The sequence below is a fragment of the Micromonospora sp. NPDC048930 genome, from assembly GCF_043197935.1.
Taxonomy (GTDB): Bacteria; Actinomycetota; Actinomycetes; order Mycobacteriales; family Micromonosporaceae; genus Micromonospora.
The window spans coordinates 388,820-430,583 of the sequence record NZ_JBICUB010000001.1 but is presented as its reverse complement, the minus strand read 5'-3'; the positions used below and the strand labels follow the sequence as shown (position 1 = coordinate 430,583).

Genomic DNA, 41,764 nt, shown 5'->3' with positions numbered 1-41,764 from the left:
CCCCGGGCGCGCGGCGGGGCCCCCCCCCGCCCGCGGGCCTGCCAAACACGGGGGGGGGGGGGGGGGCCCGGCGCCCCCCCCCCCCCCGGCGGGGGGGGGGGGGGGCGGGCCCCGCCCCCCCCCCCCCACCCCCCTTGCCAGGCATCGTCGAACATCACTACATTGGCCGGGGCGCGGTCGTCGCCCCGAGCCGGGCATTCCCCGTACGCGCCGTGGCGCGCGTGCGGCCACGCGAGGTCCCCGCAGCTTTCGCACCGCCGGCCACCGGCCGGCGGTCCGCCGAGAGGACCCTCGATGAGGATCTCCCACGCCCGCCTCGCCCCGCTCGCCGCGGCCATGGTCACCCTGGCTGCCGCCGTCGGCGTCGCCCCGCTGGTCGCCGGCCCGGCCGCCGCGGCCCAGGGGTGCCAGATCGACTACCGCCCCAACGAATGGCCGGGCGGGTTCACCGCCACGGTCCGCGTCGCCCCCGGCGACACCCCGCTCAGCGCCTGGACGGTCATTTGGACCTACCCCGGCGACCAGCGGATCACCGGCGCCTGGAACGCCGTGGTCAGCCAGTCCGGCACGACCGTCACCGCCCGCAACGCCGCCTGGAACGGCAGCGTGCCGGCCGGTGGCGCCACCGAGTTCGGCGTCCAGGGCACGGTGGGGCCCGCCGCGCCGGCCCCGACCGGCTTCACGCTCAACGGCGTCCCGTGCAACGGCGCCCCGCCCGCGCCGACCACCGCGCCGCCGAGCAGCCCCGTCCCGACCTCGCCGTCGCCCACCACCACCCCGTCGCCGACCCCGACCCTCCCGCCGCCGACCGGATGCGGGAGCGCGGTGCTCTGCGACGGCTTCGAGAGCCAGACCGGTCCGACCCCGGCGGGGGAGTGGAGCGTGGTCCGCCCCGACTGCGCGGGCGCCGGCACCGCCGCCGTGGACACCGGCACCGCCCACAGCGGCACCCGGGCGGTCCGGATCGACGGCGCCGGCGGCTACTGCAACCACGTCTTCGTCCGCGCGAACCGCGACCTCGGCACCCTCGGCGCCGTCCGCTACGGCCGGTTCTGGGTACGGCACACCACGGCGCTGCCGGCCGACCACGTGACCCTGCTGGCCATGACCGACGCCGCAGACGGCAACCGTGACCTGCGGATGGGCGGACAGAACGGGGCCCTCCAGTGGAACCGGGCGTCCGACGACGCCACCCTCCCGGAGCAGAGCCCGGCCGGGGTGGCGTTGAGCGTGCCGCTGCCCACCGGCCGCTGGTCCTGCCTGGAGTTCCTGGTGGACGGCGGCACCGGGCAACTGCGGACCTGGCTGGACGGAGTCGCGATCACCGGCCTGACCGCGGATGGCGTGCCGACCCACGACCTCGACGGCCAGTGGTACAACCGCACCTGGCGTCCGCAGCTCACCGATCTCAAACTCGGCTGGGAGAGCTACGGCGGCGCCGCGGACACCCTCTGGTTCGACGACGTCGCGCTGGGCACGACCCGGATCGGCTGCTGACCGGGTCCCCGGGCCGGGCGGGGACGTCCGGCCCGGGTGGCTCATCCATCGTTCACCGGGCATTGGGCAACGGTTTCCGCCGAGGGCTTGTCCGTCCGAGAGGATCACCGCCAGACTGGGGCCCGATCGGTAAAGCGACACCGATCGATGTCTAGTCGCCCAGACCGGGAGGACCCCTTGACCACGCTCGCGACCCCGCTCCGCGCCACCGGCGCCCGCGTACGCCGCATCCTCGGCGCGTTCGCCCTGCTCACGGCCATGGTCACCACCGGCCTCGTCGGCCCCTCGGTGGTGTCACCGAAGCTCGCCGAGCCCGCCCACGCCGCCGTCTACAGCTCCTGCACGATGACCCGCTGCACGGACGCCCGCGCCGCGCGCTCCGGCTGGTCCGCCAAGGGCTTCCCGACCACCCGCGGCTGGTACTCCTGGAGCGGCGGCCTGTGCAACTTCGCCGGCGGCCGGTTCTACAACTACGAGGGCCAGCTCCCCACCAACGCCACCTACTACGAGTACGACGTCTACCCGCGCGCCTGCGGCGCGTCCCGGGACGCGTACCGGATCGTGGTCAACAAGAGCACCGGGGCGACCTGGTTCTCGCCCGATCACTACGCGAACTTCTACCTGCTCTGACATGGTGTCGGGAGGTCGGGTCGCACCGGGCGGCCCGGCCGGCCCGACGGGAGAGGATGAACGGATGGCCGCAGCGGACCCGTACCTGCCGTCCTGGTTGGCCTTCGACGGCGGACCGGGCGCCGACCCGGCCGGCACCGCCCTGGGCGGGGCGGCTGCCCGCACCCGGTCCGGTCTCTTCGACGCGCTGACCGCGGCCCTGGCCCTGCCCGACCACTTCGGCCGCAACTGGGACGCGCTCGCCGACGTGCTCGCCGACCGGCTCGACGCCGGACCGCTCACCCTGGTCGTCCGGGACGCCGGAGAGCTGCTCGCCGACGAGCCGCCCGCGCAGCTGGGCACCCTGCTCGACGTGCTGGGCGGGGTCGCCGCCGGCGGGCACCACTCGCTGCGGGTGCTGCTGCGCGACCGGGCGGACCGGCTGCCCGCCCTGCGGCACCGGATCGCCGCCGCCCTGGGCGGCCACGTCGGCGCCCCACCCACCGACCTCTCCTGACCCCCCACTCCCCGCCGCCCACCCCGCCCGGCCCCGTCTGCCACGCCGGCCGTCTGCCGCGCCGCCCGTCTGCCACGCCCGTCTGGTGAGCATTCCTGGCTCGCGCCGTCCTGGCCCGCGCCGCCGTGGCCTGTGCGGCTCGACCGGGCGCGCAGGGAAGCGCCACGAGGCTGACTCGGCGCCGCGAGGGGCCTGTTTCTCGGAAAGAGTGGCTTCCGCTCGGGTGGTGGGCACTCTTTCCGTGTATTAGCGCGGACGTTGGGGCGGCGGATGCCGCCGCGGGTGCGGTGGTCCGGCGGTGCCGTCGTGAGGGGCCTGTTTCTCGGAAAGAGCGGCTTCCGCGCAGGTGGTGGGCACTCTTTCCGTGAACTAGCGCGGATCTTGGGATGACGGCGACGGCGGGGCGACGGTGGCGGCGGATGGGGCGGGAGGTGGGTGGTCAGTTGGGGTGGTCGAGGATGGCGCTGAAGCGTTCCTCGGCCAGGTCGAGCTGGGCGAAGATGTGCCGCTTCACCGGGGCGGAGAGCGGGGTGTCCGGCCGGGCGATCAGGTCCCGGAAGACCGGCACCAGCGGGCGGTACTTGGCGGCCGACCGGGCCACTTTCGGCCCTACCGTGTGGATCACGCCCACCCCGTTGTCGGTGAAGTCCGACACCTTGATCACCCGGGCCCAGGGCTCCCGGTCCAGGCTCGCCGCGACGTGCTCGCGGTACTGGACGTTCTTGTCGCGCCCCGGGTCGTACGCCGGGTTGGTGACCGCGGCGACCAGGCGGGCGACGCGCGGGCCGAACCGGTCGGCGAGCGCCGCGAGGGCCGCCGCCGTCGGGTCGTCGGCGACGGGTCGCGGCGCGGCGTCCGACGCGCCGAGCTGGGGCGGTCGCAGGGCGTCCAGGCCGGCCAGCTCGGCCGGGTGGTCCTCCACCGCGTCGTGCAGCAGGCCGGCGACGATCACGTCCACGTCCCGCACCTGGTAGTGGTGCATCATCCGGATCGCCACCCGGAGCAGGTGGTTGAGGTACGGCTCGCGTACCCGCCGGTCATGGCGGTGCAGGTCGGCGGCCAGTTCGAGGGCCGCTGTGAGCCGTTCCCGCGCGGCGTCGTCGAACGCCTCGATCTCCAGGCGGAACCGCGCCAGCAGGCCCGGTTCGCCGTGGATCTCGGTGATCGCGTGCATCGGCATGCTGGCCAGGTACGCGGGGAACTCCATGGTCCACTTATAGCGGATCTTCACTACCGGCTGGGGCCTGCCGTCGTCCACCTGACGGTTGTCAGCGGTCGCCGGAGAGCCGCTTCACCAGGCGTACGGTCGTCCCGTCCGGGGTGCCGACGATGGTCGCCTCATCCATCACCCGCGCCATGATCAGCCGGCCCCGACCCCGGTCGGTGCCCTCCCCGGCGGCGCTCTCCCGCCAGCCGCCGTGGTCGCGTACCTCAATCTCCAGCCGGTCGTCGCGCAGCTCCGCCCGGAGCGTGGTGATCCCGCCGGGGGCGAACCGGTAGCCGTGCTCGATGGCGTTGGCACAGGCCTCGCCGGTGGCGATGAGCACCGTCTCGACGTCCCACTCGTCCACGCCCAGGGCGTGCAACCAGCCGCGCAGCCGCTGCCGGGTGGGCGCGAGCTGCCCCGGGTCGGCCGGCAGGGTGAGGCTGAGGACCGGGCCCGGCCGGTGCGGGGGGACCCATTTCCCCTCGCCGCCGGTCTCGGCGGCGGTCCCACCCTCCACGTTCGGCCCCCTGTCCCGTGCCCGTCTCCGGGCCGGGGCGCTCGCTGTCACCGTCCCGTCCTCGACCATTGTCCCCGGTGCGGACGGGGTTCATTCCCCGACCCGGGGGTTGGTCCCCGGCGGTGCCCTCCCGGAGGATCATGCGGGGTACCTGCGGTGCCCGTCTCGGCGGACGGCCATCGGCGGGACGGGCGGACGGCCGGCGGGCCGGCGGGCGGCGGGCGACAATCGGCGGATGGACCGGGTGCTGAACCTGCTGGTGGCGCTGCCGCCCGCCCTGGTCCTGGCCCTGGTCTTCCTGCTGCCGGCGCTGGAGGCGTCGACCTTCCTCGGCCTGGTCGTGCCCGGCGAGGTCGCGGTGCTGGTCGGCGGGGTGCTGGCCCACGAGGGGCGGCTGCCGCTGTGGGCGGTGATCGTGGCGGCCGTCGCCGGGGCGGCGCTCGGCGACCAGGTCGGCTACCTGGTGGGTCGCCGCTACGGGAGACGGCTGCTGGCGCGTACGCCCCGCCGGTTCGTCCGCTCCGGCGAGCTGCGGCGAGCGTTGGACCTGATCCGCCGCCGGGGCGCGATGGCGGTGGTGCTCGGCCGGTGGGCGGCGGCGCTGCGCGCGCTGGTGCCCGGGCTGGCCGGGATGAGCGGCATCCCCCGCGGCCCGTTCACCGCGGCGAACGTGGCCGGCGGCGCGCTCTGGGCCGTGACCGTGGCCGTGCTCGGCTACCTGGCCGGCGCGTCGTACCGGGTGCTGGAGCGGCGGCTCGGCTGGGGCGGCGAGGCCGTGCTGGCCCTGGTGCTGCTGCTGGTGGCGGTGCGGGTGATCCGCTCCCGCCGGGCCGCCCGCCGGGAGCGGGAGGCGGCGGCCGAGCGGTCCTGACCGGCCCGCCCGCCGGCCCCGTCGGTCCGGCGGACGGCCCGGCCGGGCTCCCGCAACTCCCTTGCTCTGCAGCCACGCACGCAGCGGGCACCCCCGGAGGCGCCGCTGCGCCGATGGCTGCAGAGCAAAGGCGGGCGAGGTCCCCTCCCGGCGGCGCAGCGGCCGGAAGGGGAACGGATCAGTCGGCGACCAGGAAGTCGCCGCCACCCCAGCCCGTGCTGCGCTCGCGTTGCCGGCGGACCAGGTACGTCCCCGGCGCGACGCCGGAGCCGCCGTGCTCGGGGTGGACCAGGTACGTGGGCCCGGTGCAGCGCAGCACGCCGACGGCGAGGCGCTCCGGATCGGTGACGTCCGTGGTCCACCGGGCGTCGCCCGGTTCGGCGACCAGGGTGTGCGGGTTGCCGCCGGCCGCCCCGCGCAGCAGTTCCACCCCCTCCGGCGGCACCGGACGCCAGCGCGCCTGGGCCGCCAGGTGCACGTCGTCCAGCACGGCCAGCGGGACGACGATCAGGTCGCCCTGGGCCTGGAGGCCGTCGAGGACGGGAATCCGCACCTGCTGTTCGAGGTGGTCGAGCACGGTCAGGCCGGTACGGCCGGTCAGGTCGGCCAGGGTCAGGGGCATGGTCATGGTCATGGCGGTCACCTTCAGGTTCGGCGGAGGAGGAGGGCGTACTGCTGGCCGGTCAGGCCGTAGGACCAGCCGGCGGCGGCGACGGGATCGTCGAGGTGGGCGGGGACGGTGAGGCCGTAGCGGCGGCGCCGGCCGTCGCGCTCGACCGAGCCGTTGACGGCCAGCAGCACCCGGGCCGGGGCGCCCCACACCCGGCGGGGCAGGTCGTAGAGCTGGAGCCGGCAGCCCGGGTTGCCGGGGTCGGGCGCCTCGGCGACCAGCCGCAACCGCGCCTGCTCGAGGTACGCGTCCCAGCCGAGGTGTTCGATGGCGCACCGGCGTACCTCGACGTTGCGTTCCCGGGCGATCCGCTCGACGGCCGGCTCGTGGATCACCCAGCCCGGTACGGCGGTGCCGTGCCAGGAGTGGCCACCCCAGCCGTCGGCGTATCCGACGGCCACGCCGTGCCGGTTGTGGGTGCGGACCTCGCCGTGCAGGGCGCCCGGCGCCGCCTCGGTGTGCGTGACGGTGGTCCGTTCGGTCAGCACGCACACCCGCTCCCGCGGCCACCACCAGCCGCCGGAGCGGGCCACCTCGGCCCACAGGTCGAGGTGGCGTTCGTCGTCGGGAGCGAACACGCCCGGGCGGAGCCGCCGCCGGATGTCGTGGTGGGCCACCCAGGGCACGTCGTGCTGCCCGTGCCAGCGCAGGCCGGGCGGTTCGCCGACCGCCTCGGTCAGCGCGGCCCGCAGCGGGTCACGTACCGCGTCGTGCACGGATCGGCGCAGCGACTCGCGTACGCCGGCACGGAGCAGGTCGGCGAGGCTGGCGCCGGCGGCGAACGCCTCGGCGGGCGGCAGGGTGCGGGCCGCCCGCTCCCGGGGCCACCAGGACAGGCCGGCGGCCTCGGACCCGTCGAGCCGGTGGCCGAGCGCGGCCCACTCGTCGGCGAGCTGGTGTGCCACGTGCCACGGTGCGGACCCGTCGGGCGGGGTACCGAAGCGGACCGGGGGTTCGTCCAGCAGTTCGACGGCCTGCCGGGGGCTGGCCACCCAGTGGAAGCGGGGCCGGGGCCGGCTGAGCCGGGCGTAGAGGCCGGTGATGGCGTGCTCCGCACGCTCCCGGTCGGCGGGTGCGGTGCACAGCGCCGTCCGGAGCCAGTCGTCGCGGAGTTCCGCCGCCCGGTGCCAGCGGTCGAGGTGTGCCGCCGGGTCCCGGCTGATTCCGGCGCGGCGCCTGGCCCGCTGCCGGTTACGCGCGCTCATCGCGCCAGGGCGTGCACGCCCTTTCTCTCGATCATGGCGACGATGCTGGCAGAGACCGCCACGCTCCGCAAGGCGGTAACGGGCCGGCGCCCCGAGGGTGGGACGCCGGCCCGGTCCAGGGGGCGGTCAGCCGCTGATCCGGCCGGTGCCGGCCCCGGCGGTCACCGTGGACTCCACCGCGCTGGCGGCGTCCAGCGTGTACGCGGACGGGATCGGCGCGACGCTGCCGCTGTCCGGGCCGGTCACCGCGCACCGGCCAGGGTGGCCCGGACGCCGTGCCGCGTCAGGGCGGTCAACCAGTCGCTCACATCGGCCCGGACCTCGTCGTCGGCGGCCAGTTCGGCGGGGAAGACCTCGCGCAGGGCGAACAGGGCATCGACCACCCCGGCGGGGGTGTCCCGAGCGGTGGCGAGCGCGGCGCGGAGCCGGTCGGCGAGCGGGTCGTCCAGCGGCAGCGGGCGCCCGTCGTCGGCGTACCCGAGGAGGAAGCGCAGCCAGGCGGCCACCACGAGGGCGCCCCAGTGCGCGGACCGGCCGGCGGCGCGCAGGTCGGCGATGGTGTGCAGCACCCGCTGCGGCAGCTTCTGCGAGCCGTCCATGGCGATCTGGAGGGTGCGGTGCCGGATCGCCGGGTTGCCGAACCGGGTGAGCACCTCCTCCCCGTACGCCGGCACGGACACCCCGGGCGGCGGGGCGAAGCTCGGCGCGACGTCCTCGGCGACCAGCCGGCGCAGCACGGTGGTCAGCTGCGGCAGGGTGAGGGTCTCGGCGACGGTCTCCGCGCCGGCCAGGGCGCCCAGGTAGGCGGTGGCCGAGTGCACCCCGTTGAGGGCGCGCAGCTTCAGCCGCTCCCAGGGGCCGGCATCGTCGGTGAGGATCGCCCCGGCCCGCTCCCACGCGGGCCGGCCGGCGGGGAAGTCGTCCTCGACCACCCACTGGGAGTACGGCTCGGCGGCCACCGCCGCCAGGTCGGTGACCCCGAGCGCCCGCCGGGCGGTGTCGAGGGTCTCCGGGGTGCTGGCCGGCACGATCCGGTCCACCATGGTGCCGGGGAAGGTGACGTTGGCGTCGACCCAGGCGGCGGTCCCGTCGGGCACCCGCGCGAGGGCGAGCGCCTGGCCGACCAGGCCGCGCAGCCGGCGCCCGTTGGCGGGCAGGTTGTCGCAACTGACCAGGGCGATCGGGTCGGCGTCGGCGGCGGCCCGGGCGAGCAGCCCGCGGACCAGCAGCCCGGGCACGGTACGCGGGGGCCGGTCGGTGGTGAGGTCGGCGGTCAGCTCCGGGTCGGCGGTCAGCGCGCCGGTGACGGGGTCGAGCTGGTACGCCTTCTCGGTCACGGTCAGCGTCACCACCCGGATCGCCGGGTCGGCGAGCAGGCGTACCACGGCGGCGGGGTCGCTGGCCGCGTGCCGTACCCCGGCGAGGGCGCCGACCACCCGGGTGGCCGCGCCCTCGGCGGCGAGCGTGGTGACGCTGAACAGGGCGTCCTGCGCGGCGAGGGCCTCGACCACGGCGGTGCTGCGCGGCGCGACGCCGATGATGCCCCAGTCGCCGCCGGCCGCGCCGACCGCGGCCTCGGTGTGCACCGCCTGGTGGGCGCGGTGGAACGCGCCCAGTCCGAGGTGGACGATGCCGGCCGGTACGGCGCCGGGGCGTAGCAGCGGCCGGCAGGCCACGGGCAGCCGGCGCAGGGTGGCCAGGCCGAGTCGGTCGGTGCCCACGGTCAGCGCCACGCCGGGCCGTCCGGGAAGCGGAAGTGGGCGACGGACTCCGGTCGCATGGTGGCGCTGTGGCCGGGGGCGGTGGGCAGGACGTACTCGTTGAGGGCCCGGGCCGGGCTGACGTGATCGCTCCCGGTGACCTCCCGGTCGAGCCGGCCCCGGCTGCCGTTGACCATCACCCGGTAACCCTCCCACGGGGCGTCCGCGAGGTGGTAGGTCATCGTCGGCGGGGGAGCCGTGCGCCCGGTCGTAGTCGCGGGCGTAGCCGCCGGGGTACGGGTGGTGGCGGTCGGCTCGGCCCTCGCGGACCCCCGGCAGATCCCCCGCCTCGCGGCCCTCGTCACCAGCCAGGGCTGAGTCCGGAACTCCCACGATGCCGGCCGGTCAGGCGCGAGCGGGGGCGAGGCTGTCCCGGCGGACCAGTTCGGCGGGGAGGGTCTCCACCCGGTCCCGGTCGGCGGCCGGGTCGAGGGCCAGGGTCATCGCCCGGGCGCCCAGCTCCGCCAGGGGCAGCCGGACCGTGGTCAGCGCGGGCGTCACGTCGGCGGCGATCGGCATGTCGTCGAAGCCGACCACGGACACCTCCGCCGGCACCCGCACCCCGCGCTCGTGCAGCACGGCCAGGGCGCCGACCGCCATCGAGTCGTTGAGCGCCACCACCGCGGTCAGCCCCGGTACGTCGTCCAGCAGCTCGGCCGTGGCGCGCGCCCCGCCCTCGCGGGTGAAGTCGGCGTACCGGATCCGCTCCCGGGGCAGCGGCCCGGCCAGTCCCTCCTGGAGGCCGGCGAGCCGGTCGCTGGTGGTGGTGAGGGTCGCCGGCCCGGCGAGCACGCCGACGACGCGGTGACCGAGCCGGCGCAGCTCCGCCCCGAGCAGCCGGCCGCCCGCGGCGTTCGCCGGCAGCACCGCGTCGCCCCGGTGCCGGTGCCGGCCGATCACCGCCACCCGTCCGCCGGTGGCCGCGTACGCGGCGAGCCGCTCGTCGATCAGCGCGTTGACGCCGTCGTCCTGGTAGCCGGAGCCGGCCAGCACGATCGCGGCGACCTGCTGGGCACGGAGCAGGTCGACGTACTCCAGTTCCCGGACCGGGTCGCGGTAGCTGTTGCAGATGATGACCAGCCGGCCCCGCTCGGTGGCGACGCGCTGCAGCCCCCGGGTGACCTCGGCGAAGTACGGGTCGGAGACGTCGTGCACGACCACCCCGACCACGCTGCGCTGCGGCCGGGCCAGGAGCTGGGCGTGCGCGTTGGGGACGTACCGCAGCTCGGCGACGGCCTTGAGCACCCGCTCGCGCAGATCGTCCGCGACCGGCTTGCTGCTGCCGTTGATGACCCGCGACGCGGTCGCGGGGGAGACGCCCGCCCGGCGGGCGACGTCGGCCAAGGTCGCCATGCCACCCCCTTGCTCACCCGGTCGCCGAGAGGCTACCGCAGGACCCGGGGGGAAAGCCCTTGCCTGATCGGCGGAGCTCACGTCCGCCGGCGGTCAGCGGGTACGGGCGGTGGGGCGGGAGGTGGTGGCCGTCGTCCGGATCGCCTTGACGATGGCGGGGATGGAGCCGATCAGCAGGACCAGGGCCCAGACGAGCGCCACCACGGCGAAGACCAGCGCGCCGAGGTCGTCGGTGATGCTGACCAGGATCCCCGGCACCAGCCGGTGCAGGAACTCCAGCACCACCGTGCAGAGCAGGGTGGTCAGCGCCAGCAGCACCAGGCCCTTGTTCTGCAGGAAGCGCGGCTGGGCGAGCAGCAGCAGGCCGCCCCACACCAGCTTGAGCAGCAGCACCAGGCCGAGCAGCGCGGAGGCCTCGCCGACCGGGAAGAACCCCCACAGCGCCAGGTACGCCAGCGTGCCGAACGGCACCGACAGGAAGAGCGAGACCATGATGGTCAGCTCGACGAAGGCCACGATCAGCAGCACGAACGACACGATCAGCAGCACGATCGAGAAGATCAGGGTGGCCACCCCCTGCACCCGTCCCTGGATCCGGTCCGGCACCACCAGGCTCAGGCTGAACAGCCCGGTGGTCCAGAGCGCCACCACGTCGATCAGCGCCAGGTGGCCGGTGCCCCGCCCGGACGGCTCCGCGACCGCGCCCACGTCGCCCACCTCGACGCCGAGCCGGCCGGCGCTGTCCCGCAGCGCGCCGCCGGCGTCCCCGCCGCCGGTGAGCAGCGCCGCCCCCAGTTCCAGCCCCACCACCAGCGCGACCGCGAGCAGCGCCAGCAGCAGGAACGGTTTGCGCAGCTCACCCATGGCGTACCTCCCCGCCGGTCAGGACCGGGCGACGGTGACCGTGCATCCGTCACCTCCCGGGCAGCCCAGGACCACCTCGGTCCTCCGGTCGACGGCCACCGTCGCCTCCGCCGTACCGTCGTCGCCGGGCGCCACCTCGTCGTGCACGGTGAGCTGCGCGCCCCGCGGCGCCGGGGCGGTCACCTCGAACGGCGCCCGGCTGCGCAGCACCAGGGTGCGCAGGCCACCCGGGTCGGCGACGCGCAGCACGCAGCCGGTGCGGAAGGTGACCACGGTGCCCGCCACGGACGGGCTGGGCGGCGCCGCCGGCGGCGCGCAGTCCACCTCGACGGTGGCCGGGTCGACGGCGGTGCCGCCGCCGAGCCGGGTCAGCCAGCCGGGCCGGGCGGCCGGATCCCCCCGGTCGTGCCGGCCGCCGCCGACCGCCACCAGGTAGAGCACCACCAGCAGCCCGGCCAGGACCGCCAGCAGCAGCTTCTGCCGCCCGCTCATGCCCTCGCCGCCCCGCCGTCGGCGGCGCCATGTGGCACCAGCGCGCTGAGTTGGCTGATTCGCTCGCTGCGCTCGCTCATGGCGCCAGGACCTGGGTGAAGCGGATCTGGTCCACGCCGGCGAAGTACCGGTCGGTGCCCTGCGTCTTGCTCACCGCCACCAGGGTGACCTGGTGCGGTCCCTTGTTCAGGGTGACCGTGCCGACGTCGATGAAGTCGGTCTTCACCACGGCCGGGGTGAAGCCGAAGAAGGTGTCGCCGACCTGCCGGCCGTCGATCAGGAAGATGGTGTTGGCGTAGTCGAACGACGTGGTGCGCACGGTGGCGAAGCGCCAGGTGCCGTCGGCCGGCAGGTCCACGGTGACGGTCACCCGGTCGCCCACCGACCGGCCCAGGAAGAACAGCTGGGCGTCGCCGGACCAGGTGACCAGGCAGCAGTTCTTCTGCTCCACCACGCCCGCCGCGACCGGACCGGCCGACTGCACCGTGGCGCCGGCCACCAGGCTCTCCGCCTCCAGGGTCACCTCGCGCGCCTGCGGCGGGGGCGGTGGCGGGTCGCCGCCGCGGGTCACCAGGAAGGCGACCACCCCGACCACGACCAGCACCAGCGCCGCCGCGGCGGCGATCCACGGCCACGGCGTGCGCTTCGGGGGTACGGCGGCTTTCACGTCGTACGTCACCCGGCCGCTGGACCGGGAACTCTCCTCCGGCGCGGTGTTCGCCGAGTACGCGAACCCGGTCATGTCGTAGCGCCGGGGTGGGGTGCCCGGCGGCACGGTGAGGCGGACCAGGAAGGACACCGAGCCCTGGCCGGGCACCACCCGCTGGGGCTCGGCGACGGTGAACCAGCCCCGCTGGGTGCCCTCGCCGGGCGCCACGTCGAAGACCACGGTGTCCGGCGCCGTGCCCGGGTTGGAGACGGTGAAGGTCAGCTCGCCGCTGTTGCGCGGGTCCAGGGTGAACTGCTCGGCCGCGGCGACGACGGCCCATTCGGTGGTCATGACGGCTCCTCCACGGCTGGTGACGGGGTACGGGGAGAGGGAACGTGCGCCCGGCCGACCGCGCGGACGCTCGCGACCCCGGGTGCCGCGGGCGACGCGTCGGGCTCAGCCGGCGCGGGCCGGTCGTCGGTCGCCGCCGGCGCCAGCGGGACGGCGCCGGGGCCGGGCGGGTCGGGGCCCGGGTCGGCCGGGTCCCGGGCCGGACCGGGGACGATCTCGACGGTGACCGCCGCAGGCTTCTCCGCCTCGACGATCCGGGTGATCACGGCGAGCTGGTCGGCGGCGACCGGCGGCACCCGGACCACGACATGGAACGGCCGGTCCGCCGGCTCGTCGAGCACGAATCCGGTCACCCCGGTGGCCAGCTCCAGCGCGGTACGCATCCCGTACGGGGTGCCCCGCCAGCGGGCCAGCAGGGCGCCGTGCGCGACCAGGTCCCGCAGCCGGCCCACCGGCAGCGGCAGCGGCGCGTCCGCCCGGGGCGCGGCGATCACGTGGTCCATCGCCACCCAGCGGGTCAGGTACGCCACGAACCCGTCCGGCGTCCGGTACGGCGCGAAGAGCGCGTCGACGTCGGCGAGCACCGCCTCGTCCGGGGCGTGCAGCGCCTCCATCACGTCCAGCAGCGCGCCCAGCACGCTGCCCGGGCCGGCGGCCCGCTGGTACGCGGCCGGCAGCAGCCGCTCAATCGCCGCTCGGCGCATCCTGCCGCACCACCTCGATGTCGTGCTCGCCGGAGCAGAGCAGCCAGGTGCCGGGAACGGTGACCACGTCGGCGGTGGCCTGGTTGGCGCTGGCCGCCCAGTCGACCGCGTCGCCGCTGCGGTAGACGCCGCGCTCACCACCGGCGAGGATCAGCCGGTCCGGCCCGGGGATCGCGGCGATGGCGTCGACCGGGACGAACCGGGTCCGGTCCCGCAGCGGTAGGCCGCAGTTGACCATCACCGGCTGCCACTGCGGCTGCGTGGCCAGGGTGTCCAGCCGGACCACGCCGCCGCTCTGCGTGGCGGCGACCGCCAGGGTGCCGCTGAACGCGAGGTCCCGGCAGGTGCCGCCGATCCAGCCGGCCTGCACCGCCTGCCACTTGACGTCGGACTCGAACAGCCGGGTCCGGTGGCAGCCCTGCCCGGGCTTCTTCGGGTCCGGTTCGCCGGCGCCGCTCCACAGCAGGGTGGCCGGCCCGTCGTACTGCACGGCGAGGACGCGGTTGTCCACGTTGGCCAGCCCGACGTGGGCGAAGGTGCCGGGCCGGCCGGCGGCGGTGGAGAGGTAGACCCCGTACCCGGCCTGCGCGGCCACCGCGACCCCGGGCGCGCCCCGCTCCGAGACGAACGCCCGGACGGCGTAGAAGCCGCGGTCGGCGTCGGCCGGGTCGACCAGGATCTGCAACGGCACCGCCCCGGGCAGCAGGGAGACCTCGAACAGCCCGGTGTCGGTGGCCAGCAGCAGCGCCCCCGCGCCGTCCCGGTCGATCCAGGCCAGGTCCTGCACCCGGGAGTCCAGGTCGGTCAGGAGGGTCCAGGTCTCCCCGAGGTCGGTGCTCAGCCGCACCCGGGAGCCACCGGAGTCCCGGGTGGTGACCACGGCCACCGAGCCGGCCCGGGGCACGATGCCGGGGCGTACCGGGGCCGGTGCGGGGACCACCCGGACCACGGTTTCCGCGTCGAACCGGCCGGCCGGCTCCCAGCCCGCCCCGGCGTTGGTGGAGCGGAACAGGACCGGCCCGCGCCCGGCGTACCAGGTGCCCGGCTGGTACTGGTCGACGGCGAGGGTGCGCACCTGCCCGTCGGGCGCCTCGTCCACCACGAACCGGACCGACTCGACGTACCGCACGCCCGGCTCGGCGTGCTCCAGCATCCGGTACACGTTGGAGGCCCGCAGCGGCTCGCCGAACGCCCAACCGGTCGGGTTGAGCGGGGTGGGCAGCGGGCTGAGCGTCTGGTGCAGCCGGTCGTGGATGCGGCGGCGGACCGCGTCGACGTCCTCCTCCCGCCGGACCACCACCCGCGCCCGGATGGAGACCGCCTTGTAGCGGGCCCAGCTGGCCCGCACCGCGGTGCCCAGCGCCCGGCGCCGCTCCAGGTCGGCCTCCACCCCGCGCCGGGCCTCCGCCACCTCGTGCTCGCGCAGCACGTCGACCGGCAGCCGGCCGCTGGGGCGGGCCTGGTCCGGCACGTACGGCACCAGCACCACCTCGACCTCCCCGGGCCGGGCGAAGCTGTAGACGGCGGCCCGGGTGAACGCCCGGGCCCGGGCCACCGCGCCGGATCCGGCGGCGAGGATCTCGTAGTCCCGGGCGGTGACGGCCCGCTGCTGGGCGAAGAACTCGTACGGTCCGCGCGCCAGGGCCGACTCCAGCGCCTCCAGGTCCCGGCCGCCGCCGGCCGGCGCCGGGTTCTCCACCTTCAGCCCGGGCAGCGGGTCGCGCAGGCTGGTCAGCGTGCCCGCCGCCACGTTCCCGGCCGGCCCGCCGCCGCACCGGTACCAGAGCCGGATCTGCCGCCCGGCGGGCGGCACCGCCGCCACCGTGGTCGGCCCGCCCGGCGACGCCCCGGGCCGGCCCGCCGGCCCGCCGGAGCCCGGGCCGGACGCCCCCTCGACGCCCGCCCCGGACGGCGGACGCAGGTCCAGCGCGGGCGCGAAGGTGACCACCCCGGAGGCGCGGTCGACCAGGTACACCTTGGCCTGCGGGCCGACGCCGGCGAAGCTGTCCACCGGCCGCCAGATCTCGTACGTGCGCCCCTCGTGCTCGCGGGCCGCCGCGCCCAGCTCCACCGCGCCGGTCGGCACCTCCACCCCGAGCAGCAGGTCCAGGGCCTCGGCGGTCCGGGCGAGCGGGGCCCGCGCGGCCCGGAAAACCTGGCCGGCCTGCCCGGTGCCGGTGCCGAGCAGCTCCGCCTCGACCGGCTCGCAGTGGTGCATGCGTACCGTCACCTCGGTTTCCCCGGCGGGCAGCAGGGCCGGCTCGGTGGTGACGAAGACGACCGGCCGGGGGTCGGCGCCGCGGGCGGCGGCGACCCGGGTGCCGGCGGGGATGCGGACCGCGCCCCGGTCCGGGCCGGTCCGGCTGAACCGGACGTCCGCCCAGGCGGCGGTGGGCGGGTGCCGGGCGACCCCGAGCAGGTTGAGGAAGGCCACGTACGCCTTCTCCGGCAGCTGGTTCAGCCGGTAGATCATCACCTCGGTCAGGTACGCGAACGCCTCCAGCAGCGCCATCCCCGGGTCGTGCGCGGACAGGTCGGTCCAGTCGGGGCAGGACCGGCGGATCCGTTCCCGCGCCTCGGTGACCAGGTCGAGGAAGGCGCGGTCGTCGAGGTGCGGCACCGGCAGCGTCATGAGCTGACCTCCTCGGCGTGGTCGTCCGGGTCGTCGTCGGGCAGCAGGTCGACGGAGAACACGAGCTGGCCGGGGGAGAGGCTGGCCCGCACCCGGTAGTCCAGCCGGATGACCAGCCGCCACGGGTCGTCCGGGTCGGGCCCGGCGTCCACGTCGATCACCTCGACCCTGGGCTCCCACCGCCGGATGGCCTGCCGGACGTAGTGGATGGCCAGGCCGGCGGTGGTGTCGTCGTTGGGGGCGAAGACCAGCCGGTGCAGCCGGGAGCCGTACCCGGGGCGCATCAGTCGCTCCCCGGGGGTCGTCGACAGCAGCAGGAACAGGGCCTGGCGTACGGTCTCGTCGCCGTCGGTCATGGCGAGCCCGCCGGCGGCGGTCAGCGCGAGACCGCCTGCGCGCCCGGCGTCGAAGCCGGCGCCGACGAAGCGGAAGGCCCTCATGCGTCGGCCCCCAGGAAGGTCTGCCGCGGGTCGCGGACGGTGTGGTGGACCAGCCCGGGCGGGGTGCCGTCGGTGAGCCCGTCCAGGTTCGACAGCACCACCCGGTGGCCGTCCACCCGCAGCCAGGCGCTGTAGCCGACGCTCACCGCCAATGTGGTGGCGCAGGGTTTGATGGTTGGGCCGTAGTTCGGGCAGGCGGTGATGTCCCGCCCCTCCGGGTCGGCCTCGACCAGCACCGGCACGCCCCGCACGGTCACCCACCGCTGCGAGGGACGGTTGGCGACCCGGCCGTCGTGGTCGCAGGTGATCAGCGAGTCCCGGTGGATCCAGCGCATCAGCCACCTCCGTGGGCGCGGGCGAGGGAGCGGGCCTGGGCGGCGGCGGTGTCGGGGTCCTCGGTCGCCGTCGCCTGCAGGAAGTCGACCGTCCGGGCGCGGACCACCATGGCCCGGCCGGGCGCGGAGAGCACCAGGTCACCGGCCGCGTGCACGGTGGTCAGCTCGGGGCGCAGCTCGACGAAGCTGCCCGCGTCGGTGGCCAGCCGCAGGGTGCGCCCGTCGTCGTCGATGACGATCGACTGGCCGGTGCCGGTCCGCATCGACCAGCGCCGGGACCGGCCGGACACGATCCCCGCGTCGTACGGCTCGATCGCGCCGAAGAGCGAGCCGAGCACGATGCCGGACGCCGGCTCGCCGCCGGGCAGGGCCACCAGCACGGTGTCCTCCGGGTCGGGCAGCGCGACGATGCCCTTGCCGCGGCCCGCGCCCGGGCAGACCACCGCCAGCCAGCCCGCGTCCAGGTCCCCGTACGCGGGCAGGGTCACCCGGGCCCGGCCGAGCCGGTCGGGGTCGTCGACGTCGGTGACCGTGCCGAGGGTGACCGTGGCCGGGGCGGGCGCGGCGGCCGGCGGCGGCTCGGGCGGTTCGGTGGAGAAGCGGGTCAGGTGGCCGTTGGCGTCGACGGTGTGCACCACCTCGGTGAGCACGTACACCCCGGCGACCGGGTCGGGGACGCCGGCCAGCGCGATCCGCCGGCCGGGGCGCAGCGCCGGGTCACCCTCGGCCGTCCCGGTCACGGTGACCAGGGCGGCGACCCGGGCGTCCAGTCCGGCCTGGGCCAGCGCGGCCAGCTCGTCGTCGCTGCGGCCGGGCTGGTCGACGACGGTACGGACCCCGTCCGCCCCCACCTCGCCCGGCTCGGGACGCAGCGGCACCCGCCGGCCGGAGCGGGCCTCGTCGGCCTGCTGGCGCAGCGGCTCGGCGCGCTGCGGGTGCCAGCCGAGGGCGACGCTCTCCCCGCCGGCCCGGTCCAGGTTCTCCGCGATCCGCAGCGCGTGCACGGTGTCGCCGAGCGCGAGGGGGACCGGGTCGCCGTACCCGTCGAGGGTGAGCAGGCGCAGCCGGTCGCCGTCGACCGCCAGGTGCAGCCCGGCCCGGCCGGTGACCTCGCGTAGCAGCTCCAGGTCGGTGTGCCGGTGCTGGAGCAGCCGGTCCAGGCGGGGTCCGTCGCTTTCCGCGTCGACGGTCAGGCCGAGGTCGGCGCAGAGCGCCGTGGCCAGGTCGGCCGCGGTCACCGACTCGAACACCCGCAGCTCCTGCCGCTTGCGCAGCCGGTGCAGCGGGTCGTACGCCCGGATCCGCAGCAGGGCGGCGCCGTCGGCGGCGTACTCCACCTCGACGCCGGTCACCTCGCCGGTGAACAGGGCGTCGGGTCGGCCGTCCAGGCGTACGTCGAGGCGGGCGCCGGGGCGTACCGGCGGGTCGAGGGCGGCGGCGCCCGGCGCGGTGGCGAGGGTGAGCTCGCACTGGGTGGGCTGGTCCAGGCGGGCGGCGACCCGCACGCCGCGCAGCCGGCGCGGGTCGGCGAGCGGAGTGCCGTCGACGGTCACGGTGGTGGCCCGGTTCACGGCGCACCTCGGGTCCCGGCGGGCGGCGTGGCCACCGTGGCGGTGACCGGCGGGACGGCGAGGGCGGTGCCGGACGGAACGGTCAGCGGGTCGCTGATCCGGTTGTGCTCGGCGAGCAGCCGCCAGCGCAGGGGCGAGCCGAGCGCGTCGTGGGCGAGCAGGTCGAAGCGCACCCCGGACCAGCCCGGCTCGGCCGCGCCGTCCGCCGCGGCGACCACGGCCGAGCCGGGCGGCAGCGGGGTGCTCGCCGCGGCCAGCTCCTCCTCGAAGCCCGCCTGGGCGGACTCGGCGTTCTCGGCCACCCGGACCAGCTTCAGCCGCAGCCAGGAGCGGCGGGGGGTGCCGGTGCGGGTGAACGCGTCGAAGCGTTCCGCGATCGCCACGATCACGCCGGGCACGTTCCACGTCTTGCCCCAGACCAGCCGTACCAGCGGGGGGCGCAGCCAGCCGTGCTCGACGGTGGAGTTCTCCGCCAGCATCCACAGCGGACGGGTGAGGGCGCGGACGTCCTCGGGGCGTACCTGGGTCTCCACGAAATCGGTGTCGAAGAGCAGGTCCAGCACCAGCTCGGTACGCCCGCCGCCGGTGAAGACCAGCGGGTCGTCGGCCAGGCCCACCCCGGTGAGCTGGCCGTCCGGGGCGCCCCGGGGGCGTACCCCGGCGAGCCGGGTGACCTGCACGGTCTCCGGGTTGAGCAGGCAGTCCACCCGGGTGCCGGACTCGTCCACGAGGAAGGCGACGCGTTCCATCACCCACCCGCCTGTTCCCGGTCGAGCCGGCGCAGCCGCGCGGCGTCGGGCACGCCCACCGCCGGCAGCCACAGCTCCCGGTCGTCGGGCAGCGCCGGCCACGGGTCCCGCCCGGGTCGGCGTTCCGCCCCGGACGCGGCGAGGGCTCGGCCGGGCCCGGCGACCTCGTCGGGCAGTGCCGGCCAGGGCCCGTCCGTCGTCCCGATCCACTCCGGACCCCGCGCGGCGGCCGGGGGGCCGGCCGCGCCCACCCGATCGCTGCGCACCGGGTGCGGGTGCGGGTGTTGTTCTCTGAGCGAGGACAGACGCACCCGAAGATCCGGCGCTGGCACGCGGCCGGGCCGCGGCGGGTCGGCGGGGGGCCGAACCTCCTGCCGCTGCGAGTGGGGCGGCCCGCCCGGCGGGCGACCCGGTGACACCGGCCGGTCCGGTCGGGGGTGGTCGTCGTCCGGCCCGGCGCGGGGTGCCGGGGGTTGCGGCCGCTCCGCGTCCCCGCGGTGCCCGGCCGACCCGCCGGAATGCCGGCCGAGAGACCACGCGACATCGTGGCCGGACCCCGACCGCCGGGCGTTGCCAGTGGGCGCGGACCCGGGGTGCCCGATGCCGTCCGCGGTCGGCGGGGTGCCATCGCCGTGACGGGACCGGGCGCGCTGCACGCCAAGGGGCGCGGAGGCTCCGGTGAGGCCCACGGGCGGCTGGTCGCTGCCGCCCGCTCCGGGGGTCCGGCTCCGTCCGGACGCTCCCGGGCCGGCTTCCGGTTCGGTACCGCGATTGGCGAGGTCCCAGCGCACGTCGCCGTTCTCCTCGGGCGGTTCGGCGGGATCCGGCGGAACCCGATCGGACGTCGACTCGACCCGGCAGGCCGACCCGGAGGCCGGCCGCCCAGACTCACTGGCGTGCCGGCTGGATCCGACCGGGTCCGATCGCCGCGCTGACCCCCCATCCGCCCGCGCCCACCTGGAGGGCGCGCCGAATTCCCGTGTCGTGCGGCCGGCTTCCCCGCCCGCCGCGCCGTCCTCGTCCCACCCGTCCGGGTCCGGCCCGTCGTTCCCGTCGATCAAGGGGTTTGCGTCACCCGACGGGCCGGATCCGACCGAAACTCCTTGATCGACAAGGGAGGGCGGGGTGTGGGGGAGGTCGTGGAGGAGGCCGGGGGCGTGGGCGGCGACCAGGCGGAGCCAGTGGTCGGGCGGTTCGCCGGGGCGGTGGGCCGGCGGCGGGGCCGGAACCGGCGCGGGCGCGGGCTGCGGGACGGCGGGCGGGGCGAGGCGGTCGGCGGCCGACCGCAGCGCCCGGGCCAGCCAGTCACGCGGACGTCGGGGCGGCCGCACTGCCCGACTCCAGTTCCAGCCCCTCGTACGCCAGGGTCAGCGCCTCGATGGCGATCTCCTGCGCCAGGGTGTTGAGGTGGGCGCCCCGCCACCGGGTCGGCCACGCGTTGATCATGTTCCAGCGGAGCACCTCGGCGGTGCCGGCCGGGTCGAGCAGCACCACCGAGACGTTGCGCCGGCTGACCGTGCCCTTCGCCGCCGCGTTCACCCAGTCCCAGAGCTCCCGGGACCGGGTGAGGCCGAAGTGGAGGGTGACCGGGGCGTACTCGGCCTGGCCGGGAACGGCCCGGATCCGCTCGTTGCCGGCCTCCTTGTACGTCACCGACGGGATGTGCACCTCCAGGCCGCTGACCTCGGTGAAGTGCCCGTTGGTGATGCCGTTGATGAGCAGCTTGAAGTGGTAGGCCCGGTACGGGTCGACGGGGGCGCCCGGTTGCGGGGTGGCCGTGGTCGGCATGTCAGCCTCCGATCGTCTCGGTCTCGGTGCCGCCGGCCCACTGGCTCAGCTTGAACACCACGAACTCCGCGGGCTTGACCACCGCGATGCCGATGTGCGCCACCACCATCCCGGCGTCGCGCACGTCGGCCGGGTTGGTCTCCTCGTCGCACTTGACGAAGAACGCCTCCTCCGGCGTCCGGCCGAGCAGCGCCCCGTCCCGCCACACCCGGGTCAGGAACGCCCCGATGTCCCGCCGGATCGATCGCCAGAGCGTGTAGTCGTTCGGCTCGAAGACCATCCACCGGGTGCCGTTGGCGATGGCCTGCTCGATGGCGATGGAGAGCCGCCGGACGTTCAGGTACCGCCACTCGCTGGCCTCGGCGGCGAGCGTACGGGCGCCCCAGAGCCGGATCCCCTCCCCGGCGAAGTAGCGGATGACGTTGACCCCCTTGGGGTTGAGCACGTCGTGCTCGGGGCGGGTGACCAGGTACGCGAGGTCGACCGCGCCGCGTACCGGCTCGTTGGCCGGGGCCTTGTGCACCCCGCGCAGCGCGTCCGTGCGCGCCCAGATGCCGGCCACGTGCCCGCTCGGCGGGGTGAGCACGAGGTCGCCGCTGAGCGGGTCGCGCACCTTGATCCACGGGTAGTAGAAGGCGGCGAAGCTCGACTCGCGGGGCCGGTCGCCGTCCGGCCCGTCCTCGTCGTCGGCCGGCTTGGGCGCTGCGTCGCCGGGCTTGCCGGCGGGCTTGCCGCCGTCCGGCCGGGCGACCCGGGTCAGCGTGGCGATGTCGGCCACGTCCGGCGGCGGGTCGCAGATGGCCACCATGGTGCGCAGCCGCTCGGCCATGCTGATCAGCGCCTCGTGGGAGACCGGGTCGTGGTATCCGGGCGCGGCGAGGATGGAGATCTCGTCGATGGCCTCCAGCCGCTGCAGCCCGCCGCGCCGCCCGCCGGTGCCCATGAGCCGGCCGCTCTCGCCGACGTTGACCACCCAGCAGCGGGTGCCGCCGTTGTCGAGGAAGCCGAAGACCGCCCGCGCGAGCGGCGTGCTCTCCAGGTGGTCCCCGGTGACGTACAGGCGGAGGAACTCCGACCAGCTGTTGACCGCGAGCGCCTGGTCGACGTGCGCGGTGCGGTCCGGGGCGACGCCGACGAAGGCGGCGGTGCTGGTGCCGACCGGGCCGATCGGGCGGGCGCCGCTGGGCACCTCCTCGACGTAGATGCCGGGGGAGAAGTAGTTGGGCATCGGTCCTCCCTTGAGGAGCCGGCTCAGTCGGCCGGTGGAGCGCAGACGATGACGAGGTCGGGGTCGGCGGGGTCGAGGTCGGCGGTGAGGGTGCGGCCCCGCCCGACCAGCCGCACCCGCACCGGCCGGTCCGGGGCCTCCGGGTCATGCGGGACGCCGAGCAGCCGGAACCGGCCGGCGTGGTCGGTCTCCGTGGCGTACGGGGTGCCGACCATCTCGACCCGCATCGCGGCGAGCGGCTGCCGGTCCGGCCCGACCACCCGCCCGTCGAGGGTGCGCATGTCCAGCTGCCGCAGCCGCAGCGGGTGCCGCACGGGCGGCGCGGCCGGCACCGGCCGGGCGATCTGCGCCGGCACGTCGACCAGCAGCGCGGGCCGGGGCACGACCCCGAAGGCCCGCCACAGCTCCGGGTCGCCGGCGGTGAGCACCACCTCCGGCTCGCCGGCGGCCGCGGCGGCGGCGAGCACCCGGTCCAGCGCGGTGAGCGCCGCGGGTCCGGCGCCGGCGACCAGCAGCCGGACCACGAACCGGTACGGCTCGCGCGCCCCACTGCTGCCCGCCGTCTGCCGGGCCGGCCGCAGCTCCAGCGGCCAGACGGTGAGGCCGCCGGCCGGGTCGTCGCGGGGCGGGCCGACCGGGACGGGGTCGCCCGCCGCCCCGGTCAGCCAGGCCGCGAGGTCCGCGACGGCCGCCTCGATCGCACCGGTCATCGCGGCGGGGTCCCCTGGATCCGGTACGCGATGGCCTCGTTCCACACGTGCGGGTAGACGCCGATCTCGAAGTAGCGGGTGAACCGGTTGATCGGCGCGTTGGTGTGGTCGTGCCAGAGCAGCCACACCGGCGCGATGGTGAACAGCACGTAGTTCAGCCCGACCAGCAGCAGGTAGAGCGGGCCGAGCAGCCGGGCCTGGAGGATGTGCACGTCCTCGTGCCGCTGGATGCCGGGGCTGGAGCCGGCGCAGACCGTGCCGATGGTGGTGGCGTACCGGGGCGAGACGCCCTCGACCACGTTGACCCGGCCGCTGGCCTGGGAGACCACCCGGTCGAGCTGGTGCCCGAAGACCAGGTGCAGGGCCAGGTAGAGCGCGCCGACGGCGGTGTTGAGCAGGCTCCAGGTGTGGTCGACCACGAAGAGGAAGATGCCCTTCGCGTCCGCGCCGTACGTGCCGGCCGAGGCGACCGCCCAGCCGAAGGGCGCACCGATCAGGAGTCCGACGACCGCCCCGACGAGCAGGCCGACGAGGCCGCCGGCCAGCTGGCCGAGCAGGGCGCCGAGGACGATGTGGACGGCGGCGCTGATGATGCCGAAGATCATGGGGGTCACCTCTCTCAGACCCACGAGCGGATGTAGCGGGGCTCGCGTCCCTGCGCGAGCTGGGTCGGCGACGGGCTCGTCGCCTGCCGGTTGCCGGGCGGCAGCTGGTTGATGCCGAGGGCGGCGGAGAAGATGACCAGCCCGTTGAAGAACGCGATGATCCACTTTTCCGGTCCGGCGTCGTCGGCGAACGCCGCCGTCAGGTACGACAGCGCCAGGGCGATGCCCAGCGCGATCCACTTGCGGGCCTTGTCGCCGCCCGGGCCGATCAGCCCGCCGATGACGTTGGTGGCCAGGAGGGTGGCGGCGCTGGCGCCGGTCAGGCTGCCCAGTGCGGCCCAGGTGAAGAGATCGTTCACGGCGATCTCCCTTCGGCTGGTGCGGTGGTGCGATCGGGGTGGGGTGAGGTGCGGCGGCCGGGCCTGCGGTCCGTCCGCCCGGGGTGGTGGCACCGCGCCGGGTCAGGCCGGACGGTCGGTCCGGGGCGCCGGCGCGGGGCTGGTGGCGGCCGGTGCGGCGGCCGGGTCGGTGGCGGCCGGTGCGGCGGCGCCCGGGTCGGTGGCGGGTGCGGCGGGGGTCGCGCCCGGGCCGGCCGTGGGGTGCGGGCGGCGCAGCAGGAGGAGTACGACGACGGCGACCAGCAGCAGGACCACCACGCCGCCGACCACCAGCAGCCAGGGGAAGCCGTTGCCGGCGGCCGGGCCGGCCGACGCCCGCGCCGGCGCCTCCGCCTCGGCGACCAGTTCGGCGGGCTTGTCCTGGTTGGTGTCCACCTTCCAGCTCACCGAGCGGCCGTTGACCGTGCCGTTGCTGGACAGCACCGGGCCCGGGAAGGTCACCGATATCTCGAACGACATCAACTTGACGAAGGCGCGCCGGGTCCCCGCATTCTGTTCGGGCACTTTCCCGGCGTAACTGTCGGGATCGAGGGAGAAGGAGAAACGGTACCGGTCGCCGGTGCGGACCAGCCTGAAGCTGTCGCTGGTGAATTGCGACAGCGGCTTGTTCCGGTACGCCACCTGCACGCCGTAGAAGCGGGCGTCCTCGTACCGGATCTCGTCGCCGGCGGGTAGCGCGGGCAGTTGCCGACGCATGTCGGCGAAGGCGGTCTGGACGTCCGGGTTCCGGTCCTTGAGCAGGTTCTTGTCGGCGGTCACCAGGAGTTGGCCGCTGACCGTGTCGTCGGGGTTCACGGTCAACCCGAGATTGAGTTGCATGCAGCCGCTCAGCGCCGCCACGAGGGCGAGACACACCGCGAGGCGCAATGCCCGGCTGCGGCGGAGTCCCGTATTCATGCGCACAGTGTGTGTGATCTGTTTCACACTGAGCAGTCAGCGATCAGTCACAGCCTTGTCGCCGATCTTACCGGCCACCCCTCCCATTCGGCCGACCCGCAAAAGTCAGGCGATCGATATTCTGAGGGGTTGACCATTTTCCCGTTTACCGCCGAGATCAATTCGGTTCGCGAATCGGTTGTGGGCAGCGGCGGCGCCGGGGATGCTGGCCGGGATGACGCGACAGGATGCGGTGCCGGCCAGGCTGGCGCTCTCGCCGACCACGCCGCCCGGCGTCGGGGCGCACCCCGGCCCCGGTCTCACCCGCTCCGGCCCGGCGGTTCGCCCGGCGGCCGGTCCGGCGTGATCCGGAAGACCGGGAGGGCGGCGGCGACCCGGGCGAAATCGGCGAGGGGAGCGTGCCGGTCCACCGGGACGTGCGGCCGCGCGCCGGGCGCGAGGGCGAGGTGCCGGCGCAGGATCGGCGGCCGGTCGGCCACGGGCACCTCGACCAGCCGGACCGACTCCCGCCAGCCGTGCCGCAGCACCGCCCGGCCCCCGGCGGCGCGGACGTTGGCCACCCAGTTGGCCCGCTCGCCGAGCATCGCCACCAGGTAGCGCCCGCCGTCATGGTCGGCGACGACCAGCGGTACGGCGACGGTCCGCCCGCTGCGCCGTCCCGGCACCTCGAGCGTGACCCAGTGCCCGGGACCGAGCCCGGCCGCGTACTGCCGGGCGGACAGACCGTTCAGGAACCGGGCGAGGGCGTTCGGCCGGCCCGTGCGGTACATCCACCGGAGGTGCCGGTCCCAGAGGTGGGTGGTCATCGCCGCCTCCTTTCCCCCTCCATTGGGGACCCGGGCGGCGGTGGCCGGAAGGGTCCGAAGTCCCGCCCCACCCGGGACCGACTAGGTTGGCGGGATGCACCCTGTCTCCGCCGTCATGCTGGTCGACCCCGCCGGCCGGCTGTTGATCCAGCTCCGCGACGAGCACGCGACCTACTTCCCGAACGTGTGGGGGCTGCCCGGCGGGCACGGCGAGCCCGGGGAGACCGCCGAGGAGACGGCGGTCCGGGAGCTGTGGGAGGAGACCGGGCTGCGTCCGGAGGCGTCACTGCGGCTCTTCGCGGTCCAGGAGCTGTCCGAGACCAACCGGGTCAAGCACTACTTCTACGGCCCGACCACCGCCCGGCAGGAGGACGTGGTGGTCGGCGAGGGAGCGGCGATCGTCTTCACCACCCCGGCGGAGGTGCTGGACGGCCGGCCGTACACCCTGGGCACGGCCGAGGTGCTCACCCGCTTCCTCGCCTCCCCCGAGTACGCCGAGCTGGTCGCCGCCGGCTCGCCCCTGGCCGGCTGATCCCCGGTCCCCGCCGGGTCGCCGCGGGACGACCCGCGTCGGTCCTCGGCCGGACGGTGCCACGGTGAGCGGGACCACCGCCGGGCAGTGGCGCCGACCGCTGCCGACCCGGTCGCCGGGGCGCAGGATGGTGGGTCGAGGCGACGGGAGGCGACGACGATGACGTGGTGGGGCAGGGTCCGACCACTCCGGCCCGGCGGGGCCGCCACCACGCGGCGACCCGCGACGGCCGTCCGGGAGGCCGCCGGGCGGCTGCGACGGGGCTGGCTGCCGGTCCTGGAGGCCACCCTGGCGGCCACCGTCGCCTGGATCCTCGCCGCCCGGCTGGTCGGCCACCCGCAGCCGTTCTTCGCCCCGGCCGCCGCGCTGATCGTGCTCGGCCAGGCCCGTGGCCAGCGGATACGCCGGGCCGTCGAGGTGGTGCTCGGCGTGGCCGCCGGGGTCCTCGTCGCCGACCTGGTGGTGCAGGCGCTCGGCCCGCGTACCACCTGGACGGTCTTCACCGTCATCCTGCTCACGGTGTCCCTGGCGGTGGCGATCGGCGCCAGCTCGGTCACGGTGGTGCAGGCCGCCGTCTCCGCCCTCTACCTGGTCGTCGTCGCGCCGCCCACCGAGTCGCTGGTCCCGTTCCGGTTCGTCGACGCGCTGATCGGCGGCGGGGTGGCGGTGGTGGCGAGCCAGCTGATCGACGCCCGCCGGCCGCTCGCCCCGCTGGTCGCCGAGTTCCGGCACACCTTCGAGGAACTGGCCGGGGTGCTCGACGAGATCGCCGCCGCGCTCGACCGGGGCGACGACGAGGCGGCGCTGGCCGCGCTGGAGCGGGCCCGGCACGCCGACGCCGGGGTGGAGCGGCTGCGCGGCGCGGTGCTGGCCGCGGGCGAGGCGCTCCGGCTCCACCTGCGCCGCCGGGAGCACCTCGGCCGGTTGCGCACGGTGGAGGGCTCGATCCGCCAGATCGACTACGCGGTGCGCAACGTCCGGGTCCTCGCGCGTGCCGCGGTCACCCTCACCCGGGGCCCGGCGCCGGTGTCCGCCGAGCTGGGCGGCGCCGTACGGACCCTGGCCGAGGCGGTCCGGTCGGCCGGCGACGCGCTCGCCGCCGACCTCGCCGGGCAGGACCGGATCGCCGACACCCATGCCGAGCGGGCGGACGTCGCCGCGTTGGAGGCGGTCCGGGCGGCGGGCCGGCTCTTCACCCCCGGGCAGACCCTGCCCCTCGCGATGATCATCGGGCAGGTCCGGGCCACCGCCATCGACCTGCTGCGCGGGGTCGGCGTCGACGACGACGCCACGGTGCTCAGCCGGGTCGACGCGGCGGTCAGCGGGCCGGGCCGCTGACCCCGACCAGCCAGTCCACCGCCCGCCGCCGGATCTCCGCCGGCACCTCGTGGCCGCCGCCGAACTCGGCGTACTCCACCGGGTAGCCGAGGGTGTGCAGGCGGGGGACCAGCCGCCGGCTGCACATGTCCACCGGCAGCACCCGGTCGTCGTCGCCGTGCGAGACGAAGACCCGCGGCCGGCCGTGGGTGACCAGCGGCGCGGCGAAGCCGGGGGAGAAGGCCAGCACCGCGTCGACCAGGTCGCCGTTGGTCAGCCCCAGGGAGAGGGCGTACGAGGCCCCGTCGGAGAACCCGCCGAACGTCACGTCGCTCACCGGGTACGTCCCGAGGGCCTCGGCCAGCAGCGCGTCGATCCGGGCGACGTCCGGCCCGTACCCCTCGGCGATCAGGTCCCAGGTGCTCGCGGTGGCCTGCGGGGCGAGCAGCAGCAGCCCGTGCGCGTCGGCCAGCGGCAGCAGCAGGTCGAGGCCCTGCCGGGCCGATCCGCCGGCGCCGTGGAGCAGCACCACCAGCCGGTACGGCCCGTCGCCCGGCGGCACGTGCCGCAGCCCCGGCCGGCCGGCCCACGGATCGGCCACCGGCGACGTGCCGGGCGGGGCGGGCTCGGCCACCACGGTCGCGTGGGCGCTCAGCCGGCCGTGCCGGTGCCCCTCCTCGGGTAGCCGGTGCGGCGGTGCGGGCTCGGTCACCTCGTCCTGGCCCCCTCGTCGTCGGTCGGGCCGCCGGCGCCGGCCCGTCGCGGCCGATCGGTTACCCGGCTGCCGCCGGTCCAACCGCGCGGGTCAGGCGCTCTCCCGGGCGACCAGCGTCGAGGGGAAGGCGGTCACCGGTGGCGCATGCCGCTCCTCCAGCACGGCGGTGGCGGCGGCGGTGGCGATCCGGGCGACCGGGTGGGTGGCGGTGGTCAGCGCGGGGCTGCTCACCGCCGCGTACGGGATGTCGTCGAAGCCGGCGACCGCCACGTCGTGCGGCACCTCGACGCCGCGCCCGCGCAGCGCGGCGATCGCACCCAACGCGGTGGCGTCGCTGGCCGCGTAGATGGCGTCGGTGTCCGGCCAGCGGTCGAGCACCTCCAACGCGGCCCGGCCGCCCCGGGCGGCGGTGAAGTCGCCGGTCACCACGCGCTCCGGCAGCCCCGCCGCCCGCATCAGCGACCGGTACGCGGTCACCGACCGCTCCGCGCAGGTGAGCCAGCGGGGACCGGTGACCATGGCGATCCGCCGGTGGCCCCGGGCGTACAGGTGGCGCAGCACCTCCGCGGCGCCCCCGGCGTTGTCCACGTCGAAGGACGGGACGGTGGGGGAGCCGATGCCGATCGAGGCGACCCGGCCGCGCAGCCCGGCGGGCACCGCGTCGAGCACCGGTTGGGTGGTGTTGACCAGGAGCATCCCGCAGACGCTCCGGTCCTCGCCGAGCCGGCGCAGGTCGGACGGGACCTGCCGGGACAGCCACTCCAGGCTCACCCCGACCCCGTGCGGGGCGCAGACCCGGGCCGCCGCGCTCACCACCCGGTCCACGTACGGGTCGTCGTAGAGGGTGTCGTCCCGGCCCACGACGGCCACGACGAGGCGTACCCCGCCGCCGCGCACCAGCGCCCGGGCGGCGGTGTTCGGCACGTAGCCGAGCCGCTCGGCGGCGGCGGTGACCCGGTCCCGGGCGTCCGGGGAGGCGAACCCGTAGCCGCCGAGCACCCGGGAGGCGGTGGCGCGGGAGACCCCGGCCGCCCGCGCGACGTCGTCGAGGGTGGCGGGTCGTGTCGTCGGCGTGCCCATGTCGGCATCATGCCCGCTCCGGGCGGCCGGGGTAAGGGGTGGGAGCGCTTGCGCCGAGAGCGCTCTCAGGTGTGCGATGGGTGCCGCACGAGCGCGGGGAGAGGACCAGACCACGGTGAGCAGCACCATCGACACGCCGGCCGTCGACCGGCCGGCCGTACCGCGGCCGGTCCTGGCCGCCCGCAACGGCGTGGCCGTCGTCTTCACCCTCAACGGGCTCGCGGTGGCCACCTGGTTCTCCCGGGTGCCCGCGGTCCGCGAGGCGCTCGGGCTCAGCGCCGGGCGGCTCGGCCTGCTGCTGCTGGCCATGTCGGCCGGCGCGCTGGTGGCGATGTCCACCGCCGGCCTGGTCACCCTGCGGCTCGGGCCGGCCCGGACCGTGGCGGCGTCGACCGTGCTGGTCGCGCTCGGCCTGACCGCCGCCGGCCTCTCCGCCAGCCTGGCCGGCTCGCTGCCCGGCGTCGTGGTCGGGCTCTTCGCCGTCGGCTACGGCTCCGGCGCCTGCGACGTGGCCATGAACGTCGAGGGCGCGGCGGTGGAGAAGCGACTCGGCCGGACGATCATGCCCCGGTTCCACGCCGCCTGGAGTCTCGGCTCGGTGGCCGGGGCCGGGATCGGGGCCGGGGCGGCCCGGCTGGGCGTAGCGGTCGGCTGGCACCTCGCCGCGGTCGCGGTGGTGGTGCTCGCCGGCACGCTGCTCGGCGCGCGGGCCTTCCTGCCCGCCCCGACCGAGGCGGCCGGTCCGACCGACCCGGCGTCGCGCCGGCGCGCGCTGCTGGCCACCTGGCGCGAGCCGCGCACCCTGCTGATCGGCCTGTTCGTGCTGGTGATGGCGTTCACCGAGGGCAGCGCCAACGACTGGCTGGCGGTGGCGTTCGTCGACGGGTACGGGGTCAGCCAGGCGGCCGGCGCCACCGTGTTCGGCGTCTTCGTGGTCGGCATGACCCTGGGCCGGACCGCCGGCACCGTGGCGATCGACCGCTGGGGCCGGGTACGCGTGCTGGCCGGCACCATCGGGCTGGCCTTCGTCGGCGCCACGCTGACCGTGCTGGCCGGCTCCGGGCCGCTCGCCGTGGTCGGCGTGGCGCTGTGGGGGGTCGGCGCGTCGCTCGGCTTCCCGGTCGGGATGAGCGCCGCCGCTGACGACGAGGACCGGGCGCCGGCCCGGGTCAGCGTGGTCGCCATGATCGGCTACACCGCCTTCCTCGGTGGCCCGCCGCTGCTCGGCTTCCTCGGCGACCACCTGGGCATCCTGTCCGCCCTCGGGCTGGTGCCGCTGCTCCTGCTGCCCACCCTCGCCCTGGTCCCAGTGCTCCACCCGCCGGCCCGCTGACGGGCACCGGCGGTCAACCGACTCCCACCGGGCTCGCAGCCGGCTCCCAGGTAGGGGTGCTGCACTGGGAGGACGCCGAGGAGAGGAGGCGGCCATGGGCTGGTTCAGTCGCCGGACCACCGACCCGACCACCCCGACCAAGCTCGACCGCGAGGGCAACCGGGACGACCTGGCCGCCCTGGAGGCGTTCGTCACCAGCCGCCGCGGGGTCGAGTTCTACCTGGAGCCGGAGACCACGGCGACCGACACCACGGTGGTCGCGATCGCCCACGACGGCGAGTGGATCCGGCGCCGCACCGGCTCGCCCCGGGCCGCCGCGAAGCTCGCCCAGCGGCACGCGGTCCCGCTGTACGAGGCCGCCCGCACCGGCTACCCGGAGCGGATGCGGGCCTGGAACCGGGCCCACCCGGAGCGGCACGCCCGCTGACCCCGCCCCGGCCGGTCAGCGGAACGCGGCGGCGAGCTCGTCGTCGTACGTGGCGATCGGGCGACCGTCCGCCCCGTACGCCACCAGCCGGCCGTGCGTCATCGTCGCCGACCGGAAGGAGAACGTGCGCGATCCGGGGTAGGCGGGAAGCAGCGGGATCGCCCGGGGCGCCCCGCCGGGCGCCGAGTAGTACTCCAGGCGGGCCACCTCCGGGGAGACCACTCCGTTGACCCGTACCTTGGTCGGCTCGACGGCGGTGCCGAAGGTGACCGGCCCCGCCCCGCCATACGCCGCGCACTCGGCCGCGCCTCGGCAGAAGAAGAAGTACCGCGGGTTCGCCACGTCCGCCAGGGAGTACGCCTTGAAGGTGGGGTCGGCTCCGGCCGGCAGCGGCTGCACGGCGAAGAACGCCAGCGTCGCCCCGACCGCCACGCCCACCCGCAGCCAGGCCCGCCCGGCGGCGCCGGTTCGGTGCGGCCGGGCGGCCGCGACCGCCACGCCGCCGAACCCGGCCAGGCAGAGCGCGCAGACCCCGAGGGCACGGGCGTTCTCCAGGAGGAACTGCACGCCGGGGCGGGTCGACACCGGGCCGAGCACCGCGCCCAGCGACACCACCATGGCCACCAGCAGGGCCACCCCGGCCACCTTCCGGGTCACCCCGGTGGCGCCGACCAGCAGCATCCCGGCCAGCACCGGCCAGATCTGGTGGTGGGTCCAGGAGACCGGGGAGGCGGCCACCGTGGCGCAGCCGACCAGCACCGCGGCGTGCCCCGGCCGCCCGCCCGCCGCGAGCCGCCGGGCCCGCAGCAGGGCGACGAGGCAGATCGCGGCCACCAGGAGGGCCCACACCACGGGCAGGGCGGCCGGGGAGAGCCCGACCCGCAGCAGCATCCCGTGCACCGACTGGTTGCCCAGCGAGGCCAGGTCGCCGATCCGCGAGGTCTGGACCACCGTGCCGGCCCAGTAGGTCCGGCTCTCCGCCGGCAGCACGACGGCGGCGAGGGCCGCGCAACCCAGGAAGGCGCCCACCGCGCGGCCGGCGTCGCGGTACCGGCCGGCGGCGAGGAAGTACGCCACGAAGAGCAGCGGGGTGAGCTTCACCGCGGCGGCCACCCCGACCAGCACCCCGCGCCACCGGGCCGGCACGACGCCCATCCCGTCGAACAGGGCCAGCAGGACCACGAAGATGCTCACCTGCCCGAAGCGCAGGTTGCTCTGCACGGGCGCGGAGAGCATCAGCACCGTGGCGGTGGCCGCCACCGCCAGTGGCCGGCCGGACCGTCCGGCGGCGAGCGCCCCGCCGACCGGTACCGCGACGGCGACCACCGCCGCGACCGTCAGCAGCAGCCAGAGCGCGCCCAGCACGGACTCCGGGAGCGCCGTGACCGGCCAGAGCACCAGCGCGGCGAACGGCGGGTAGGTGAACGGGCCGCCGTTCTCCGCGACGTACCCGTACAGCGGCCGTCCGGCCCGCAGGTCGGCCAGCGCCCCGTAGTAGATGTGCAGGTCGGAGAGGTGGTCCGGCCGGCGCAGCACCAGCCCGACGGAGACCGTGGCGGTCAGCGCGAACGTGGCCCACAGCAGCATCACCCGGCGGTCCCGCATCGGCCGAGGATAGGACAGCCGGGACGGCGGCGGGGCCCGCCGCGGGTGACGCGACGTCAGCCGGCCAGGGCCTTGCGCGCCTCGGCCAGCCGCACCGGCTCGTCGTGGGCCGAGACGTACCACTCGACGTCGTCGCTGAGCAGGCTGCGGGCCAGCGCCAGGTCGGGCTCGTCCTCCGGGTTGCGCAGGTGGGCCGGCGGCGGGTACCAGCAGTCGCCGAGCAGCAGCACCCCCGAGTCCGGCACCAGCACCACCGAGGAGTCGGGGGCGTGCCGGCCGCCCACGTGCCGGACCACCACCCCGGTGGGCAGGGTCAGCACGTCGGTGAAGGTACGGGTCGGCGGAAGCACCGCGAACCCGTCCCAGGAGTCCACGGCGAGGGCGCGGGCGCGGTAGCTGTGCCCGAGGCGGGGGTTGGCGCGTACCTGCTCGCGGAGGTGGCGGTGACTCCACGGCCGGGCCGCCTCGGCCCGCAGCGGGGCCACCCCGGCCTCGTGCCCGACGATCTCGACGCCCGGCCACGCGCAGGCGCCCCAGACGTGGTCCCAGTGGTGGTGGGTGTAGACCAGCCAGCGCGGCTCGGGCAGCCCGGCGGCGCGTAGCCCGGCCTGGATCTCGCGGGCGTGCGCGGGGCTCTGTCCCGCGTCGACGATCACACTTCCGCGCTCGTCGGCGACGACCGCCACGGTCGGGCGGACCGCGAGCGGGTCCGGATCGCCGGGGAACAACCAGACCCGGCCGGCCAACTGCACAGGGGTGACGGCGTCGATGGCGGCAATTCCTCTCGCAGCGTCTGAACGTGATCCACTGTCAGCGTCCGATGCTATCGGTCGACGGCCGGGGTCGTCCGGCCAGGCCGGACGCGACTGTCCACAGGTGCCGGACGGAAAGTCGGGAATTGGCGGAAATCCCGACGGCCGCGAAGCCCAGCCATCGATCAGCGCCATAGCGGCGAGACGGTCCCGGGCCGCGCGAGAGATTGACGTGCGTGCCTGCGGTCGGGCCGATCCGGCCCGGGTGCCCCGCCGTTGACCCGCGCCGGGTGGCTGTGGCAGCATTCGCGGCCAGACGGCAGTGAAGGAAGCCGGTGTGAATCCGGCGCGGTCCCGCCACTGTCACCGGGGAGCGATCCCCCCTCGTGAGTCACGGCCGTGCGTGCGCGGTTGGAAGGCCGGGGGAGAGCGTCGATCCGGGAGCCAGGATACTTCGGCCGTCGGCGAGCCCCAGGGCGTGGACACCCGAGGAGGACCCGATGCACGGCCTTTCCGCCATCGACGTTGATCGTCGTATCCGGCCGGCGCGCACCGACGCGCCGCTGACCGCTCACCCCGCCGCGCCACAGCCCGGCCGCGCCGCCGCGCTCCGGCACCGGCATGCTGCCGCCGAGGCCGCCCGCGCCGGGAACGTCGGGCCGCACCACCTCGCGGTCGTCGGGCACACCCGCGCCCTTCCTCGCTGAGTTCCGTTCCGCCGGGGTCCGCACCCGGCCGACCGTTGTGGCCGGCCGCCGTCGCTGAGCCGCCCGCCGGGCACGCGTACCCGCTGAACCCGCCGCCACCCCTGCCCGCCGCCGTGCCGCCGGGCGTCACGCTCCGGAGCCGTCCGTGCGCATCCTGCTGCTCTCCACCGCCGACACCGACCTGCTCGCCGCCCGCGCCAGCGGCGCGGACTACCGGCTGGCCAACCCCGCCCGGGTCGCCGCCGGCGCCGTGCCCGCGCTGCTCGACGGCGTCGACCTGGCCGTCGTACGCCTGCTCGGCGGGCGGCAGGCGTGGCCGGACGGCCTGGCCGCGGTGCTCGCTTCCGGCGTGCCGACGGTGGTCCTCGGCGGTGAGGCGGTGCCCGACGCGGAGCTGATGGCGGCGTCCACGGTGGCCGCCGGGGTGGCCGCCGAGGCGCTCGCGTACCTGGTGGAGGGCGGCCCGGAGAACCTCGCCGAGCTGGCCCGATTCCTCTCCGACACGGTGCTGCTCACCGGCGAGGGCTTCGCCCCGCCCGCGCCCACCCCGGCGTACGGGATCCTCGGCCCCGACCCCGGCCCGGCCGGCGCCGGCCGACCCACCGTGGGCATCGTGTTCTACCGGGCGCACGCCCTCGCCGGGAACACCGGCTTCGTCGAGACCCTCGCCGCGGCGGTCACCGCGGCCGGCGGCCACCCGCTGCCGATCTTCTGCGGGTCGCTGCGCGGTCTCGCCCCCGGCAGCGGCCCGCTGGACCTGCTCGGCCGCTGCGACGCCCTGGTCGTGACGGTCCTCGCGGCCGGCGGCACGGTCGCCGCCGACGCCTCCGGCGGGGGCGACGAGGACGCCTGGGACGTCGGCGCGCTGGCCGCCCTGGACGTGCCGGTCCTGCAGGCGCTCTGCCTGACCAGCACCCGCGACCGGTGGGCGGCCAGCGACGCCGGACTGTCCCCGCTGGACGCCGCGATGCAGGTGGCCATCCCCGAGTTCGACGGCCGGATCGTCACCGTGCCGTTCTCGTTCAAGCGGATCGACGCCGACGGGCTCTCGGTCTACCAGGCCGACCCGGAACGCGCCGCCCGGGTCGCCGGGATCGCCGTCCGGGCGGCCCGGTTGCGGCACCTGCGCAACGCCGACAAGCGGCTGGCGATCGTGCTCAGCTCCTACCCGACCAAGCACTCCCGGGTCGGCAACGCCGTCGGCCTGGACACCCCGGCCTCGGCGGTGCGCCTGCTCGCCGCGCTCGCCGAGGCCGGCTACCACCTGGGCGACGGGCCGGTGCCGGACGACGGGGACGCGCTGATCCACGCCCTGATCGCCGCCGGTGGGCACGACGTCGAGTGGCTCACCCCGGAGCAGCTCGCCGCCGCCGAGGCCCGGGTGCCCGGGGAGACGTACCGGCGGTGGTACGGCGCGGTGCCGGCGGAGCTGCGGGAGCGGATGCGGGAGCACTGGGGCGAGCCGCCGGGCACGCTCTACACCGACGGCGGCGACGTCGTCCTCGCCGGGCTGCGCTTCGGCAACGTGGTGCTGCTGATCCAGCCGCCGCGCGGCTTCGGGGAGAACCCGGTCGCCATCTACCACGACCCCGACCTGCCGCCGAGCCACCACTACCTGGCCGCGTACCGGTGGCTGGCCGCGCCGGTCAGCGACGGCGGCTTCGGCGCGGACGCCGTGGTCCACCTGGGCAAGCACGGCACCCTGGAATGGCTGCCCGGCAAGGGACTCGGGCTGGCCGCCGACTGCGCGCCCGACGCGGTCCTCGGCGACCTGCCGCTGGTCTACCCGTTCATCGTCAACGACCCCGGCGAGGGCACGCAGGCCAAGCGCCGCGCACACGCCGTCGTCGTGGACCACCTGGTGCCGCCGATGGCCCGCGCCGAGACGTACGGCGACCTGGCCAAACTCGAACAGCTGCTGGACGAGTACGCGACCGTGCAGGCCCTCGACCCGGCCAAGGCGCCCACGGTGCAACGGCAGATCTGGGACCTGGTCCGCGCCGCTGAGCTGCACCACGACCTGCACCAGGCCGAGATGCCCGGCGCCGACGACTTCGACGACTTCGTGCTGCACCTCGACGGGTACCTCTGCGAGGTCAAGGACGTGCAGATCCGCGACGGGCTGCACGTGCTCGCCGAGGCGCCCACCGGCGAGGCCCGGGTCAACCTGGTCCTCGCCGTGCTGCGCGCCCCGCAGGTGTGGGGCGGCGTCCGCGCCCTGCCCGGGCTGCGCCAGGCCCTCGCCGCCCACGCCGGCCTCGACGAGGCGGCGCTGCTCGCCGCGCCGGGCGCCCGGATCGCCGTCCCGGCGGCGCTGACCGAGGCCGTCGACGGGCCGGCCGCCACCGCCGCCGACGCCGTCGACCTGATCGAGGCCCTGGCCCGCCGGCTCGTCCTCGGCATGGAGACCCTCGGCTGGGACGAGGCCAAGGTGGACGCGGTGGTCACCGAGGTGGTCGGGGCGGCCGTGCCCGACGCCGCCGAGGTGCTGCGCTTCGCCGCCCGCGAGGTGGTGCCCCGCCTCGACCGCACCACCGACGAGATCGACCGGGTGCTCGGCGCGCTCGCCGGCCGGTTCGTCCCGCCCGGACCCTCCGGCTCACCCACCCGGGGCCTGGTCAACGTCCTGCCCACCGGGCGCAACTTCTACTCCGTGGACCCGAAGGCCATCCCCAGCCGCAACGCCTGGGACGTCGGGGTCGCCCTCGCCGACTCGCTGCTGGCCCGGCACCTCGCCGACACCGGCGCGTACCCGCGTTCGGTCGGGCTCACCGTCTGGGGCACCAGCGCCATGCGGACCCAGGGCGACGACATCGCCGAGATCCTGGCGCTGCTGGGCTGCCGTCCGGTGTGGGACGACCGGTCCCGCCGGGTCACCGGCGTCGAGGTGGTGCCCCTGGCGGAGCTGGGCCGCCCCCGGATCGACGTGACCGTCCGCATCTCCGGCTTCTTCCGGGACGCCTTCCCGCACGTCGTCGCCCTGCTCGACGACGCCGTCCGGCGGGTCGCCGCGCTCGACGAACCGGCCGAGGCCAACTACGTCAAGGCACACGTCGACACGGACGTCGCCGCGCACGGCGACGAGCGGCGGGCCACCGCGCGGATCTTCGGCTCCAAGCCGGGGGCGTACGGGGCCGGGCTGCTGCCCCTCATCGACGCCCGGAACTGGCGCACCGACGCCGACCTGGCCGAGGTGTACGCGGTCTGGGGCGGCTACGCGTACGGCCGGGGGCTGGACGGGCGGGAGGCCCGGGAGGACATGGAACGGTCCTTCGCCCGGATCGCCGTCGCGGTGAAGAACCAGGACACCCGCGAGCACGACATCGTCGACTCCGACGACTACTTCCAGTACCACGGCGGGATGGTGGCGATGGTCCGCCACCTCACCGGCGCCGCCCCCGCCGCGTACGTGGGCGACTCGGCCAGCCCGCACGACGTGCGTACCCGCACCCTCGGCGAGGAGACCCGCCGGGTGTTCCGGGCCCGGGTGGTCAACCCCCGCTGGGTCGCCGCGATGCGCCGGCACGGCTACAAGGGCGCCTTCGAACTGGCCGCCACCGTCGACTACCTGTTCGGCTACGACGCCACCGCCGGGGTCGTCGACGACTGGATGTACGAGCGGCTCGCCGAGGCGTACCTCTTCGACCCGGAGACGCGGGAGTTCCTGGAGCGGTCCAACCCGTGGGCGCTGCGCGGCATCACCGAACGCCTGCTCGAGGCCGCCGACCGGGGGCTGTGGGCCGCGCCCGAACCGGCCACCCTCGACCGGCTCCACGAGACGTACCTGGCCAGCGAGGGCGACCTGGAGGACCGGCAGTGAGCGCGAGGAGTGAGCCGGGTTTGCGAGCCCCGCAGTCGCGAACGAAGGAGGCGCAATGACGACCTATCCGTTCAGCGCGGTGCTCGGCATGGACGAGATGCGTCTCGCCCTGCTGCTCAACGCGGTCAGCCCGGCCATCGGCGGGGTGCTCGTCCGCGGTGAGAAGGGCACCGCCAAGTCCACCGCCGTGCGCGCCCTCGCCGCGCTGCTGCCCCCGGTCGACCGGGTGGGCGGTTGCCGCTTCGGCTGCGACCCCGCCATGCCCGACCCGGGCTGCCCGGACGGGCCACACCCGGCCGGTGCGCCGGCCGAGCGCCGACCGGCCCGCCTGGTCGAACTGCCGGTCGGCGCCGCCGAGGACCGGGTGGTCGGCTCGCTCGACCTGGAACGCGCCCTCGCCGAGGGGGTACGCGCCTACGAGCCCGGCCTGCTCGCCGCCGCCCACCGGGGGGTGCTCTACGTCGACGAGGTCAACCTGCTCCACGACCACCTGGTGGACCTGCTCCTCGACGCCGCCGCCATGGGCCGCTGCCACGTCGAGCGGGAGGGCGTCTCGGTCAGCCACGCCGCCCGGTTCCTGCTGGTCGGCACCATGAACCCGGAGGAGGGGGAGCTGCGCCCGCAGCTGCTCGACCGGTTCGGGCTCACCGTCGAGGTGGCCGCCAGCCGCGACCCCGCCGTACGCGCCGAGGTGGTCCGCCGCCGGCTGGCCGCCGACGCCGACCCGGCCGGCTTCGCCGCCGGCTGGGCCGGGGCGGACGCCGAGGTGGCCCGCCGGGTCGCCGCCGCCCGGGACCGGCTGCCCCGGGTGGTGCTGCCCGACGCGGCGCTGCGGCAGATCGCCGAGGTCTGCGCCGCCTTCGACGTGGACGGCATGCGCGCCGACATCGTCACCGCCCGCACTGCCGCCGCGCACGCCGCCTGGCAGGGCCGGGACCGGGTGGACGCCGAGGACGTCCGGGTCGCCGCCCGGCTCGCCCTGCCGCACCGCCGTCGCCGGGACCCGTTCGACACTCCCGGCCTGGACGAGGAACGCCTCGACGAGGCGCTGCGCCGGGCCCGCGACGCCCACCCCGACGACGACCCGGACGACGGCGCCGGTGGCCCGGGCCCGGACGGCGGCCCCGGTGGAGGCGGTCCGGCGGGCGGGCCTGGCGGCGGGCGCGGCCGGGGCGGTACGGCCCGCGGCGACGGTGCCGACCCGGCGGCGGGCGGCGACGGCCGTGACCCGGCGGGGCAGCCGGATCCGCGGCGCGCCGGGGGCCGTGCCCGGGACGGTGACCGCTGGCCGGTCAACGGGAGCGATGACCGGTTCGCCGCCGACAACGGGCTCGGCGGAGACGACGGGTGCCAGCCCGGCGGGGCCGGCGACCGATCGGACCGTGCCGACGACCTCCTCGACGGTGACCTGCGGTCCGGCGCCGACGAGGGCCGCACCGACGACGACGGAGCCGGTGCGGCCGACGGGGGGTCGAGGCGGCGCGGCAACCGGGGTGCCGGGAACACCGGGCCGTGCCCGACCGCGACGGGAGACATCGACCGGTCCGCCGCGCCGGGGGGCACGACCGCCGTACCCGAGCGGGGGCTGCGGGCGCGACTGTTCACCGCGCCCGGGGTGGGCGAGGGGGTGCCGGGCCGGCGTTCCCGGGCGCGCACCGGGCGGGGCCGGACCACCGGGGCACGCCGCCCGCTCGCCGGCCGGGCCGGGGCGCTGCACCTGCCGGCCACCGTCCGGGCCGCCGCCCCGCACCAGGCAGCGCGGGGCCGGGCCGGCGGGCCGCTGCGGCTGCATCGGGACGACCTGCGCGAGGCCGTCCGCGAGGGACGCGAGGGGAACCTCGTCCTGTTCGTGGTGGACGCGAGCGGGTCGATGGGCGCCCGGCAGCGGATGGGCGCTGTCAAGGGCGCGGTGCTCGCCCTGCTCACCGACGCGTACCAGCGGCGGGACAAGGTGGCCGTGGTCGCCTTCCGGGGCGCCGGGGCGCAGACCCTGCTCCCGGCCACCTCCTCGGTGCTCGCCGCCTCGGCCCGGCTGGCCGAGCTGCCCACCGGCGGGCGTACCCCGCTCGCCGAGGGGCTGCTCGCGGCGGCCGAGCTGCTCCGCGTGGAGCGGCTGCGCGATCCGAAGCGGCGCCCCCTCGTCCTGGTCGTCACCGACGGCCGGGCCACCGCCGGACCCCGCCCGCTCGACCGGGCCGCCCGGGCGGCCGCCGTGCTCGCCGCGACCGGCGCCGCCTGCGTCGTCGTCGACTGCGAATCCGGCCCCGTCCGCCTCCACCTGGCGGCCCGCCTAGCCACCCACCTGCACGCCCCCCTCCACCCCCTCACCTCCCTCACCTCCCTCGTCTCCCTCACCCCACCCACCCCTTCCGGGCGATCTTGCAGTTGTGGTGGGGACAAGTCGGGTGGAGACGGGCGTAACGGCAACCACAAGTGCAAGATCGCGCAAGCAAGGAGCGTCGCCTGATGCCGCAGGGGAAGCCGACTCATGTGCCCGAGGACGGGCTGACCACCCGGCAGCGGCGGAACCGGCCGCTGCTGATCGTCTACACCGGACAGATGAAGGGGAAGTCGACCGCGGCGTTCGGGCTGGCGTTGCGGGCCTGGACGGCCGGGCTGCCGATCGGGGTGTTCCAGTTCGTCAAGAGCGCCAAGTGGCGGGTGGGGGAGGAGAACGCCTTCCGCGCCCTCGGCGAGCTGCACGCCCGCACCGGCCAGGGCGCCCCGGTGACCTGGCACAAGATGGGCGAGGGCTGGTCCTGGATCCAGCGCGGCGGCGTGGCCGACCACGCGGCCGACGCGCGGGAGGGCTGGCGGCAGATCCAGCGTGACCTGGCCGCCGAGCGCCACGGCCTGTACGTGCTGGACGAGTTCACCTACCCCATGACCTGGGGCTGGGTGGACGTCGACGAGGTGGTCGACACCCTGGTCCACCGGCCCGGCTTCCAGCACGTGGTGATCACCGGCCGCAACGCCGACCCGCGGCTGGTCGAGGCCGCCGACCTGGTCGCCGAGCTGACCAAGGTGAAGCACCCGATGGACGCCGGCCAGAAGGGCCAGAAGGGCATCGAGTGGTGACCCCCGTCGCGCTGCCCCGGCTGGTCGTCGCCGCCCCGGCCAGCGGGCACGGCAAGACCACGGTGGCCACCGGGCTGCTCGCCGCGCTGCGCCGCCGGGGCCTGACCGTCAGCCCGCACAAGGTCGGCCCCGACTACATCGACCCCGGCTACCACGCGCTCGCCGCCGGCCGTCCCGGCCGCAACCTCGACCCGTGGCTGGTCGGCCCGGACCGGATCGCCCCGCTGCTGCGGCACGGCACGAGCGTCCCCACGCCCGCCGACGTCGCCGTGGTCGAGGGCGTGATGGGACTGCACGACGGCGCGGTCGGGCACCGGGCGTACGCGTCCACCGCGCACGTCGCCGCCCTCATCGACGCGCCCGTGCTGCTGGTCCTGGACACCACCGCGCAGGGCCGCTCGGCCGCCGCGCTGGTGCTCGGCATGCGGGCCTTCGACCCCGCGGTACGGATCGGCGGGGTGATCCTCAACCGGGTCGGCTCGCCCCGGCACGAGACCCTGCTGCGCGACGCGCTCGCCGAGGTGGGCGTACCGGTGCTGGGGGCGGTCACCCGGGCCGCCGAGGTGACCGCGCCGTCCCGCCACCTCGGGCTGGTGCCGGTCGCCGAACGCGCGCCCGAATCGGTCGCCGTGGTCGAGGCGCTCGCCGACCTGGTCCGGTCCACCGTGGACCTAGACGCCGTGCTCGACCTGGCCCGGAGCGCGCCGCCGCTGACCGCGCCCGCCTGGGACCCGACCGCCGCCGTCGGCGGCCCCGCCGGCGCCGCCCGCCCGGTCGTCGCCGTCGCCGGCGGTCCGGCCTTCACCTTCTCGTACGCGGAGACCACCGAGCTGCTCACCGCGGCCGGCGCGGACGTGGTGACCGTGGACCCGCTGCGCGACCCGGCCCTGCCGCCCGGCACCCGGGCCGTGCTGGTCGGCGGCGGCTTCCCCGAGGTGCACGCCGACGCCCTGGCCGGCAACACCGCGCTGCG

The 41,764-nt window shown here is 76.2% G+C and carries 39 protein-coding genes, 2 pseudogenes and 1 riboswitch (1 of these 42 only partly in view); of the genes and pseudogenes, 13 read left to right on the top strand and 28 right to left on the bottom strand.

Annotated features, from left to right (window positions below):
• Positions 1-294: 294 nt before the first annotated feature.
• The 3 genes from ACGFI9_RS02165 to ACGFI9_RS02155 all read left to right on the top strand — a co-directional run bounded on the left by ACGFI9_RS02165 (position 295) and on the right by ACGFI9_RS02155 (position 2,623).
• The gene (locus ACGFI9_RS02165; RefSeq protein ID WP_393173928.1) at positions 295-1,497 is read left to right on the top strand and encodes a cellulose-binding domain-containing protein; all 1,203 of its coding nucleotides are present in this window, start codon (positions 295-297) and stop codon (positions 1,495-1,497) included.
• A 177-nt stretch (positions 1,498-1,674) separates the two neighbouring features.
• Positions 1,675-2,127: a ribonuclease domain-containing protein gene (locus ACGFI9_RS02160; protein ID WP_393173926.1), complete on the top strand. Its 453-nt coding sequence runs from the start codon at positions 1,675-1,677 to the stop codon at positions 2,125-2,127.
• A 64-nt stretch (positions 2,128-2,191) separates the two neighbouring features.
• Positions 2,192-2,623: a barstar family protein gene (locus tag ACGFI9_RS02155; protein ID WP_393173924.1), complete on the top strand. Its 432-nt coding sequence runs from the start codon at positions 2,192-2,194 to the stop codon at positions 2,621-2,623.
• A gap of 439 nt (positions 2,624-3,062) precedes the next feature.
• On the opposite strand, the gene ACGFI9_RS02150 is transcribed toward ACGFI9_RS02155, so the two are convergent.
• Entirely contained in the window at positions 3,063-3,830 is a 768-nt protein-coding gene (locus ACGFI9_RS02150) for an HD domain-containing protein (RefSeq protein WP_393175201.1), read from the bottom strand.
• Positions 3,831-3,891: 61 nt separating this feature from the next.
• Positions 3,892-4,347 carry an ATP-binding protein gene (locus ACGFI9_RS02145; RefSeq protein WP_393173922.1) on the bottom strand — a complete coding sequence of 152 codons (456 nt, stop codon included), beginning with the start codon at positions 4,345-4,347 and terminating at the stop codon, positions 3,892-3,894.
• A 235-nt stretch (positions 4,348-4,582) separates the two neighbouring features.
• Between ACGFI9_RS02145 and ACGFI9_RS02140 the strand changes: the two genes are divergently transcribed.
• Positions 4,583-5,218: a DedA family protein gene (locus ACGFI9_RS02140; RefSeq protein ID WP_393173920.1), complete on the top strand. Its 636-nt coding sequence runs from the start codon at positions 4,583-4,585 to the stop codon at positions 5,216-5,218.
• Between the two features lie 178 nt (positions 5,219-5,396).
• Here ACGFI9_RS02140 and ACGFI9_RS02135 read toward each other — a convergent pair whose 3' ends face one another.
• The 22 genes and pseudogenes from ACGFI9_RS02135 to ACGFI9_RS02030 form a co-directional block, all read right to left on the bottom strand.
• Positions 5,397-5,852, bottom strand: coding sequence for a hypothetical protein (locus ACGFI9_RS02135; RefSeq protein ID WP_393173918.1), 456 nt, complete (start codon positions 5,850-5,852; stop codon positions 5,397-5,399).
• An 11-nt stretch (positions 5,853-5,863) separates the two neighbouring features.
• Positions 5,864-7,093 carry a DUF6745 domain-containing protein gene (locus ACGFI9_RS02130; protein WP_393173916.1) on the bottom strand — a complete coding sequence of 410 codons (1,230 nt, stop codon included), beginning with the start codon at positions 7,091-7,093 and terminating at the stop codon, positions 5,864-5,866.
• Between the two features lie 242 nt (positions 7,094-7,335).
• Positions 7,336-8,826, bottom strand: coding sequence for a mannitol dehydrogenase family protein (locus ACGFI9_RS02125; RefSeq protein ID WP_393173914.1), 1,491 nt, complete (start codon positions 8,824-8,826; stop codon positions 7,336-7,338).
• Positions 8,817-9,038: pseudogene (locus tag ACGFI9_RS02120) on the bottom strand (hypothetical protein); the annotation flags it as partial. The pseudogene ACGFI9_RS02120 and the gene ACGFI9_RS02125, both read right to left, overlap by 10 nt.
• 160 nt (positions 9,039-9,198) lie before the next feature.
• Complete coding sequence (locus ACGFI9_RS02115) at positions 9,199-10,206, bottom strand: LacI family DNA-binding transcriptional regulator (protein WP_393173912.1); 1,008 nt, start codon at positions 10,204-10,206, stop codon at positions 9,199-9,201.
• Between the two features lie 93 nt (positions 10,207-10,299).
• Complete coding sequence (locus tag ACGFI9_RS02110; RefSeq protein ID WP_393173910.1) at positions 10,300-11,070, bottom strand: hypothetical protein; 771 nt, start codon at positions 11,068-11,070, stop codon at positions 10,300-10,302.
• An 18-nt stretch (positions 11,071-11,088) separates the two neighbouring features.
• On the bottom strand, positions 11,089-11,562 hold the full coding sequence (locus ACGFI9_RS02105; RefSeq protein WP_393173908.1) for a hypothetical protein: 474 nt from the start codon (positions 11,560-11,562) through the stop codon (positions 11,089-11,091).
• 76 nt (positions 11,563-11,638) lie between these two features.
• Positions 11,639-12,562 carry a hypothetical protein gene (locus tag ACGFI9_RS02100; protein WP_393173906.1) on the bottom strand — a complete coding sequence of 308 codons (924 nt, stop codon included), beginning with the start codon at positions 12,560-12,562 and terminating at the stop codon, positions 11,639-11,641.
• Positions 12,559-13,266, bottom strand: a complete 708-nt coding sequence (locus ACGFI9_RS02095) for a phage tail protein (protein ID WP_393173904.1) — start codon at positions 13,264-13,266, stop codon at positions 12,559-12,561. The genes ACGFI9_RS02100 and ACGFI9_RS02095 overlap by 4 nt, the downstream gene beginning before the upstream one ends.
• On the bottom strand, positions 13,247-15,898 hold the full coding sequence (locus tag ACGFI9_RS02090) for a putative baseplate assembly protein (protein WP_393173902.1): 2,652 nt from the start codon (positions 15,896-15,898) through the stop codon (positions 13,247-13,249). The genes ACGFI9_RS02095 and ACGFI9_RS02090 overlap by 20 nt, the downstream gene beginning before the upstream one ends.
• A complete protein-coding gene (locus ACGFI9_RS02085; protein ID WP_393173900.1) occupies positions 15,895-16,338 on the bottom strand; it encodes a GPW/gp25 family protein in 444 nt (147 codons plus the stop codon). Before ACGFI9_RS02085 ends, ACGFI9_RS02090 begins: the two co-directional genes overlap by 4 nt.
• Entirely contained in the window at positions 16,335-16,673 is a 339-nt protein-coding gene (locus ACGFI9_RS02080) for a hypothetical protein (RefSeq protein ID WP_393173898.1), read from the bottom strand. The genes ACGFI9_RS02085 and ACGFI9_RS02080 overlap by 4 nt, the downstream gene beginning before the upstream one ends.
• Positions 16,673-18,244, bottom strand: a complete 1,572-nt coding sequence (locus tag ACGFI9_RS02075; protein WP_393173896.1) for a phage baseplate assembly protein V — start codon at positions 18,242-18,244, stop codon at positions 16,673-16,675. The genes ACGFI9_RS02080 and ACGFI9_RS02075 overlap by 1 nt, the downstream gene beginning before the upstream one ends.
• The gene (locus tag ACGFI9_RS02070; RefSeq protein WP_393173894.1) at positions 18,241-18,993 is read right to left on the bottom strand and encodes a hypothetical protein; all 753 of its coding nucleotides are present in this window, start codon (positions 18,991-18,993) and stop codon (positions 18,241-18,243) included. Before ACGFI9_RS02070 ends, ACGFI9_RS02075 begins: the two co-directional genes overlap by 4 nt.
• Positions 18,993-19,259: a hypothetical protein gene (locus tag ACGFI9_RS02065; protein WP_393173892.1), complete on the bottom strand. Its 267-nt coding sequence runs from the start codon at positions 19,257-19,259 to the stop codon at positions 18,993-18,995. Before ACGFI9_RS02065 ends, ACGFI9_RS02070 begins: the two co-directional genes overlap by 1 nt.
• Before the next feature lie 1,039 nt (positions 19,260-20,298).
• Complete coding sequence (locus ACGFI9_RS02060) at positions 20,299-20,781, bottom strand: phage tail protein (RefSeq protein WP_393173890.1); 483 nt, start codon at positions 20,779-20,781, stop codon at positions 20,299-20,301.
• Between the two features lies 1 nt (position 20,782).
• Positions 20,783-22,009, bottom strand: coding sequence for a phage tail sheath family protein (locus tag ACGFI9_RS02055; RefSeq protein ID WP_393173888.1), 1,227 nt, complete (start codon positions 22,007-22,009; stop codon positions 20,783-20,785).
• A gap of 23 nt (positions 22,010-22,032) precedes the next feature.
• Positions 22,033-22,719, bottom strand: coding sequence for a carboxypeptidase regulatory-like domain-containing protein (locus tag ACGFI9_RS02050; RefSeq protein WP_393173886.1), 687 nt, complete (start codon positions 22,717-22,719; stop codon positions 22,033-22,035).
• The gene (locus tag ACGFI9_RS02045) at positions 22,716-23,324 is read right to left on the bottom strand and encodes a glycine zipper family protein (protein ID WP_393173884.1); all 609 of its coding nucleotides are present in this window, start codon (positions 23,322-23,324) and stop codon (positions 22,716-22,718) included. Before ACGFI9_RS02045 ends, ACGFI9_RS02050 begins: the two co-directional genes overlap by 4 nt.
• Positions 23,325-23,338: 14 nt before the next feature.
• A complete protein-coding gene (locus ACGFI9_RS02040; protein WP_393173882.1) occupies positions 23,339-23,683 on the bottom strand; it encodes a hypothetical protein in 345 nt (114 codons plus the stop codon).
• 102 nt (positions 23,684-23,785) lie between these two features.
• Positions 23,786-24,619 carry an LppM family (lipo)protein gene (locus ACGFI9_RS02035; RefSeq protein ID WP_393173880.1) on the bottom strand — a complete coding sequence of 278 codons (834 nt, stop codon included), beginning with the start codon at positions 24,617-24,619 and terminating at the stop codon, positions 23,786-23,788.
• 299 nt (positions 24,620-24,918) lie between these two features.
• Positions 24,919-25,425, bottom strand: a complete 507-nt coding sequence (locus tag ACGFI9_RS02030) for a nitroreductase/quinone reductase family protein (RefSeq protein WP_393173878.1) — start codon at positions 25,423-25,425, stop codon at positions 24,919-24,921.
• 94 nt (positions 25,426-25,519) lie between these two features.
• Here ACGFI9_RS02030 and ACGFI9_RS02025 point away from each other — a divergent pair, with 94 nt between their 5' ends.
• On the top strand, positions 25,520-25,957 hold the full coding sequence (locus tag ACGFI9_RS02025) for an NUDIX domain-containing protein (protein ID WP_393173876.1): 438 nt from the start codon (positions 25,520-25,522) through the stop codon (positions 25,955-25,957).
• Positions 25,958-26,116: 159 nt separating this feature from the next.
• On the top strand, positions 26,117-27,295 hold the full coding sequence (locus tag ACGFI9_RS02020) for an aromatic acid exporter family protein (protein ID WP_393173874.1): 1,179 nt from the start codon (positions 26,117-26,119) through the stop codon (positions 27,293-27,295).
• On the opposite strand, the gene ACGFI9_RS02015 is transcribed toward ACGFI9_RS02020, so the two are convergent.
• Together ACGFI9_RS02015 and ACGFI9_RS02010 are read right to left on the bottom strand one after the other, a co-directional pair.
• Positions 27,276-27,986, bottom strand: a complete 711-nt coding sequence (locus ACGFI9_RS02015) for an alpha/beta hydrolase (RefSeq protein WP_393173872.1) — start codon at positions 27,984-27,986, stop codon at positions 27,276-27,278. The genes ACGFI9_RS02020 and ACGFI9_RS02015 overlap by 20 nt on opposite strands.
• 93 nt (positions 27,987-28,079) lie before the next feature.
• Entirely contained in the window at positions 28,080-29,069 is a 990-nt protein-coding gene (locus ACGFI9_RS02010) for a LacI family DNA-binding transcriptional regulator (RefSeq protein WP_393173870.1), read from the bottom strand.
• Between the two features lie 76 nt (positions 29,070-29,145).
• Here ACGFI9_RS02010 and ACGFI9_RS02005 point away from each other — a divergent pair, with 76 nt between their 5' ends.
• Complete coding sequence (locus tag ACGFI9_RS02005) at positions 29,146-30,402, top strand: MFS transporter (RefSeq protein ID WP_393173868.1); 1,257 nt, start codon at positions 29,146-29,148, stop codon at positions 30,400-30,402.
• A gap of 94 nt (positions 30,403-30,496) precedes the next feature.
• On the top strand, positions 30,497-30,829 hold the full coding sequence (locus ACGFI9_RS02000) for a hypothetical protein (RefSeq protein WP_393173866.1): 333 nt from the start codon (positions 30,497-30,499) through the stop codon (positions 30,827-30,829).
• Positions 30,830-30,844: 15 nt separating this feature from the next.
• Here ACGFI9_RS02000 and ACGFI9_RS01995 read toward each other — a convergent pair whose 3' ends face one another.
• Both ACGFI9_RS01995 and ACGFI9_RS01990 read right to left on the bottom strand, forming a co-directional pair.
• The gene (locus tag ACGFI9_RS01995; RefSeq protein WP_393173864.1) at positions 30,845-32,434 is read right to left on the bottom strand and encodes a glycosyltransferase 87 family protein; all 1,590 of its coding nucleotides are present in this window, start codon (positions 32,432-32,434) and stop codon (positions 30,845-30,847) included.
• Between the two features lie 56 nt (positions 32,435-32,490).
• The gene (locus ACGFI9_RS01990) at positions 32,491-33,186 is read right to left on the bottom strand and encodes an MBL fold metallo-hydrolase (RefSeq protein WP_393173862.1); all 696 of its coding nucleotides are present in this window, start codon (positions 33,184-33,186) and stop codon (positions 32,491-32,493) included.
• 325 nt (positions 33,187-33,511) lie between these two features.
• Positions 33,512-33,641, top strand: a riboswitch (cobalamin riboswitch).
• Positions 33,642-33,686: 45 nt separating this feature from the next.
• Here ACGFI9_RS01990 and ACGFI9_RS01985 point away from each other — a divergent pair.
• From ACGFI9_RS01985 to ACGFI9_RS01965, 5 genes and pseudogenes are all read left to right on the top strand, one after another.
• Positions 33,687-33,893: a hypothetical protein gene (locus tag ACGFI9_RS01985; RefSeq protein WP_393173860.1), complete on the top strand. Its 207-nt coding sequence runs from the start codon at positions 33,687-33,689 to the stop codon at positions 33,891-33,893.
• Positions 33,894-34,038: 145 nt separating this feature from the next.
• Positions 34,039-37,713, top strand: a complete 3,675-nt coding sequence (gene cobN / locus ACGFI9_RS01980) for a cobaltochelatase subunit CobN (protein ID WP_393173858.1) — start codon at positions 34,039-34,041, stop codon at positions 37,711-37,713.
• Positions 37,710-40,054, top strand: a pseudogene (locus tag ACGFI9_RS01975) (VWA domain-containing protein); the annotation flags it as partial. The gene cobN and the pseudogene ACGFI9_RS01975, both read left to right, overlap by 4 nt.
• A 125-nt stretch (positions 40,055-40,179) precedes the next feature.
• Positions 40,180-40,791, top strand: coding sequence for a cob(I)yrinic acid a,c-diamide adenosyltransferase (cobO, locus tag ACGFI9_RS01970; protein ID WP_393173856.1), 612 nt, complete (start codon positions 40,180-40,182; stop codon positions 40,789-40,791).
• On the top strand, positions 40,785-41,764 hold the 5' portion of the coding sequence (locus ACGFI9_RS01965; RefSeq protein ID WP_393173854.1) for a cobyrinate a,c-diamide synthase. It continues 376 nt past the right edge of the window; 980 of the gene's 1,356 nt are visible here — the first part of the coding sequence; the start codon lies at positions 40,785-40,787; the stop codon falls past the right edge of the window. The genes cobO and ACGFI9_RS01965 overlap by 7 nt, the downstream gene beginning before the upstream one ends.

Bases quoted from the DNA above. Each gene is read 5' to 3' on its own strand.
- ACGFI9_RS02165 (WP_393173928.1), top strand. From the start codon at position 295: ATGAGGATCTCCCACGCCCGCCTCGCCCCGCTCGCCGCGGCCATGGTC.
- ACGFI9_RS02155 (WP_393173924.1), top strand. From the start codon at position 2,192: ATGGCCGCAGCGGACCCGTACCTGCCGTCCTGGTTGGCCTTCGACGGC.
- ACGFI9_RS02150 (WP_393175201.1), bottom strand. From the start codon at position 3,830: ATGGAGTTCCCCGCGTACCTGGCCAGCATGCCGATGCACGCGATCACC.
- ACGFI9_RS02140 (WP_393173920.1), top strand. From the start codon at position 4,583: ATGGACCGGGTGCTGAACCTGCTGGTGGCGCTGCCGCCCGCCCTGGTC.
- ACGFI9_RS02135 (WP_393173918.1), bottom strand. From the start codon at position 5,852: ATGACCATGACCATGCCCCTGACCCTGGCCGACCTGACCGGCCGTACC.
- ACGFI9_RS02130 (WP_393173916.1), bottom strand. From the start codon at position 7,093: ATGAGCGCGCGTAACCGGCAGCGGGCCAGGCGCCGCGCCGGAATCAGC.
- ACGFI9_RS02115 (WP_393173912.1), bottom strand. From the start codon at position 10,206: ATGGCGACCTTGGCCGACGTCGCCCGCCGGGCGGGCGTCTCCCCCGCG.
- ACGFI9_RS02110 (WP_393173910.1), bottom strand. From the start codon at position 11,070: ATGGGTGAGCTGCGCAAACCGTTCCTGCTGCTGGCGCTGCTCGCGGTC.
- ACGFI9_RS02105 (WP_393173908.1), bottom strand. From the start codon at position 11,562: ATGAGCGGGCGGCAGAAGCTGCTGCTGGCGGTCCTGGCCGGGCTGCTG.
- ACGFI9_RS02100 (WP_393173906.1), bottom strand. From the start codon at position 12,562: ATGACCACCGAATGGGCCGTCGTCGCCGCGGCCGAGCAGTTCACCCTG.
- ACGFI9_RS02095 (WP_393173904.1), bottom strand. From the start codon at position 13,266: ATGCGCCGAGCGGCGATTGAGCGGCTGCTGCCGGCCGCGTACCAGCGG.
- ACGFI9_RS02090 (WP_393173902.1), bottom strand. From the start codon at position 15,898: ATGACGCTGCCGGTGCCGCACCTCGACGACCGCGCCTTCCTCGACCTG.
- ACGFI9_RS02085 (WP_393173900.1), bottom strand. From the start codon at position 16,338: ATGAGGGCCTTCCGCTTCGTCGGCGCCGGCTTCGACGCCGGGCGCGCA.
- ACGFI9_RS02080 (WP_393173898.1), bottom strand. From the start codon at position 16,673: ATGCGCTGGATCCACCGGGACTCGCTGATCACCTGCGACCACGACGGC.
- ACGFI9_RS02070 (WP_393173894.1), bottom strand. From the start codon at position 18,993: ATGGAACGCGTCGCCTTCCTCGTGGACGAGTCCGGCACCCGGGTGGAC.
- ACGFI9_RS02060 (WP_393173890.1), bottom strand. From the start codon at position 20,781: ATGCCGACCACGGCCACCCCGCAACCGGGCGCCCCCGTCGACCCGTAC.
- ACGFI9_RS02055 (WP_393173888.1), bottom strand. From the start codon at position 22,009: ATGCCCAACTACTTCTCCCCCGGCATCTACGTCGAGGAGGTGCCCAGC.
- ACGFI9_RS02050 (WP_393173886.1), bottom strand. From the start codon at position 22,719: ATGACCGGTGCGATCGAGGCGGCCGTCGCGGACCTCGCGGCCTGGCTG.
- ACGFI9_RS02045 (WP_393173884.1), bottom strand. From the start codon at position 23,324: ATGATCTTCGGCATCATCAGCGCCGCCGTCCACATCGTCCTCGGCGCC.
- ACGFI9_RS02035 (WP_393173880.1), bottom strand. From the start codon at position 24,619: ATGAATACGGGACTCCGCCGCAGCCGGGCATTGCGCCTCGCGGTGTGT.
- ACGFI9_RS02030 (WP_393173878.1), bottom strand. From the start codon at position 25,425: ATGACCACCCACCTCTGGGACCGGCACCTCCGGTGGATGTACCGCACG.
- ACGFI9_RS02025 (WP_393173876.1), top strand. From the start codon at position 25,520: ATGCACCCTGTCTCCGCCGTCATGCTGGTCGACCCCGCCGGCCGGCTG.
- ACGFI9_RS02020 (WP_393173874.1), top strand. From the start codon at position 26,117: ATGACGTGGTGGGGCAGGGTCCGACCACTCCGGCCCGGCGGGGCCGCC.
- ACGFI9_RS02010 (WP_393173870.1), bottom strand. From the start codon at position 29,069: ATGGGCACGCCGACGACACGACCCGCCACCCTCGACGACGTCGCGCGG.
- ACGFI9_RS02005 (WP_393173868.1), top strand. From the start codon at position 29,146: ATGGGTGCCGCACGAGCGCGGGGAGAGGACCAGACCACGGTGAGCAGC.
- ACGFI9_RS02000 (WP_393173866.1), top strand. From the start codon at position 30,497: ATGGGCTGGTTCAGTCGCCGGACCACCGACCCGACCACCCCGACCAAG.
- ACGFI9_RS01995 (WP_393173864.1), bottom strand. From the start codon at position 32,434: ATGCGGGACCGCCGGGTGATGCTGCTGTGGGCCACGTTCGCGCTGACC.
- ACGFI9_RS01985 (WP_393173860.1), top strand. From the start codon at position 33,687: ATGCACGGCCTTTCCGCCATCGACGTTGATCGTCGTATCCGGCCGGCG.
- cobO (WP_393173856.1), top strand. From the start codon at position 40,180: ATGCCGCAGGGGAAGCCGACTCATGTGCCCGAGGACGGGCTGACCACC.